This is a genomic window from Paraliobacillus sediminis, from assembly GCF_003426055.1.
This window is the reverse complement of sequence record NZ_QJSI01000003.1, coordinates 461,373-519,043: the sequence shown is the minus strand read 5'-3', so window position 1 is coordinate 519,043 and position 57,671 is coordinate 461,373. Positions and strand designations below refer to the sequence as shown.

The window sequence follows — 57,671 nt, the reverse complement described above, 5'->3', positions numbered from 1 at the left end:
TTGTTCCACTCTGATTCTGTCTTTTTACCACGTGTAACAATTTTCTCTTCGAAATCTTGATATACTTCTTCAGGTACGAAGAAATCTTCATGACTCCAGTCATAAAATTCTTTTGTTAATTTAATTTCATCAGCACCTAATGGGGCACCGTGTGAGGCAGAAGATGCGGATTTATTTGGCGAACCATATCCAATAACAGTCTTCACTTCAATTAAAGTAGGTTGATCTAGATTAGTTTTCGCCTTTTTGATCGCTTCCCGAATAGAGGCAACATCATTACCATCTTCTACGCGAATTACTTCCCAACCATATGCTTTAAAGCGGTCTTCTACATTTTCTGAAAATGCTTGGTCTAACTCACCGTCTAATGAAATGTCATTGGAATCATATAGCGCAATAAGTTTACCTAAACCTAAGTGGCCGGCTAATGATGCTGTCTCATGTGAAACACCTTCCATTAGGTCGCCATCACTTACAAGTGCATAAGTAAAGTGATCAACTACTTTAAAATTATCTCTATTGTATTTAGCAGCTAGGTGCTCTTCAGCCATTGCCATACCAACTGACATAGCAACACCTTGCCCTAATGGTCCAGTGGTTGCTTCAATTCCGTCTGTATGTGTTACTTCAGGATGACCTGGTGTAATTGAACCCCACTGACGAAATCCTTTTAGATCTTCAATTGACACTTTGTAACCTGATAAATGTAATAACGAGTACAAGAGCATAGAACCGTGTCCAGCTGATAGTACAAATCTATCTCGGTTAAACCAACTTGAATTTTTCGGATTATGGTCCATAAAGTCAGTCCATAGTGTATATGCCATTGGCGCTGCCCCCATTGGTAATCCTGGGTGCCCAGAGTTAGCATTTTCAATTGCATCGATCGATAATGTGCGAATCGTATTAATAGAACGTTGTTCCGTTTGATTTGACATACTTTGTATCCCCTTTCGAAAATTATGAAAATATGTACGTACAATTAATATCCTATAATGAAAACGGATAATAAACAAGTACTATCTTCAAGAATATTCAATTATTTTAGTTTTCTTTTCTTAGATTTTTCACTTTTTCTGGTGTAACATCATCCCCATTAGGGTCAATGATCTTCATGCCTTTGAATTCATTTTTAAAAGATTGTCGTACATTTTTTAAATACTCTTGTCTCAATTTCTGCTGTTCTTCTTTTTCTTTGGTTGTTAAACCATCTTGTTTAGCTTTTTTAGCCAGCAAGTTAATACGATCTAATTTATCTTTTGCTAACATCCTTCTTCTCCTTTACCTATAGAGTTTTCTGAAAAACAGAAAAGACAAGTATCCTCTAAAAAGGATTCCTTGTCTTTTCATTCTATATGAAAGGGATGCTCGGATTCAAGCGATACATATTCTTGATAACGACGATGTACTGTAGCTTTGGATACCGGAAACCCTAATCCTCGAAGTGTTGTGGCTATTTCAGCAAAAGTTAATTGATTATCTCGTAAACGCTTTACCTCTTCAATTGGGAATTCAATTCGAGTTCGGCCAGTCGCATGATCACGGTTACTAAGGTTTTTAGAGGGATCATAACCATTTTCAATTGCCTTTTTCATCCCTCGTTTTATTTTAATGTTATGAATTTTCCGTTGGTACTCTTCGACAACTCCTACAATCTGCAAGACCATTGAATCCGATTCAGATAATTCTAATTCTCCTTGATTGGATAACGCATAAATTTTCACATCTAACTTGGAAAATTGATGAAATAAGGCAATTTTAGTATTACCTCTTCCTAGTCTTGTCTCATCTTGAATTAATAGACAATCTACTTTTTCAGTTGTACATTTTTCTAATATAGTTAATATCCCGTCCCGTTCAATCTCATATCCACTTTGCTTTTCTTCTATAACACTAATAACTTCCATTTTTTCTTTTTCTGCCAACTCTATTAATTCTTGTTTTTGTCTATGTAAAGATGAAGATTGTTCTTCTTTTTCCGTACTTACCCGACAGTATATAATTGCTCGCATAATAACTACCCTTCTTTTTAAATTGATGGATTTAACTAGAGACTAAACCCATATACATAAATCCTAACGTAAGAATAAACGAAACGAAATAGAATAAATCCACCATTGTGATATTAGTAATTTTATTAAACATTTTGTTTCCCCCTTTGTGATTAAGAACGATTGTTCGTACCTATATTTTTATTATAACCGAACAATTGTTCTTGTCAAGTCTTTTTCAGAACTTATGTTTGTCTTTTTGAGATAAACATGCTATACTTTCACTATTAAAATATGTACGGAGGTGCATCATTATGACGAAAATATCTAAACGTCAACAAGCAATCTTAGATTATATTAAAGATGAAGTAGCAGCAAAAGGATATCCACCTTCAGTAAGAGAAATTGGCGGAGCTGTTGGTCTAGCATCAAGTTCCACCGTACATGGGCATCTTGCTCGACTAGAGAAAAAAGGATACATACGTCGAGATCCAACGAAACCTAGAGCAATAGAAGTTCTTCATGCCGCTGATGACTCTAGTATTCCTAAAGGAGAAGTTACGTTTGCACCTGTTATAGGTAAAGTTACGGCTGGTATCCCTATTACAGCTGTTGAGAACATTGAAGAATATATTCCATTACCTTTAACTCTTACGCATGGAGATGCAACTGACCAGTCCATATTTGTACTTGTAATTGAAGGCGAAAGCATGATAGAAGCAGGTATATTAGACGGTGACATGGTCATAGTAAAACAACAACAAACAGCTCAGAACGGAGAAATTGTTGTTGCGATGACCGATGAAAATGAAGCTACAGTTAAACGCTTTTTTAAAGAAAAGGATCATATTCGTCTGCAACCTGAAAATGCAACAATGGAACCACTTATTTATGATAATGTATCCATTTTAGGTAGAGTAATAGGCTTATATAGAAATATCCAATAACAATAAAAGAAATCTCCACTAATATATAGTGGAGATTTCTTTTATCCGTTGAACGTGCTAATAAAGGAATTGAAACCTAATTTATTTAATTCATTTACACGTTCTTCTGCATTCGCTCTGTTTTGAAATGACCCTACAATTACGCGGTAATATGTTTCCCCTTGGTCTTTAAATACAGCTATAAAACTACTGTAACCATGCCTGTTTAAAACATACCTACGTTGCTTTGCGTTTTTCTCCGATTGAAAAGAACCTGCAACAACACGATAAAACGACGATGTATCAGGTTCTGCTGCACTTGAATCTTCTTTTAATTTAAAAGCCTTTGCAATACCAGATGCATGTCCTCGTGCTACTTCTTCAATCCATTGTGGTGTTTTCATTTCCTCAGCATCTGTATCATTATCAATAAAGCCATTTTCCGTCAACATTGCTGGCATCGCTGTTTCTCTTAGAACATGAAAATTCGCTTCTTTCTTACCTCGATCACGCCAGCCAACCGTTTCAACAATTTCATTGTGAATAGCAGACCGTAATCGCTCTGTTTCAGATCTTGAGGCAAACTTGCCATTCCATATATAGCTTTCAAAGCCTACACCACCACCGGCATTAATATGAATGGAAAGATAGTAATCTGCATCCCAATTATTCGCATTATTTGTTCGATTCGTTAAGGAAACTGTTTGATCTGTTGTTCTAGAAAGACGTGTAGTAACATCTTGATAAGAATTTTTCAATATCTGTTCTAGTTTTAAAGCAATATTTAATGTTACATCCTTTTCTACTAACCCGTTACTACTTGCACCTGGATCATTTCCACCATGTCCAGGATCAATAAAAATTTTCGGCATTTGTCAAACCTCCTTCACTACCTTTATATGACGTACAAAGGTTTTACGTGTGGACTGGTTTTCCAGCAAGAGTATTAAATTTATTCACGCTTGTCTCTTGCTACGTAATTGGATGTAATATGATAGAATATTAGAAAAGGTGAGGGTGGTATATAATGGATAGAGTGAAAATCCATCCATTGATATTATTAAGTCTTTTTATCAATGTAATTGCAATCGGAATGTTTGCTTATGAAAATTATAACGAAAATAATTTAGGTTATACTGGAACATTTATTGTTCTTACAATTTACGGACTAGTAAGAAACAGCAAAATATACCGTATCAGGAAATAAATGAAATTTATGCTTCTTTTATTCGCTGAACAGCACTGAAATAGCTGTTCTTTGGAGATGCCACTTCGTATCTTATGCGCCCAATAAAATTTATATATAAGATTACCCTAAAATATTCCCCGGGTAACCGCAAAATCCGACTTTTCCTATTTCCCGATCTTTCTTTTGCAAATCACTATGGATAACAGGACACTGAAAATTGATAAAATCAACGATGTCTTAAAATATGGTGGATAATATATTAGCTCTATCTCATTCTTCCCTTTATCTATTGGAAACCCAATAAATGCATAGTTAACCTTTTCTATTGCCTGTTTTTTATTATTAACTTTAAGATGCCATCCTTTTTCAAACGGAATTGGTAGCATCATGTAATGATCTTTATATTCATTCTGATAGGTTATTGTTATTCTATTATCTTCCCAATTTAACGCACTACTATTTAACGCCCTATTTTTTAGGAATTCCAAACGGGTATAATTTACTTGATATAGTTCTAGATCTTTAAGGCTATACTTTCCTTTTGGTAATCTAATCCGAATAGTATCCGTGCTATCTACTCGTATAGTTAATGTATCGTCATATGTTTTGTAGATCGATTGATTGGATTTTCGAGCTGTTTGATAATCATTTACTTTTAACGTAAATCCCTGATCAAGCGCAAGGTTTTCTAAGTGAAATTGAACATATAGCTCTTTAGCTTCAGACTGTAATGTATCTATTTTTATATCCATCCCCCCATTATCGTCAGTGACGGTTAACGTATTATTAACATAGGACGCACCAACCATTGTGCGTTTCGTTAGATCGATAATATTTTTCGCTTCTGCTATTTTTGCATTTGTTCGCTTTGTGTTCGGTACAATTACTCCTTCCAACATCGCATATTCTTTACTTAAATCAGACACATGTGCAACATCTTTTTCCGTAAAAAGTTTTTTAGTTGTTCGAATAAACGGTAATACATGCATGTTTTCAAACACAGTATAGTTCTTTGATTCAAGTATTTTAGTGAACCCATATGGTACACGCTCCTCCTTTTCCTTTTCCCTTATCATGTACTTTCCTTGAAATAAACTATATAAGTTCGCACGATTACCAAACGTTGCATATCTACTAACACTCTCCCTACCTGTGTCTACATTTAGATGATTCAAATAAAAATCGATCAAGTGTTCGTTCAATATACTTCCGTACACACTTAATCCATTAAAGTCTTGCACAATAGGGGTATTGTTCAGTCTGCCTACTTTCCAGTCGATACGGTATAGGGAATCAGAGTCTTTATCTTTAATTTGTTGTAAGAGATCTCGTTGTTCTTTGCCGTTATATTTTTCACTCAATAAATAATTTTTCGTAGATTTACTAACTTCCCCTGCTTTTGAAAGTCCGTATTGGAAACTATTAGCAAAAATGATTACAAGTAATAATAAACCGACACACATAGAAAAATGTGCACTTTTTGTTTGTTTTATTAACGTATTAACAAGTAATAATATAGTAATCAAAACCATCGTAAAAATAGCCAATGTAAGGACAGAAAAGTTACGTAGGTCATCAGTTAATATAGCAATACTAAGATAAAGAATAAACACTATTACACTTGATAAAATCAATTCTCTTTTTTTTATTCGTTTTATGTGTTGTAAACCAACTGATATGGTTCCTGCGATAGTAAAGGAAATCAAGTACTCCCATCGGGATTGTGGTGCAGAGAAACCGTTAAATGCACTTGCAATAAGTGGGCTAAAATGAAGAATGATTAAAAAACTGCTAATAATGGAAAACAGTCTAAATGTACGGACCTTGAAGAGAGAAAAACTGAACAAAAAAATTAAAAATACTGTAGGTAAAATAATATAACGACTATCAAATAAAATATTATCCCAGCTAAAGATAGGTACTGATTTCTGATATGCTGGTCGATAGTTATGTAAATAGCCATAAACAGCAGGTATAAAAGCTACTGCACTAATCCCGAACCCTAAAATACCTGACCAAATAAAAAGCTTACAATAGTTCCATTTATCTGCTTTATCCTCCAATGGAAGAAACGAACGAAAGATAATATACAAGACAATAAAAATTAAATTGACGTAAGCAAAGTAAAAGTTATTAATTAACGTTACAGCTATTGCAAAAATGAGCCAATTTGGTCTTTTCTCACGGAAAATTTTTTCAACTCCGAGTACGAGTAGTGGAATCCAGATCATTGCATCGGCAAAAAACTCCCAATATGTCACATGACGGAAGTAAATAGGAGCTAATCCATAAAAACAGGCACCTGTGAATGCTGGTAACCACTCACTTTTCATATAACGGAAGACATTGCTTGTAATAAAAACAATTAAGGTTAAGCGAGCGATACTTACAAATACCGTAGCATTTGCCCAAAACAGCACATCAGCAGGTCCAATAACATGGAACGACTGTAGAAAAAAAACAAAAATTGCTGTTAGAATAAATAAAAACGATGTCGAGAAATAAAATGCTAATTGGCTGTATGTTCCTCCACCCAAACCAAATTGATAGGAATAAAAGAAATCTCCATTTTTATATTGCTCGTACAACAGCGCTTTAAAGGTGACCATCTGCTGTAACCCATCATTTGGCCCAACCATATAGCTATCTAGCGACCATTCTCTCAAAAAAAACAAATGACCTAATGTAGCAACGCCAAGACTGCTTAATAAGAGATAGAGGCATTTTCTTTTGTTCTGCATATGTATTCCCCATTATTTTCTTAAAATTTTACCTGTTACAAAAAATGTAATAGGAACAGTGAAGAGCATTGAAACAATCGGTGCCACCGAACTATCTAATACAAAATACTCAACGAATATATATATGACGATCGAGGAAATGATTATATTTAAAAATTGCGTAATCGGAAATTTGATAAACTTCACTATAGTCGGCTTGACTTGAAACGTAAAATAGGAGCTCAAAAAGAATGAAATAATTAAACTTAAACTAAATCCCAAGACATGTGAAATCATATAATTAATTTCCCAGAACGCATGTATGATTAAATAAATCAGATAGTAATTACACGTATTAATGATGCCCACGATGATGAATCTTATAAATTCTAGGCTACGTATCCTCATGATTTTCTCCCGTATTAATATTTGTTTCTTGTATTAAGTAATGTGGGCGATGTTTTGTTTCATAATAAATCCTACCAATATACTCTCCAATAACGCCAAGACAAAGTAACTGAATACCACCTAAAAAAAGAACAGCTGATATTAAAGTGAAATACCCTGGTTCCGTAATTCCATTCCTAATAATAAAAACGAAATTAATAAATATATAAATAAGAGAAAATAACAATAAAATTGCTCCTGAATAAAAGCAAATTCTGAGTGGTCTATTGTTAAAAGAAATAATTCCATCAATTCCATAATTTAATAACGCAGATAGCGACCATTTCGATTTACCATTTTTACGTATGATATTATCATAATAAATTGTTTTTTGACTTAGACCGATCCATGAAAATAAACCTTTTGAAAAACGATTGCCTTCATTTAATAAAAGAAGTGCCTCAACAGCTTTTCTACTTAATAATCTAAAGTCTCCTACCCCATTTTTTATTTCAACATCAACAATTTTGTTAACGAGGCAATAATAGAGCGACGAAAAACAGGCGCGGAGAGGCTTTTCGCCTTTCCGATTACGCTGTGCTATAACTTGATGATACCCTTCTTCATACCCTTGAATAAACGGTTTTATCAAGTTACATGGGTGCTGTAAATCAGCGTCCATAACAATAACCGCTTCACCTGTAACATGCTGAAAGCCAGCTAGTAGTGCAACTTCTTTACCAAAATTCCTTGTGAAAGAAATATATTTAACATTAGAATTAATTGATTCTAACTGTTTAATCCGTTTTATCGTATCATCCGTACTTCCGTCATTAATAAATAGAATTTCAAAGTCATAATCAATGTCGGAACATTCATTCGTTATCGCATTATATATTAATTCAATATTGTTGGACTCATTATAAGAAGGAATAACGATAGAGATAAGGCGGGGTTTCATACATACACCTACTTCTATTGATTGGTAACAGTGATTGAACCATTCACTATTTATACGCCTAGTATGAACAGTAATGTCATAATTATTAGAAGAGTTTACAAGAGGTTCCGATGTAGGCAATAAAAATAGGGACTATCTGTAAAGTAACCTTCCATGATAGTCCCTAGATTCACATTTATTTAAATTGAATTTCTGTTTTTTCCTAAAGCAGAATAGAGTTTGTCCTCATATTCTTTCGTTATATGTGCATGGATATCATAATCCGTAACATTTTTCGCTTTTACACTATCAACTTCAACATAGATATTTTTATCCTGCCATTGTACATCATTTATCCAATCGGTAGCTACTAAAATATAGTTTGCTGCTAAGAATTTACTTGTTTCCACTACTAAATAGTTAATTTTCCAATTCGAATCGTCAATGATAACATCAAAAACATATCCTATTTTGCCACCAATACCTTCTACTGTATAACCTGTTAATTCACCTCTTACTTCATTAACACTTCTTAAATAATTGTTATCTTCTTGAGAAGTTGCATTTTTGCTTTGTATCATTTTTTGTTTATCTGCAAGACCTAGTGCTGCTGGTGTAGGAAAACCGCTCCATGGGCCTGTTCCACTCCAATAAATTGGAATTTCATAATATCCAGCTAAATCGATTTCGTACTGTTTAGAAATTGGTTCATTTTCTTTTTTATGTGGTGCGCTTTTAACAGTTTCCTTTGAAGTTAATACATTTACCGCCTTGTTTTCTGAATCTACTTTATCTAATGAAATAGGTGATAACAATACTTTTTTACTTGGAAGCCATTTACTTGTATCAACAACTAAGTAACGGACTGTCCAGTATTTATCGTCAAAATAGATATCTTTTACATGCCCTAATTGATCATCAGTTGCCTGGATGTTATATTTTTTTAATGTTGTTGCTAAATAATAAATAGTTAGCCTCCTCAGCTAGAAATCTTTTACTTATACTTTTAATTACCTGTTTACTAGAAATTCAAACATTTTAACACCATTTTCATTTCGTAATAGCAAAGAAACATCACGAAATGAAATCTCGTGATGTTTCTTTTACTTGCTTATTTTCCAGCCCTATTTTTATTATAAACGTCAAATCCTACTGCAAGTAAAAGTACCATCCCTTTAATCGCCTGTTGCCAATCAATACCAATACCGATTAGCGACATTCCATTATTCATCACACCCATAACAAGACCACCAACGATTGCACCAATAATGGTACCGACTCCACCAGACATCGACGCACCACCGATAAACACGGACGCTATTGCATCTAGTTCTAACATGTTACCTGCTGCAGGTGTAGCAGAATCTAATCGAGATGCAAACATTAACCCGGCTAATGCCGCAATAACACCATTGTTTACAAATACCCAAAACACAACACCTTTTGTTTTAATACCGGATAAATCTGCTGCTTTTTTATTTCCCCCTGTTGCATAAATCCTTCTACCCATTACTGTGTTATTCATAATAAAGGTATAGACAACAATAAGTAGGATAACAATTATCAATACCATTGGAATACCTTTATTCAAAGCAAGTTGATAAGCAAACCAGTTAATTACGGAAACTAATAAAACAAGCTTTGTAACGCTAATCCACAACGGAACAACTTCGAAACTGTATTGCCGCTGTGTTTTACGATCTTTAATTTCTAAATATACTAGAATAAGAGACAGAATGACAGATAAAATCATCGTCAGTATATGGAAATTACCTGATCCAAAAATATCTGGTAGAAAACCACCACTAAGGAAGCCGAATGAATCAGGAAATGGTGCAAGTGACTGCCCATCTAATAAATATAAGGTTAATCCTCGGAAAATCAACATTCCAGCCAACGTAACAATGAAAGATGGTATTCCTATATACGCAATCCAAAAACCTTGCCAAACACCTATTAAAGCACCTACAATTATTGATAAAATTATTGCTAGCCATACTGGTACATTATTATTAATCATCAATACCCCGGCAATAGCACCAACAAAAGCAACCACAGAACCAACGGATAAATCAATATTTCCAGTAATAATAACTAATACCATACCGACAGCTAATACTAAAATAAACCCATTTTGTAGAATTAAGTTCGTTAAATTTAATGGATTAAACGTAATCCCATCTGTCAGCACCCAAAATAATGCTGTAATAAATACAAGTGCAATAATCATTCCATATTGCCGAATATTATTGCGAAATAAATTAATTAACGTCTGCACGATTAGCACCTCCAAATCCGGTCATATGACGCATGATACTTTCTTGGTCCGCATCCACGCGATCTAGCTCCGCACTAATACGTCCTTCATTCATTACATAAATACGATCTGAGAGTCCAAGTACCTCTGGAAGCTCAGAGGAGATCATTATTACACCCATTCCTTCCGCTGCTAATTCATTAATCTGTGAATATATCTCAAACTTAGCGCCAACATCAATTCCACGTGTAGGCTCATCCAATATTAAGATGTCTGGTTCTGTGAAGATCCATTTACTTAATACGACTTTTTGTTGATTTCCACCACTTAAGTTACCAGTGACTTGTTCCAGTGAAGGTGTTTTAATATTTAATTTCTCACGTAATAATTGTGCTTCTTTAATTTCCATATTCTCATCAATAATAGAATGATGCGAAACCCGTTTAAGATTAGACAATGTAATATTTCTTTTGATATCTTCAATTAAGTTTAATCCGTAAGTTTTTCGATCTTCCGAAACATACGCAATACCATTTGCAATTGCTTCACTCACTGAATTTGCTTTTATTTCTTGCCCGTTCTTAAATAACGAACCTGTTATTTTCTTGCCGTATGACTTGCCAAAAATACTCATCGCTAACTCTGTTCTGCCTGCACCCATTAAACCTGCTACTCCAACAACTTCTCCTCGACGAAGATGAATATTCACATCTTCAAGTACTTTACGATCACGTTGCTGTGGATGATAGACATTCCAATTTTTAACTTCGAAAATTGTTTCACCAATAGCAGCTGTTCTTAATGGAAAACGACTAGTTAATTCACGACCTACCATGCCTTTAATAATACGATCCTCTGAAATATTTTTATCATTGCTCTTAATTGTTTCAATGGTTTGACCATCACGTAAGATGGTAATCGAATCCGATATAGAAGAGACTTCATTTAACTTATGCGAAATAAGAATAGAAGTAATCCCTTGTTTTTTAAGTTCATTTAGCAACTTCAACAGGTTCGCACTATCTGTTTCATTTAACGCTGCTGTTGGTTCATCTAAAATTAGCAATTTTACATTTTTTGATAATGCCTTCGCTATTTCCACAAGTTGCTGTTTTCCAACACCGATATTCATGACAGCTGTCTCTGGTGAATCTTTTAATCCTACTTGTTCAAGTAAATTTTTAGCTTTTGAATATGTTTCTTTCCAATCCATGATCTTACGATTGTGCCTCTCATTACCTAAGAAAATATTCTCTGCTATAGAAAGAAATGGACTTAATGCTAACTCTTGATGGATGATAACAATACCTACTTTTTCACTTTGCTTAATATCTTTAAAATGGCACTCTTTTTCATCGAAATAGATGCCGCCCTCATAGGATCCGTTTGGATAGACACCACTTAATACTTTCATTAAAGTTGATTTCCCTGCACCATTTTCCCCAACCAATGCGTGGATTTCTCCCTTTTCTACTTTTAAATTGACATTATCTAGTGCTTTAACACCAGGGAATGTTTTCGTTATGTTACGCATTTCCAAAATATAATCCGACATACCCTCGCCACCTTCTCTAATTAAAGAAATAATTTGGTTTAGTGGCGGTCACCCACCACTAAACTTAGGCTGTCTTACTCTAATTCATCTTCAGAATAGTAGCCACTGTCCATTACTATTTCTTGATAATTCTCTATATCTACAGACACAGGTTCTACTAGATAAGACGGAATGACCTCAATACCATTATCATATGTTTCTGTGTCATTAACTTCTGCTTCTTCTCCAGTTAAGATTGCATCAATCATTGTTACTACAACAGCAGCTAAATCACGTGTATCTTTAAATACAGTTTGTGTTTGCTCTTGTGCAATAATTGATTTAATGGAAGCTAATTCAGCATCTTGACCCGTTATAACAGGCATTGGTAAATCACCAGAACCATAACCGACACCTTTTAATGCTTGAATTACACCACGACTAATACCGTCATAAGGTGATAGCACTGCATCAACCGATTCTCCACCAGAATATGCTTTACTAAGAACGTTTTCCATACGAGACTTTGCGTTATTTCCATCCCAACGCATTGTTGCCGCTTGTTCAAATTCTGTCTGTGCACTTTGTACGACTACTTTACCGCTATCAATATGTGGTTGTAGAATCGACATTGCACCATCCCAGAAGAAATAGGCATTATTATCATCAGGTGATCCACCAAATAATTCGATATTAAACGGTCCATCTTCTTCTGTAAGGTTTAATGCCTCTGCAATGTACGTTGCTTGTAATACCCCTACTTGAAAGTTATCGAATGTTGCGTAATAACTAACATCAGGTGTTTCCATAATTAAACGATCGTAGGCAATTACTTCAATATCTTGTTCAGCAGCTTTTGCTAACACATTAGATAATGCTGTACCATCAATCGATGCAACAACTAAAACATCTGCACCTTTTACGATCATGTTTTCAATTTGTTCGATCTGTTTATCTACATCATCTTCTGCATACTGTAAATCAGTTTCAAAACCAAGTGCTTCTAATTGTTCTACCATGTTATTTCCATCATCTACCCATCTAGCTGATGACTTCGTTGGCATTGCAACACCGATTGATGCATCATTTGATACAGCATCGTCCCCATCATCGGAACCACCAGATGTGCTTTCATCCCCACCACATGCAGCAAGTACAAACATAAAACTAAATAATAGTGCAAGTAAGGCAAATTTCTTCATTTTTATAACCCCTTTCATTATTAACTTCCTCGTTACTAACAATAGCAGTTTATATAATGTAAGCCTTTACATTATTTTAAAGTGTTTTTATAAAAAATTAATCTAATTGAAATATTACAACTTTAAAAAATCAAACACACACAATTACTTAACAGATAAAATCTGTTAAGTAATTGTGTTCCTTCGAAAGATTATTCTTTAAGGCTTTAATTTTATTTTCTGAATTGGTTTGGAGATATACCGATTGTTTTTTTAAAAGTCGTACTAAAATAATGCTGTGTTTCATACCCAACAATTTCTGCTATTTCTCTAATTGTCATATCGGTTGTTTTTAATAAATCTGCTGCTTTATTTATTCGCAACTGTGTTAATAAGGCGACATAAGAAATTCCTAACTCTTGTTTCATCATACGACTTATATAAACTGTTGAAACATGAGCATTATCTGCAACTCTTTCTAGAGTAAGTGAAGAATCTTGATAATGTTGTTTTACATATGTTTGGGCTTGTTTTACAATTGGTGAAATTCGTGCTTGCTTATCAACTTTCAACTTACATAAATCATACACATTGTATAAATCAGTTAATTCTGTAAAAAGAACATCCTCAATATGTGCATACAAAGTAATTTTTAAATGTTTTTTTATCTCTGTTACAAGATCTGTTATCTGTTCATTGGTCACGCGCTCCCAGATGCAAACATTAAGTAACTCAGAATCCTCTCTAAATAAAACAATCGATGATGAACCAAGTATCTCCTCGACAATATTGTCAATTGCGAATAAGAAGATTTGTCTTTCATTATCTGTAATCAGTGTTTGATTTTGATGATACGTATGCCACCTCAACACTAAATACTGCAGTGGTAGTACTTTTGGTAATCTTAAAAATTGTAATTGATCCTTTACCTCATCATGCGTTAATTTATCTGCTTTCCAATCTTGAAAAAATCGCTCTTTAAGCTGTTGATAATTTTTCACTAGTTGCTTTTCTGCTTGTTTTAAATATATTTCTTGATTAACCTCCGTTCTAAACTTTTTCTTAAGTGCCATTAGTATCTGTCCCAGTTTTTCTGGATTTACAGGTTTAAGAATATAATCTACTACTTGTAAACGTATGGCATCCTGTGCATAATGAAACGTATCATAACCAGAAATCACAAGCATTTTACACTGTGGCAGTTGTTCCTTTAATTGTTTCATAGCTGTTATACCATCCATTATTGGCATATTTAAATCTATTAATAATAAATCAATTTGATTCTTAATTGCTAAATGTACTACTTCTTCCCCATCTTCCGCCTCCCCAACTACTTCCATTTCATACTTCTCCCAGTTAACGGAATACCGTATCCCCTCACGTATCATCATTTCATCATCCGCAATTAACACTTTCCATTTACGCATTAGGCTTACCCCCATTTAACACGAGATCATTTAAAATTGGTAATATAATTTCAACTCTTGTTCCAATCTCTTTCTTACTATCCATATAAATTCCGTATTCCTCACCAAAGGTTAAGAGAATTCGAGCTTGAACATTTAACATGCCGTATCCTTTTTTATCTCTATTTTCTTCTTGATTTTCTGTACGTGTAATCGCCTCACTTAGTGCCTGCCGTATTTCTTCTAGTTGTGTTTCTGACATACCGACTCCATCATCCTGAATAATAATAGATAGCTTTTGCTCTTTTTCATGTGCAGTCACAATAATATGACCCAAGCCACGTCGTTCCTTAATACCATGATAAATCGCATTTTCGACCAGAGGCTGCAAAATAAATTTCAAAACATAAAGAGAACGATTACTTTCATCAACTTGAATTTGATAATTTAGTTTTTCACGATATCTCATTTTTTGGATCATTAAATAGCTTTCTAAATGTTCTATTTCTTCAGAAAGGGGTATCATATCTCTTCCTTTACTTAATCCTATTCGAAATAATTTAGCTAATGATTCCACTACCTCTGCAATGTCATCTGCTTTTTGCTTCCTTGCCATCCATTGAATAGAATCTAACGTATTATAGAGAAAATGTGGATTAATATTTGCTTGAAGACTTCTGAATTCAGCTTCTCGCTTTTGCCTTTCATGCCGCTTTGTCAAGCGCATTAATTGATCTATTTGTGCTAACATTTTATTAAAACTACGTCCAAGTAATCCAATTTCATCATGCCGTTTTTCATGATAACGAACAGCAAGATTTCCTTCTTCTGCTTTACGCATGAATCGCATTAATTCGGAAATCGGTTTAGATATCGAATTGGATAATATATAGGAGACTGGAATTCCAAATAGCATGATTATAAAAACAAAAATAACTAAGTAATATCGTATTTCTCGTATCTCAAAAATTGTCTCTTTAGCTGGAAATACACCAATTGTTGTCCAATTAGCAAACGATGACTTGTGGAATATAAATTGTAGTTTTTGGTCATTAACTAATTTCGAGAAAGTACCAGTTGTTCTTTCATCTATCCACTGGTCTGGTATTGTATCAATCAATGGTTCATTTGGTTGATATATCGTCTGGTTTTGATCATCGATAACCATTAGATAACCCGTTTTTCCTAATCGAATATCCTTAACTGTTTCAGCAATAACTCTAACCTTTAAATCGATTAAAATAACACCCAGAACTTCTTGTGTATATGGGTCTACTACTGCACGAACAACAGAAACTACTTCATCATTTCTATAATTCACTAATGACGTTATGCTCCGACCTTCTGGTTTACCAATGATTTTAAAAATACCTTTATTATCAACAGCTTCTTGATACCAATATTCTTCCGTCAAATTCTTCCCTGACGGTGCATATAGTTCATTACTCATGTAATTACCTTCATTATTTACCACTAATAATCCAGCTACTTCGGGTGATATCGTAGTAAAATTTCTTAAGAAGTCTGTGATATCATATTCGTTCACCATAGATTCTTCTTCTGAATTTTGGTTTAGAAACAGTTGTATATCTTTATTGGCAGCAATGAAATACGTAATACTTTGCATATTATTGATATGAAATTCAAGCGATTCATTTACTTTGCTTATAAGTTGCGACGTGTTATTGTTCACTTGTTCTTCTAAAACACGCTCGACTGTCGAATTGATTAAAAAGCCTAAACAGATTATAGGGATAATACTGATAAGTAAAAAATGTGAGATTAACTTATATCGAATGGGTAAATTATTAATTTGTATCCAACGTTTCATTAATATCAATCCATTCTTAAAGAGATTATTGCGGATAATAAGAATCCACATTTTTCTTTGTAACAATCGTAACGCCCGTATCTACGTAACGGGGTAAAGGTGTTTCCGCATCCTCTTGTTCTACAATTTTATGTTGTAAATGAAACAAAAATTGTAGTGACCAATACCCCATCTCCCATGTTCCTTGTGCCAATGTTGCAGATATAACACCGTCTTGAATCATATCGAGAGTTCCTTTATCCGTATCAAAGCTAATAATTTTTAATGACTCTTCTAGATTATTATTTATGCTTGCTTGACCTACTCCAACACCACCATTTGCCTCTGTAGCAAATACACCAACTAAGTCGGGGAATTCTGAGATCATGTCTTGTGCAACCAGTTTAGATTGCAATTGATTTCCTCTTCCATCTTGGATTGAGCTAACCTCCATATCAGGATATTCCATAAAAATAGTATCTTGAAAGCCCTGGGTTCTTTCCTGGTGATTTAATTGATTTGGCTGTGTAATTACACCAACTTTTCCTTTTTCATTAACCAATGAAGCCATTTTATGTGCCGCTTCTACTCCTGCGTGATAATTATTTGTTCCTAAAAATGCATATGCTTTACTTTCAGGTGCGTCAGCATCAAACATAACTACTGGAATCCCAGCATCTATTGCTTTATCGATAACAGTTCTTAACGCATCAGGGTCCATAGTTGAAACCGCTATTCCTGCAGGATTTTTCGCAATTACTTGTTCTAATACAGTAATCTCTTCGTTTACATCATATTGTCGCGCACCTCGATATTCTACTGACACATTTAATGCCCCAGCAGCATCTTCAAAACCCTTAAGCGCACGTTTCCAATAATCAATTCCAACTTGAAAGGTCACCATCACATACGTTTCATCCATATTTCCTTGTATTTCGTTCTCAGACCATTCCTGTTTCGTTAATTCATTTGTTTGATAGTGATACACATATAGTACAAACAAACTAATCAATAACAAGTAGACGAAAAGTAGATTCCTCAATAAAGAACTCCCCTTATTTAATTAATATGAAAACGCTTCCAAAAGTGCTTTTTTATTATAACACAAAACAAAAAATGGTAAAAATCTTCCTTTACAATACTATTATGTAACAATTAGATATAGAAACAGAAAAAACGGTATTAGTTGTGTTACCTAATACCGTTTTTGAAAATTCGCTATTTAATTTTGCGCGTGCTTTTGTTGAAATGCAACGATTGCCTCATAGTCCTCTTCAAATAGGCGACTAAGACGTATGAAAATCGGAATTAACTCTGTGTATATATTTACCTGTTCTTGGTTAGGACGATTACTTTCTGTGGTACCAATCATTTCTGATACAACGTTTAGATCATCTACTTCACCTAATGCATATAGCCCGAGTACTACTGCTCCTAAACAAGAGCTTTCGACACTTTCTGGAATCTGAACCTCTTGATTAAAAACATCTGAAAGCATTTGTCTCCAAACAGGTGATTTGGCGAAACCACCAGTAGCATGAATCTTTTCTGGAATCCCGATAATTTCTTCTAGTGCTAGTAGGACTGTATAAATATTTAAATTAATCCCTTCTAGTACTGCACGCATCATATGTTCCTTTTTGTGATGCATTCCTAAACCGAAGAACGACCCTCTCGCATTTGAATTCCATAAAGGAGCCCGTTCACCTGCTAAATATGGATGGAAAATTAGACCTTCCGCTCCAGCTTGTACCTTGCTTATTTTTTCTGTCATTAGATCATAGGGATCGACACCTTGCTCTGTTGCTTTTGCAACTTCTTCATGACAGATTTCATCTCGAAGCCAACGCATAACCATTCCACCATTATTAACAGGTCCACCAATTACCCAATGTTTTTCTGTTAATGCATAACAAAAAATTCTTCCTTTCGGATCTGTCACTGGTCGATCTGTCACTGTTCGTATAGCTCCACTCGTTCCTATCGTTAGTGCAACAACACCTGGTTCAATTGCATTAACACCGAGATTTGATAACACACCATCATTAGCGCCAACTACGAATGGCAAATCAGCATCTATTCCAAGTTCATCTGCCAATTCTTGATTTAACCCTTGTATCTGATGAGTCGTTGGAACAATAGTTGATAGTTGATTATCAGTGATCCCCGCTGTCTCTAATGCGCCTTGATCCCATGTCAGATTCTCTAAATTAAATAATCCTGTTGCTGAAGCGATGGAATAGTCAATGATATACGTATCAAAAAATTGCTTGAAAACATATTCTTTAATCGATATAAACTTATCTGTTTTTTTAAATAGTTCTGGTTGCTCGTTTTTTATCCAAATAATCTTTGCAAGTGGCGACATCGGATGAATCGGTGTACCCGTTCGTAAATAGATTTGATGTCCATTCTCTGCTTTTAACTTTTTAGCCCACGGTTCACTGCGTTGATCAGCCCAAGTAATACTATTTGTTAAGGCTTTACCATCTCTATCCACAGCAATCAAACTATGCATCGCCGAACTAAATGAAATAAACAATAGTTCCTCTTTGTTGATCGTGCTGTTTTTGATTGCTTCTCGAATTGAAGTTTTAACAGCACGCAGAATCTCTTCCACATCTTGCTCTGCTGCACCTGGAACAGGTGTATATAATGGATATTCAACTGCATGCTGACTTTGTATTTTTCCGGATCGATTAAATAAGACCGCTTTTGTACTGGTAGTCCCGATATCTACACCCAGCAGATAATTTTTTTTCATAATTATACCTCCAATAACATTTATACATCTTGCGTACATTCTCCTACCTTATCCGTTAAAACACAAGGAGCGCTTTTTAATGCGCTCCCTTAATTCTATGAAATAAATAGACCAAGTGTAAGTGCAGTAATTAAACCAACAACACCAATTAACGTCTCCATCACTGTCCATGTTTTTAATGTGTCTTTCACATCAAGACCGAAATATCTACTTACTAACCAGAATCCAGAATCATTAACATGTGAAAGCACGGTTGCACCTGCCGCAATTGAGATAACGATTAATCCTAAAACAGGACCTTCTAGACCCATAATGCCTATTACTGGTGAAATTAAACCAGCAGCTGTTACCATCGATACTGTTGCTGAACCTTGTGCAACACGAACTACAGCAGCAATAAGAAATGCTAGAAGAATAGGTGGTAAATTCGAACCTGCCATAATATTTCCTAAAACATCACCAACACCAGAGTCAATTAATACTGTTTTAAATACGCCACCTGCACCAGTTACTAAAATAATAATACCCGCTGGCTCTAATGCTTTTGTTGCTATATCTTGTATATCTTGTCTTGAATAACCTCTTTTTGTACCCAAAAATGTAAATGTTAATAATGTTGCGATTGTTAATGCCACAATCGGGTTACCAATAAAGGTAGTGATCGCTCGGAATGTATTTCCTTCAGGAAGCATCACTGCTGAAAGTGTATTAACTAAAATCAAGACTAACGGAACCATAATAATAGAAGTAATCATTCCAAAGCCTGGTAGCTCTTTGTCATACTCTTTTTCTTCAAAGTTCATATAATCAGGTACCGTAATGTGAATCTTCTTCGAAATATACTTACCAAATAGTGGACCCGCGATAATCATTGACGGTATACCTGCGATGATACCAAATAATATTACCCACCCAAGATCTGCACCAATTAAATCTGCTACTGCAATTGGACCTGGAGTTGGTGGAATATAACTATGTGTAACAGCTAAACCCGCTAATAAAGGAATACCATAGTATAATAATGACTTACCTGTCTTCTTCGCTAAACCGTAAACTAAAGGTACTAAAATGATAAAACCAACATCAAAAAACACTGGAATCGCTACCAAAAATCCGGTAATACCTAATGCCCATTGTGAGCGATCTTCTCCAAATTTATTTAATAACGTTTGTGCAAGACGTTCAACTCCGCCTGAAACTTCTAACATCTTTCCAAACATTGCACCTAGACCAACAACGATTGCCACAAAGCCTAGTGTACCACCCATTCCATTTTCGACCGATTCAATAACATGATCTAATGGCATACCTGCAGCGATACCTACCAGTAAACTTACAACCATTAATGCTACAAATGCATGAAGCTTTATCCGAATTACTAAGAATAATAATGTAAAAATTGCCGCTACTGCTACTAAAATTAATATTGTACCTGACATGATGTATTCCTCCTAATGTATTACGTATTAGTTCTTTTCTACTGCGTGACCACCAAATTGATTTCTGAGTGCTGCAACTACCTTGCCACTAAACGTATCTGACTCTAATGAGCGATTACGCATCATTAAAGATAATGCGATTACTGGTGCAGAAACTTGCAATTCTAATGCAGTTTCTACCGTCCATTTACCTTCACCTGACGAATGGACAATACCTTTTATGTCATCTAAATTACTATCTTCAGAGAAAGCGTCTTCCATAAGTTCCATTAACCAGGAGCGAACGACAGAACCGTTATTCCAAACGCGTGCTACCTTTTCATAGTCATAATTAAACTCACTTTTATCTAAAATATCAAAACCTTCTCCAATTGCTTGCATCATGCCATACTCAATGCCGTTATGCACCATCTTTAAAAAATGACCACTTCCTGATTTACCCGTATAAAGGTAACCGCTTTCAACGCATGTGTCAGAAAATAATTTTTCTACTTGGTTAAAAGCTGTTTTCTCCCCACCTATCATTGTACATGCACCTTCTCTTGCACCTTCCATTCCACCACTTGTCCCAACATCTAAATAATAAATCCCTTGTTCTGCTAATTCTTCTGCACGACGAACGGTATCTTTATAGTTTGAATTTCCTCCGTCAATTAATATGTCATCCTTATCTAATAAGCTATTAATTTCAGACAGTACTTTTTCTGTAACATCACCAGCTGGCACCATCATCCAGATGACTCGCGGTGATTCTAACTTTGCTACAATGTCCTTAAGTGATTTGGCCGCTTCAGCTCCATTCTCTTCCGCTTGTTTAACTGAATCTGAAGAAACATCGTAGGCCACAACCTTATGACCATGATCTAATAAATTAAGTGTTAAGTTCATCCCCATTTTCCCTAAACCAATCATTGCTATTTTCATACACTTCATCTCCCAGAAAAATATTATTTCATAAATTCATTATACAAAAAAAAATTATTCTTTTGCAAGCGTTTTCCGAAAAAATATTTCTTTTTTTGAAAGCGTTCTAAAAAAATATTTCCTTTTTTCATATTTCCCTATATAATAATAGTAATAGATAAGGAGGTTATGTAATGCCTACCAAGGAAATCCAACATTGCCTGGTACGAATAAGGTCACACTACGCAACATTTAGTCATAAAGAAAAAAGAATTGCTGATTATATATTAGAAAAGCCTCATAAAGTTGTTTACGGTACAATTAATCAGGTTGCAGATGATATCGGCATTGCAAATTCTACTGTTTTCCGCTTCTGCAAACGCATTGGTTTTAAAGGTTATCAATCTATGAAAATAGTATTAGCGTCCGAAATTACGGAGCCTATAAATGACATTCATGAAAAGATCTTACCTGATGATAATGAAAAAACCGTAGCAGAAAAAATTTTTCATTCCAATATAAAAACACTTGAAGATACTTTAAAAGTAATGGACGAACATGCCATTAAAGCTGCTATAGAACTAATTCTTCAAGGCAGAAGAGTCGAATTTTTCGGCAATGGTGGCTCAAGTGTTATTGCTCAAGACGCATACCATAAATTTATTCGAACTGGTATTCCTGTATTTGCTCAAGTTGACACACATATGCAGCTGATGTCTGCTTCACAAATGACACCTGATGACGTAGCAGTACTCATTTCCCATACTGGTACAACGAATGACATTCTAGATATACTGGAAATCGTGCAAGAGAACGGGGTTAAAACAATTGGCATTACTAGTTTAGCTAAATCACCGCTCAGTCAAAAGGTCGACATCCCATTGTACACGTTGTCTGAAGAAACAGACTATCGCTCGGAGGCTTTATCTTCACGTATTGCCCAACTTAGTCTGATCGATGCCATTTATGTAAATGTTTTAATCGCACAAAAAGAGGTTGGTATAGAATCGATGCGAAGAGTTAGAAGGGCTATATCATCTAAGCGTATCTAAACGAAGAAATCCAAGTTCAAATTTCATTTGACTTGGTTTTTTTTCTGCTTCATTTAAGATGCGTTAATCCGACATTATAATTACTGAATTTAAAAAGCATAACTTATTAAACAGATAAAACACATGGACAAATACCTTTCCACAACTCCCCTCTTTGAATAATATATAGCAACTATAATTTATAGGAGGTGAAGTAATGTTTCCGGAAAGACCAGTACGACCTACCCAACCTTATCCGCTAATCCCATATCACAGACCATATCAAGTAGCGCCAGTTCAAAAGAAACAAAATTTGTTAGCACAATTTAAGACAGCTGATGGAAATTTCGATATAGATAAAATAACAACAACGGCGCAACAGGTGCAAGGTATTTACACGCAGGTTAGTCCAATGATCAAACAAGTGCGTCCATTGATCACAAAATATATTAAGAAATAACTTTTTCTATTTAGCACAAGCTTTCTTTACTTTGAATAGATTAAATAGTGATAAAGCTTTTCAATTTGAATTCACTGATTGTACGATAAGGAGTTTTGAAACAAAATGGCTATTAGAAAAGCCACGCATCGTGAAACACAAACAATTGTCAACCATGCACCTATAGTGCTAACAGAAGCAACCATGGGCTATGGTGAACCAAGTCCAGAAAAAGCACGTCGAATAGTCTCCAATTTTTTAGCTAACGGTGGGTATTATATGATCTATACTAAAGATAATTATATTCATGGTTGGATTGGTGTAGGAGAAAATTTTGATTATTATTCTAACAAATTGATTGGTCATATCTCAGAAGTTTATGTGCTACCATCCTGTCGAGGTCTAGGAGTTGCAAAGAAATTGTGTAACGAGGTTTTCAAACTACTAGAAGCACAAGGGTATACTGAGGTACAACTAAATGTATTCTCTGGAAATAACGCCAAGTACCTTTATGAAAATATCGGGTTTCATGATATTTCGACATTGATGTACAAAAATTTAAAAAATCATCCTAACAAATAAAAAACCAGATCCAATTGGATCTGGTTTTAGCATTATAAATTAATCGTTACTTCTGCATCTTCTCGCAGTCTATCAATAAGTGTTTGGGTTACTTCTGCTTGTTTTTGACTCTTTAACTGCTCAGCAATCTGCGGTTTCGCATCTTCAAAAGATGGAATTTCTCCTGCTTCTCCGTCAGTTTGCTCTTGCTGTTCAACTACTTGATCATAATAGGCTTGTATCTCTTCATCCGTTGGTTCAGAACCTTCTGATTCACTTGCAATCAGCTGATCAACTTTTACTTGTAGCTCAATTTGGGACATTACTTCTTCTCTATCCGTTCCTTGTTCCTCTATAGCTACAAGAAAATCTTCTTGTGTTTCAAGTCCATTTTGTTCAACTAGGTTATTTAACACTTCATCTATAGCTTCTTCTGAAGCTTCATAATCACGATTATTTGCCTCCTGTATTAGGAGTTCTTGTCCAACCATACCTTCTGCAACTTGTGTCTTCAATTGATCTTGATCTATCTCTGCTGCTTCTCCAGACATTTGTGATTGTAAAGCAACTTGCTGCAATTGTCCTTGATAAGTAGTTTCAAAAGTTTCACGCTGTATTTCTTCTCCATTTACCTCAGCAACAACTTCAGGTATACCTTCCAAGTCCGCCTCGGGCATTTCTGGTTGTTCCGTATTTGCTGTTTCACTATCTTCTGAAGTTTCTTCCTCTTGTGATGCTGTATCATCGTTTGTATCATCGGCTGTTTCATCGTCATCATTACATGCGGCTAATACAAGCACGAATAATACGAGAAGTAAACTTACTAACCATTTCTTATTCATTGTCATTCTCCTTCCAATTTAAGCTTTCGCAAGTGTAACATATTTATTTTAACTTTAAAACCAATACAAGTTTGAAATGATTTTGTTTTTAAAATATACAAATATTGCTTTGTTTAAACATATACGTTAAACTTACTGCCATAAGTGAAAATTTTTCACAACTTTATAATAGTTATCCTGAACCTAGTAGATAGAGAGAAATGGGAGGGCATAACCATGCAAATGAATCATTACTTTGCTTACGGACTTGTTATTCTGGGAGCATCCTTCTGGGGATTAACAGGTTTATTTGTTGAGAATTTGTACGCATTTAATTTCACACCCTGGCAAGTAGTAACGGTACGCTTAAGCGTATCCAGTTTCATATTATTTATCATTCTAGCAAGTATCGCAAGAAGTTATTTAAAGATTAGAATAAAAGACTTACCTTATTTTATGGCACTTGGTGTAGTTAGCATGGCCTTGTTTAATTGGTGTTACTTTGAAGTAATGGAGAGGTCAACCCTTTCTGTTGCTGTTATATTCATTTATACTTCACCAGCTTTTACAGCCATAATAGCAAGATTCTTATTTAAGGAAAAATTGCCACTTCAGAAAATAATCGCTGTTTTCTTAACTATTATAGGATGTGGATTTGTCATTCAATTTTTACCTATAGGGAGCTTTTCTTTAACATCGACTACGATTATATTAGGGTTATTATCTGGTCTATTTTGTTCCTCTTACAGTATTATTGGAAAATTTGCTAGTAGAATTTATCACCCTCTCACGATTACAGTATATTCGATGATTTGCGGTAGTATATTTATGATTCCAACAAGTTCTATTTGGACGCAAAAAGAAGCCTTTATGATTAAAGAAGTTTGGTTGAATATTTTAGGTATATCCATCATTTCTACCATCTTCGCTTATATTTTATTTACTATTGGACTTTCTTATGTGGAATCAAGCAAAGCTTCTATCCTTTCTTCCTTTGAGTTAGTTATAGCCGTTTTAATAGGTCTCCTCCTATTAAATGAAATGTTGAGCAGTTGGCAAGTATTTGGCTTTATACTTGTATTTCTATCTTTATTTTTAACCGTTTTTTCTTTTCGAATAAATAGAACAAGACCCATCCAGAATTGATTTAGCACAATGAAAAGACATTAGATAGCCCTCTAATGTCTTTTCATTTTATCTAAACGTTCTATTTAGGCAGATATTTTCTCTTTGAATTTAAATAGTTTGTCATTTACTTCTGTGATAAGTTTCTTTAATACATCATTGTTTGGTTTCTCACTTTGTGCTGCATCGATTAACGGATAAAGACTTTCTTCAATATTCGTATAATCCTCGGGATACGCATCTTCTACTTTCTTTTCAATAAGCTCCCAATCTTCATCTAGTTTTTTACCACGTTTTATTATTTCCTTACTTTCATCTGGAGATTGTTCCACAACATCTTTTAATGCTTCAATTGTTGCTAAAACTGTATTTACACCTTCCATGATAGTAGCGTCGCTACTATTGTTTTGTGTATCTTGTAAAAAGACTTCTGAGTTTACTGTCACTTCTTCTGTATAAACAATGATTTCATCCACATTTATATCGGTTGGGATAAAACTAAAACCCGCTAATATAAAGAAAGAAACCAGGAAAACGGCAAGCAATTTTTTATACATTGTTCGATCATCTCCATTTCACATAGTCATATTTACTTTTTCCCAATCAAACTATACTATCCATAACAGCATAAACTTTATTCTGTTTAGGCTATGTTTCAAATATGTTGTTTCAGAGAAATTGATACACGCGCAATGTTCACGAAAATTACCGCTCTAATTCAGAATCTATACGTGATATAATAGATTGAAATGTTTAGTTTAATAAGATTTAACAGGAGGAATTTACATATGACAATAAAAATAAAACCAATCCTAGTCTTAATAAGTAGTTTGTTGCTACTATTAATACTTGCAAGTTGTGGTTCTACAACAGAACCAGACGAACCGCAAGAATCAGCAGAGCAAACGGATGAACAATTAGACTTATCTGATGTAGAGGAAAACCCAGTGGTTACTATCACGATGGAGAATGATGAAGAAATAATCTTAGAATTATTTCCTGACATCGCTCCAAATACAGTTGCGAACTTTGTCTCCTTAATCGAAAAGGGTTTTTACGATGATCTAATCTTTCACCGAGTCATTCCTGACTTCATGATTCAAGGTGGAGATCCTGATGGTACAGGAGGTGGTGGTCCAGACTATTCAATTCCAGGTGAATTTACTTCGAATGGATTTGAGAATAACTTATCACATGAACGTGGTGTACTATCAATGGCACGAACAAATGAGCCAGATTCAGCAGGATCACAATTTTTTATCATGGTAGCCGATTCGACTAACCTAGATGGTGAATATGCTGCTTTTGGACAAGTTATCGAAGGTATGGAAGTTGTTGATTCTATCGTTACTGTTGAAAAAGATCCAGAAACGAATAAACCTCTTAAAGATCAACGTATGAAAACAGTCGTTGTCGATACATTTGGGTATGATTATCCAGATCCAATTGTAGAATAAAATAAGGTAATATAAGGGTGCATCCATTTATTATTCAATGGATGCACTTTTTTTTACTATCTATTATCTTTAGCTTCCTCTTCATTAACACCAAATTGTACTTCTGGATTATTAGACATTTCAATATCGACACCATCTGAATTCTTTTGATTTTTAGGTGTTTGTGGTAATTTCGCTTTGTTGTGTTTGCCATTTCGATGTTCGTCTCTGCCCATTACGCCACTCCTTTCTATATTTTAACACTTAGCATGGTAAATATGCTTCTGAATTATCCGTATTTTTTGCAAGTACTATCTTATTCAACGTTCTATTCATGAACGCTGACTTTTTATCATAGATTTAACTATCAGGAATTTGGACAGGTTAGATGCATTTTATGTAATTAAAAAGGATGATTAAAATGAGAATAAAACTTCGATTACTTTGTCTGTTTTTACTGTTGTTTTTGTTAGTTAGTTGTGGAGATAACGATCGTGCTCTAACAATTGAATCTGCAGACATCCAGGCTAACATAGACACTGACGGCACAGTACATGTAACAGAGCTATACACCTATAGTAAGTCTTTTAAAAAAACTACTCGCTCCATGCATGATGATATTGAAAATTTCAAAGCATTTCAAGCACCCAATAATCTTAGAAAGAAAGTTCCTAAAACAGATGATTTAGAACCTTTAGATGTTAAAAAGATTAAAAATGACTATCAAATCGACTTATCTTCCGAAAATGAATTAAATCAACTCGTTTTTAGCTACGATATTATAAACGCTGTTACGAAATATAATGATATAGCAGATTTACAGTACAGCTTTTTTGATTCGAAAACGTCTAGTGATATACATGATGTTACCATTAATATACGTACTCCTAAGAACCAGATACAGCAGGATGCTTTTATCTTTTTTTATACTAGCAACCAACCATTCACTCATACCATCAATAATGAGACCTATTACACATACAAGGACCTATCTGGGTCAGAGACAATTGATTTTAGATTTGTTTTTCCTGCTAATGAGTTAACAAATCGACCAATTGATCAGGAAAAAGATATCAAAAGTGATCTTCTAGTTACAGAAAACGCCTTACAATCACGCTATAAAAATGTGGAAAGTAAATTTAATAATCAGGTTTCCATTTTACTTATTGCTATCATCATTAGCATAATTATTGGGACTTACCTTCTATTACGACATCCAAATCGAAAGCGTGAAAAAAGTAACAAGAAAGCATTCATATCGTTAATGGAAATGGCAGATCCGTTAATCGTTTATTATGTAAATAAAAATGCAAAACTAACAAAAGAATCTATTATTGCAGGGCTTTTCTCCTTACATAAACGCGATTTAATTACTTTAATGGAGGTACCTTCTGATTTGAATCAAGGTAGCACATTTCGTTTTACTTGGAAAAGAACACATCAAAAACTTGCAGAAAGTGACCTTTATCTAAAGGAATGGCTATTCACAAAATACGATGACCAAGGTCCCTACTTTATACTTGAATCATTCACAAGTTTTGAACAAACCAAAAGTCGATCCAAAAAGAAACAGATAACAAAATCAGTTACCTATAATTTGGATAAATGGCGTCAACTTATAGAAATGAACGATATATTTAAAAAGGTAAAAACAAACTACATTCCCTATCAACTTTTTGGTTTTTTACTTGTCCTTTTTTCGCTTGGAATGTTTACTTATTTCGTTTTAAACGATGTATGGGTACGTGAACTGCAATATGCTGTCATTCTAGCTTTTACTATTTTTGCTGCAATTGTTCTAATTTACAATTGTCACAAAATACTTATGACTCTATTATTTAGTGCCATATTTTTGCAAAGTCTTTTTTTTACCATCACAACAGCTACCAATCTTTATCTACTTTTCACCATACTTGCGGCTTCCCTAAGCTTCTTCATTCCAAGCGTAATTTGGCGGAGTGACATGAATGAATTACGAAGAGCAATTAAATTAGCAAAAAAACGATTCAAACAAAAGAGATATCCTATCGGGAACACACCAAAACATCTGCAGCATCAAATGCAGTATGCGATTATTCTAAATCAAGAAAATAGATTCGCACAAGCCTGTAAACCAGTTCCATCCAGTCTATTAGTTACTGGTCATTATCCCTTGCTTCATAATTCAAAGCATACTGCTGCTGTCTTTGATCAAAGCTTACAGGCAATTAATTAAAATTTTGCGAGATGCCCTTTCATTTTTTAAATGGTATGCTTTTCCTTTTTTGTAAGCTTATCAGAAATACTTGATTTCTATTGTATTATCAGCTAAATCCTGCTTATGTATGATAAAATAATAGTATAAATGATTTTTGAAATTGGACGGTGTCATATGAAAGAAGTAAAAAAGATACAAGAATCTGATTTGTACCAGCCTATTCAGAGTCACTTCGTTAAAGAAGGTTATCAAGTTTACGGAGAAGTAAAAGACTGTGATATCGCAGTCATAAAAGATGAAGAATTAATCATCATTGAATTAAAACTCAACTTAACTGTCGACCTTCTTATGCAAGCAGCGAAAAGACAACGATTGTCTGAATTTGTATACATAGCCATCCCAAAACCGAAGTATAACCGCAGATCAAAACGTTGGACAGATATTTGCCATTTAGTTAGAAGATTAGATTTAGGACTAATTCTCGTTACTTTTTCAGGAAACACGAAAAATACAGAAATTATTTTTCATCCTACTCCATTTAATCGTAAAAAACTGATTGGTAAAAATAAGCGAAAGCGACAAGAGGTCTTAAAAGAAATTAGTGGACGAAGTGCGGATTTCAATATTGGCGGATCAAATAGAACACAAATCATGACTGCTTATAGAGAAAATTGCATTCAAATTGCTTGTTACCTTGAACATGCTGGTCCACTATCCCCAAAGCTATTAATTGAAATGGGAACCGGCAAGAAAACTCCCTCTATCTTAACAAAAAACTATTATGGCTGGTTTGAAAGAATTAAACGAGGTGTTTATATCCTTAGTGAGAAAGGTCATAAAGAAATAAAACAATATCCTGAAGTTTGTAAGTTTTATCAAAAAGAGTGAATTGACTTTTTTCTACTTAAATTCTACCAAATACATCAACACTTCGTATCTGTAATTAAAAAACAGCCACTTAAACTAGGCTGTTTTTTGATACAATAATATCTTTTATTAACAAAAAGACTAGTATTATACTTCAATTTGTTTCAATACTTTAGCAGGATTACCACCAACTACGACATTATCTGGTACATCTTTCGTGACGACTGCACCTGATGCAATCACAGCATTGTTCCCTACTGTTACGCCTGGATTAATTATTGCACTTCCTCCAATCCATACATTGTTTCCGATTGTAATCGGTTTTGCATATTCCTTACCCGAATTACGTTCGGTTGGATTAAGTGGATGTGTTGCAGTATATATTTGTACGCCAGGTGCAAGCATGCAATTATCGCCAAATCGCACCTCACATACATCTAAGATGGTGCAGTCGAAGTTTGCATAAAAATTCTTGCCGACATGTGTATTATAACCATAATCAAAACGTATATTTGGCTCCATATATATGTTTTCTCCAGTTGAACCAAGTAATTCTTTTAATAATTTGGACCTTCTTTCTTCTTCATTTTCTTCTGTTTGATTATATATTCTAACCTTTCGTCTTGCTTCCTCACGTTCCTTTATTAATACTGAATCAGCAGATATGTACATTTCTCCAGCCAACATCTTCTGTTTTTCTGTTCTCATAAGCACTTCTCCTAAATGATTTTTTATCTAGCTGTAGCCTTCCTTAATATTTCGAGGAGGATTTTCTTCCAAAGTCTGCTTTACTTTCTCCCCAAAGCTTTGTTTCCCATTTAATAATTTCAGTTGTATAGTTATTTTGATTTAACCAATTTGTTGCACGATCGATTAGTTTCCACAAATGTTCCGTTGAGAAGTCCCTTGGTATTGTCGTATTCGCATGTTTTTTACTAACCCAACTAATTGCTGTTTTAGAGTCTGTATAAATTGGTAAACTACTGTTCTGTTCTTTTAATAAAACTAATGCATGTACAATTGCCAAAAATTCACCGATATTATTTGTTCCATTTGCTACAGGTCCAAAGTGGAATAATTCTTCACTGTCTTTAGTATATACGCCTTTGTATTCCATTACTCCTGGATTTCCACTACATGCGGCATCAACACTTATGCTATCTTCAATAAACGTTGTTTTATTTTTTGAAGATATTTGCTCATTCTTGGAGTCCTTTTTCACAGAATTCGTCTGCATTTTAGGTCCATTTTTAAAAGCAGATTCAGCTTCTTCCTTTGAGAGAAAAGACTTATATCTAGCTCCTTTTATCCCGATAACTTGTTTTTTACATGCATCCCAAGTGTCATAAATCCCAGCATTTTTACCTACCCATACAACGTAGTACTTTTTCTTAGCCATATTTAAACTCCTTTATAACAAATAATCTATTCTTTAGTTTGAACTCTATCTATGACATGATTCTATCATAATATTTATCAAATAATAATCTTTATCCTAACCTTATTATTATTCAATATGCTATATTATAATTTGAAATGAAAATTCACAGTTTTGGACACGAGGAGATTTAGTATGAAAAAACGATACATAATTGCTACATCAGTTATTGGAATACTCATCATATCATACGGGTTTGTAGGTAACTATTTTTATAACTTTGCTTTAAATCCTAATTCAGAGAAAGAGTTTCTGCAGGATAACCCTAATTTAGGTGAATCTGAAGCAGTTTCTGCTTTAGTAGCTGAAGAGAATGAATTATTAGATGTTACTTTTTCAGAAACGAACGTACCGATCCAAGAAAATATTGTTTCTAAAGATGATCTAACATTAAACGCCAATGTATATGAGAATAATAATGCAGATCATAAATGGGCTATCGTTGCACATGGATATACATCTAATAGCACGCAGATGACTCGTTGGATTCGTAATTTCTACGATAAAGGGTATAGTGTATTAGCACCTGACTTACGCGGACACGGTGAGAGTGAAGGAGATTACATTGGCATGGGATGGGATGATCGGAAAGATATGTTGCAATGGATTGATACCATTATAGCAAAAGACCCAGATGCTGAAATTGCACTATTTGGTATCTCCATGGGTGGTGCTACTGTTATGATGACATCTGGAGAAACATTACCCGATAATGTAAAAGTAATTGTTGAAGATTGTGGCTATACTTCCGTTATGGATGTGTTTACGTATCAATTAGATGACTTATTTAATTTACCCCCCTTCCCTGTAATGTCTGCAGCAAACACAATAACAAAAATACGGGCGGGTTACGATTTAAATGATGCCTCCGCTATTGATCAGGTATCGAAAAGTACTACTCCAATGTTATTTATTCATGGAGAAGCTGATAGTTTTGTTCCATTTGAAATGTTAGATGAGGTTTACAATGCAGCAAATGTGGAGAAAGAAAGCTTAGTAATTCCAGGTGCTGAACATGGTCAAGCTGAAAACGTAGATCCTGAACTTTACTGGAAAACAGTGTGGGAATTTGTTGATAATTATATGTGAAAATACAGTACCTTTTCTCACGAATTGTTGAGATTAAGGTACTTTTTTTGTAACTAGGTGAGCTTTTACTAATTAGGCTATTTATTTTCTTGATAAGATAATTATGTATGCTGCTACTATACCTCTAAAGCACTATAAAATCTCAATATTTTAAATTTTCTCTTAATTACATTGACTTAATATTTGTACTTGTGTATTATAATTATATCGTGTTTTTACATATAATAGAAATAATGTAGGTAGGATTGATTATAGAAACTTTGACTTTATGGAGGGATTTCTGTTATGGAAAGTACTGTTGAGAAAAATCTGAACGTTTCGATATTAATGAATGAGCTTAAAGATGATAATAGAAATATGGAAAATGTAATGCATAAAATAAAAGATATTTCTATGAAGTCAAATATTTTAGCATTGAATTCAGGAATTGAAGCTGCTCGTGCTGGAGAAGCTGGAAGAGCGTTTTCTGTTGTTGCGAAAGAAATCAAGAAGTTTGCTGAAGAATGCTTAGATTCAAGTAAAGAGAGTGAAGTTTTGATAAATAGAATTCAAAATAAAGCAAATGAAATTATTGCCTTGCGGACAGTCGATATTGCCTTTGATACGATTGACAAGATTGACCGTAACCTATTTGAACGAAATTGCGATGTACAAGCATGGGCTACATTTGATGCTATTAAAGACTGTCTAACCAATCCAACGCCTGAAATGAAAAAAAGTGCTCAATCATTTATGAAGAATATTTATGAAATATATGAAGTATACTTTGATTTATTCGTTGTTGACCTGTCGGGTGAAATAACAGTCGCAGCTAAAAATCAAAGCCAAGTCGGAACAAACATGTCTGATAGAGAGTGGTTTAACGAGACAATTAGAACAAACGCTGTTCATGTAACGGATATGTACTATTCTAAAGCAGTCGGTGGATATACAATGGGATACTCCGCCCCTATTCACAATGAACAAGGAGAAATTATTGGCGTCTTCACTACTAGATTTAACTGGGAATTTATTTATGACATTATTGATCGTGCAAAGCTACACGAAAAAAGTAAACTCTATGCGATCAACTCGCAAGGCTATATTATTGCTTCGCAAGATCGTAAGGGTATTCTAGAGACAAATTTAAATGATTTAAAAGCTGTAAAAAATGTTCTTTCAGGTAAAGACCAAAGAGGGTATACAATTGAAAATAATCAAATTTATGCTTACTGCTTAACAGAAGGTTATAATGCATATAAAGGTAAAGGTTGGTCTGTTATTGTTAGCGAGTCAATCTAATTACCAATACATATAAACGAGTTTTAGCCAGCTAGCGTGGCGTAAAACTCGTTTTTTTATTTATCTATTTTATTTAAAATAACCTCTTCTTGGTATTTCTTCACCCTTATGACTTTTTAATTGACCATTTTTATCTAGCTTATCTATTTTCGCATCAATTGTACCTTCCATATAATCATCTGACACCTGTTCATGCGTTATTGCTATACCTTTGTCAACGGGATCATTACTTTTATAATCAGAAACATCATACATTTTTTCCGCAACTTTTTCTGCATTTTCAATTGATTCATTATTATTTTTATCCATTATTTATCATCCTCCTCGTATATTATAAATAGTATGTGAAAAAAGCAATAAAATATATATTCCTTTTTTTACTATAATTATAAAACACTTTCATAATTGCAAGTACATCATTTGTATAATATTAACACTCGTTTTATCAATCATCTAAGTTGTCTATACTAGTAAAACTTGCTACAATTATTATTTAGTAAGCAAGTTACATTAGGAGTGTTGATATATGCCAAAAATACGACGAATTATCATTTTATTACTTTTTGTGGCTATGTTTTGGCATTTTTATGGAGATACATTTAATCAATCTGGTCTTTCGGGTGTGTATAGTGAAATTAGTTCAGATATAAATGGAATCATAGATAATCCCAAAGTAATTGAAACTGTTGAATCTTTCAAAACAGAATTGCAGCAATTGCTTAACAGGGTTCAAGGAGATACGGAAGATAGTGAAAATACTGCACAATCTATTCCTGAAGATCCTACATTAGATGCGCCTTCTGAACAGCCATTTTCCGTTCATAATGTTGAACTTGGTGATGACCGTTCAACAGTAGAAGAACAAGCAGGAGAACCAAAACGTTCGTCCATGAATGAGTATAAGGTCAATTGGGTTGCTTACCATGAAAACTATCATAATTACTTTATGGTAGCTTATAATGAGGAAAATAAAGTAATCGGATTATATACAAATCAAAATTTACTAACGTCTACAGAAGACATTACATTTGAGAGCACCAGAGATTCCGTACTTACAGCATTAAATGATCCACTTGAAAGTATCCAAAAAGGATTAATAAACTATCAGATCCAGCAAAATCAAGAATATGATGTGTTTCTTATCAACGATAATTATGTAACACTATTTTATGACAAACATGAAGATAGTACGGTAACAGCTATTCAAATAGTCAGTGATGAAATGGAACAAAAAAGGGATAAGTACTTTGGGGAATCAAGTGATGCTCTAAAAGAAGGTTTTGAGTATCAATTATTTGATCTTACGAATGCAGCACGCGTGGAACATGGACTTTCCGTTTTGTCATGGGATGAGTCGGTAAGAACGACCGCTCGCGACCATAGCTTGGATATGGCTGAAAACAATTACTTTAGCCATACAAATTTAGATGGACAGTCCCCATTTGACCGCATGACGGAAGATGATATCAGCTACACGATGGCAGGCGAAAATCTTGCAGCAGGCCAACCAAGCAGTATTTTTTCACATGAGGGTTTAATGAATTCACTCGGTCATCGGGAAAATATATTAAAAACTGAATTTGAATTACTTGCTGTTGGCGTCGCATTTAATGAAGATTCTCAACCATATTACACAGAAAACTTTTTAACTAAATAGATTAAAAAATGAGGCAAACAATATATAGTTTGCCTCATTTTTTATAAGTGGTTAGTTTTAATAAGGTGCAAAACACACTGACTAAAACGGATTTGTCGCCCACTGTAAGGATTGCTTAATAAAGATACGTGGGTGCAATTTCAATTGAGCCACCATATATTCTGCAAGATCCTCTGGCTGCATAAACTTCTCGTCGTTCTTTTCATCCAAATTGTCTCCAAATACGAGTTCAGTTGCAACTAAACTAGGATTGAGTGTAAATACGCGGATATTATTACGACGTACTTCCTGCATTAAAGCTTCTGTCATTCCTTGAATCGCAAATTTAGAAGCGCTATACGATGTGGAACCTGCTGTACCTTTAAGACCGCTACTAGATGAAATAGTGATGATATCGCCTTGATCTTTTTTTATCATTTGTGGTAAAACTGCACGTGTAACATGATAGGTACCAAATACGTTGACTTCGAATGTATGCTTCCAATCTGTTGGATCAGTCTCTAAAAATGATCCCTTAAGTCCAATGCCTGCATTATTAATTAATATATCTGCTGGGCCCAAATTAGTTTCAAGTGTTTCAATTGCCTGATCCACTTCAGCCATATTTGCAATATCAGCAATGGCTATATAGGCATTTATCCCGAACTCTTCCGCTTCTTTCTTTACTTCAAGCAATTTCTTTTCAGTACGAGCAATAAGTCCAACATTCACACCCTCTTTAGCTAGTTGAATTGCTGTTGATCTTCCAATTCCACTGCTTGCCCCGGTGATATAAGCAACTTTCCCTTTTATCTCTTGTGCCATTTTTAATCATCCTTTCTACTAATCTTATCTTTAAGTGTAAAGTCTAGCAACGGAAGAATCCACAAATAAAAATTAAGATTCTACTAATAATAGTTAAAAGTATCTTTTCAATCCCAATCTAGCAAATAAGAGTGCTTGAATAAAGAAAACAACTCCCCATACCAGTGTTGGAATAAGAAACGTCATATTCGCTAAGTTCGTTGCATCCCCTGCTCTACTCGGTGAGACAAAGCTAAGGTACATAATCTCGAATGATGAAGTAACAGACTCCACTAACACTAGCGAGGTTATGAATAACGCAAAATAGTCTAAAACCTTTTTAGAACCTTTAATTAGTACCCACGTAAATACAGCAATGATCGTAAGAATCCAGAATAAACCATATGCATTTCGAATCCAAAATAGTAAACTAATGAGTAGCGTTCCTAATAAAATTAATAATACATATTTACTTTTCCTTTTATAAATCAATGTAAGAAACAAATAAGCCATAAAAGATGCAAATAAATATCCAGCAATACTAGTTAAAAATCCGCCTAACCAATACCGATGACTGGCAAGCGTAACACCTTCTGTATTTGAGAATAAGGATATCGATTGTACCTTCCCACCAGTGATAATGGACATAAGTGCATGACCTGTCTCATGGATTAACGTATTAACAATGGAAAAGTATGGACCTATAAGTGGCATTTGAGTTAAGAATATTGCCAAAACAATAAATAAAATAACCTTTTTTTTCATTGTATTTCCCCTTTGTTCCTAGTATATCAATTACTTTTTCAAATTGATAATCAGAACAACAAAAAAGTGTTAGGTAACAAAAAGACGATTGTCTATTTGTGATAGCTAACACTTACAAGTAACTTTTAATTAATACTTAGATATTTTTTGCATATCTATCATCAGGAATATTATTCAGTACCACATAAAGGCTTACATTTTTTGTTCCAGTATTAAGAAAAGCAAGCTCCTCATCTCCACCAATAAAAACAGTGTCATTTTTTTCTACCACAACTGTTTCTCCATCGATGTTAAATTCTCCATTACCTTCTAAAACTAATAGTTGTACATTTGATCCTGGATGCTTATGTGCAGGCAACGATTGTCCTGGTTTGAAGTTCAAGATAAAAACGGTCGTCTTACCTTCTTTTATAATGACACGTTTTGTAAGCTTTTCCTCAGTAAATTCCATAAATTCATTGATATTATTTCTTTTCACTATTTAGCACTCCCTTAATTTAATTATTGATTCACATGAATTATATATGACAATCATTATCATTGGTGTGATTTAAAACACTTAATCTGCACTTTCAATTGATCACGCTTTTTCACTTCTTTTCAATTCTTTTCTTATTACTCTATTAAGGACAATAACACAAATCCCAGCAATCGGAGCGACTGCATACGCATAGTCAGCTAAAGCATCTAATTCTAAATTCCGAAATACAAGTAAAGAAATAACACAGATTATCATTATAGAAAATAAAATGTTTTTTAACCGATTTAATTTTTCAACCTTTTCATTGTTCAACTTAACCTCTCCCTTCTTTCAATTGGCTAATAAAACAGGGACAAGTACTTTTTCCTTGTCCCCTTGCTTATATCTCATAACACGTTAACATGCTTCCCTTTCTCTTCTAATAACTCCTTGTAAAAAGGATCCTCTCCAATACAATAAATGTAATCACAAAAAGAAAGTATTTCCTCCATATCATGGGATGTATAAATTATCATTTTGTCTTTTTCTTTAGCCAAATTATAAAGGTAGCTACCAATTTCTTTTCTCGATCGCAAATCTATTCCAACCGTTGGCTCATCTAAAAGCAGGATTTCTGGGTCATGAATCAGACTAATAGCAATGTTTAATTTACGCTTCATTCCACCAGATAGAACCTTTGCTTTTTCCTTCCACTCTGTAAGCTTCATATCTAAGCAAATTTGTCTGAGTTGCTTTTTGGATTTTTTCTCCCATGACAACTTTTCAAAAAAAACCATGTTTTCTTCAACAGAGAATTCCTCCCAAATAGCAATTTCTTGGGGAATATAGCCGATTTTTTTTCTGAGTTTCTGTTTATCTGTCACATAGTTAAGATCCTGATATGTGATCGTTCCTTTTTCAAGAGGAAGTAAGGTTGCTAATGTGTTTAACACTGTTGATTTCCCTGCTCCATTTTCGCCTACTAATCCAACTACTTCACCCTTTTTAATTTGAAAAGAGACATCTTTTAGTACACGTTTAGAACCGTAATCTTTTGTTAAGTTATTTACTGTAAGCATTAACTTTCTCCTTTCTCCAATACCAAATAAAAAGTATGATTAGTAGAACAATGAGCCAAGCCGTGATAACTTGACCTTTTAAAAAGGCATGAATTGGACTTGCATAAATTAGCCATGGCCAACGATCTGTTAATCCATCTATCGGAATGAAGGCCCCTCCGATCACAGAAAAGAATATAGTCGCAAGAATCGAAGAGATGTAATAAAAAAAAGCTGTCCGGAAGTATAATGCAAACAAGAAAGCCGCTATACTAATCGTTAAACGGAAACTTATTATCGTTACTATTTTTGCAAGATTAATTGATTGATCAAAATACATGGATAGAACCAAAATATTTATTAAGTCAAAAAGGCCTAATAAAACGAGATAAACAAAGGCGTTTCTTAACATATACGATCTAAATGATATTTTTAAAAGAGACAATCTAACTTTAATAGACGATTGCTGTTCTTTAATTACCCAATCATATATGAAGAAAGTTGTTAAAAAAGCAAAGAAAGCCCAAATCCCCCAAACATTCCATAAGGAAATGCCACTCTCTTCCTGTTTCGGTTCAATTTGATTATAAAAAGTAAAAGTAGAATGTAGTAACGCCTCTTCCTCCCGAATCTCGTTGCTTCTCACGATAATCTCTTCCCAACCCCAACTTTTCTCTCCACCAAATTGTCTTACCAATTGGTCAACAGTATGAGCAGCTTTAGCGTTACCAGCATCTTGTTGCACATAGGAGGTAATCGCTTCTTTTACAGGAGTATAGGCCAAAGACATATCAGAAACATAAGCCGTTATTACCTGATTGCGACTATTATTCTGGATACTTTCTTGATACCCATCCTTAATAACAAAAACACTATCTAATTGATGTTGTTCGAGTTGGACCAACGCTTCGTCCTTATTCATTTTTTTTACAGCAAGAAGCGGTACATTACCTATTGATTGAGATAAGTTCTCTGCCATTATCGAGTCATCCTCGATTACTAGTCCAACTGGAATTTGCATATCGTTTTGCCATTGATTTGCAACCGAAACAAATGTACATGTTGCAATAATCGGCAAAAGAAGCCAACATATCATACTTAATGGCTGTTTACTCCAATGAAGTGCGCGCGTATATAGAATTGCTTTCATGCTTGTCGTCGCTCCTTCCATATAGCAATCGCTATTACAACACAGATACTAGTGACAGACAAGGTAAGCAGCAACGTGTAATTAACATACATCCGACCTTTAAGTGCAACTTCGTTTAACCAATAAAATGTCTCAGTTGAATAAAGATAAGGCATAATGAATTTTACCTCTTCTGGAAAATATAAAGATGGTAGTAGCGATCCACTCATGAATAATACAAATGCCGTAAAAAAAAGCTGGACGATTAGTGCCAATTTGTTTGATTTAATCAGTAGTTCGATTAGCAATAAACCGACTAAAAACAATGTACTGTATAAACTAACTAATACGCTAATCCTTACGTAGTCAATAAGGTAAAACTCGATATCCATTACATTTATGAATAAATAGAATCCAACCATCGCTAAAATAAATCCATAAAATAACGATACAATAAAACGAGAAACAAGCCGTTGTAAAATAGTTACACCATATAACCTCATCCGATTCCACATCGTCATGCTCTCTTCTTTTCCTAATAAAATGTAGATACTTACGATCCATATTGTAAATAAGACAAACCAACCTGATAGGGAAAAGTATTGAAGTGGTGAAGATGTAGTTATATTAGCTATTTCTTTCTCATGGATTACTTTATCGTTTGATATGGTAAACAGCATAAATTGATTAAACTGTTTCATTAGAATTTCTTGACGTTTTGCATCGTCTATTGGTAGTTGTTGTGCATATTCATCTATTGTTAATATGTTTGCCTGTGCGGATGCAATATATCGCGACATACTATCAATTAGTTCTTTAATCATATAACTATCTACTGGCCTATCGGGGTTTCCAATAATGGAAATCTCTACAGCATTTCCTTTATATAAATCATCTGTGAAGTTTTCCGGAAAAGTGATGTAAGTACTAATGTTCCCGTTCTCTATTGCACGATCTGCCTCTTCTTCTGTATATTCACTAATATGTATGTACGAACCTAATAACGAAGAATCATCAATAACAGTAACCAACATTGTAGTTTCTTCAGATTGATCTAGATCAACCAAACCAACTTGTATTGACTCCTCATCATTCGGAAGAAATAGAGCGACAATAACAGTAAGACACAAACCAATAATTAGAATTGGAAATAACAAAAGAAGAGGAATAAACTTCCACTTCTTTTGTAGCTGTTCTTGATATTGTTTGATAAAAAATAAAATCCTTTTTAAACTAGACATTATAAACACTTCCGTTCATTACAAACCAGAACCAGAGTCAAACATTGATCCATAAAATTCCGTCATCCATTGCTCAAACTGAGGTGTAACGTCCTCCATCATAAACGTATCAATTTCAGCAGTACTCATCGTACCTAAATTGACAACATCCATCGATTCCGTATCAATATCTAAGCTTTTAACGAGTTGTGAATTGGTATTAATATGCAACTTAAAGTCATTTTCACTAATGCCATCACCCTTAAGGGATACATACTGCTCCGTGTTTGTTTGGTCATTATTATACGTAGATGTTCCATTCCAAATCACTTCCATCGGAGAAGAAAATTCATCTTTTATTGCTAATCTGCGATCAAAGTTTCTTGTACCATCTTCAATTTCTTCTGAGCCTGTATAAGACGCTTCGAAAGCACCTACTGAAACAGTAATCTGGTCGTCTGCAACATTATCCTGCCAAGATAAATCGCCCGTTAAATTCATTGTATTCGCACCAAATTCATCGGTCACTACCAATTCATAATCAAACATTTGATCCTGTTCGTTCATTACTTGTTTGCCTATAAACTCAAATACTACTAACTCAGATTCAGACGGACCCATCTCCACAGAAAAGTCACGTTGAACAATAAGATCATCTTTTATCCACAAAGTAGAAGTCAATCCACCAGGGATCTTAAAGTCATTTATCGCTTCTTTTGCCTCGGCAATTTCTGCTTCAAAGTCTTCCGTAATTTGGGCTAATTCATCAGAATTTGAAGAAAAAGAACCAAAAGAAGCTTGATTTTGAATGACTTCTTTTAATATTTCATCTTGTTCAGCTTCATTCAGTACCTTAACCATAATTTCTTTCATCTTTTCTTCTGATAATTGAAGTGTAATTTTTGAAGTTGTAATCGATTCACCATTAACTTCTATCGATTCATCCTCAGAAGTAAATGAATCCTCAGGTAGTTCTTCATAGACCATTTTTAGATAGGCATCCTGAAAATGGTCTTTTTCGTCCTCGCTTACAACAGTTTGATTAAAGAAAGAATCAAACTCAATTTCTTCTTCTCCTGTATAAGTCATTGGATCTATTTCATATAGTAAGTTACCAAGTTCATTTTCTTTCACTTGTACATACTGATCAAGAAACGGCACAGAAGCCAACATTTTATCAGTTGTAAGATAAAACTCAATATCCTCGATTGACATTTCAGCAACGTTTACCGCAGCCTCAAATTTCATTTCTTTATTCTCTGGATCTAAACTGTTCGTTAAAGATATAGTAGAACTATTAATAATTTCCTGCATTCCTGTAGAGTCAAAACCTGCCGGATCATTAAATGCAGCAGAAAGCTCTAGATTGGTTTCACTTGGTGTTTCTTTAATTTCTTCGGCCCAATCAAATTCAGCACTATAACGATTTTCTACAACTTCAGTCATGAAATTAGCTGTATTTAGTTCCGCTAAAAAGTAGTCTTGTTTTGAAGTTTTCGTAAGTAATGTTGTAGCCGTTATCGTACCACCAACTAGTATTACAGCTGCTATAATACTAATCCAAATTGTTTTTTTTGAAAATCGTTTACTTTTTCTTTCCAATAATATCCCTCTTTCTGTTTTCGTTCTATAATGTTGTGAAAACCTAGTCATTAGTTCCAAAAATCACTAGATTACTAGACATTCTATAAAATTATCACATCAAATCCCGACAAAGTCAATATAGTATAAATAGTTAGAAAACACTGCTAAGCAATATCACTTTTATTAAGCTATGTACTTATTGGTAAATAAGACCTTACAAATTATTTATAGTGCTAATTATCGAAATCGTTCATTATCTTTTGCGAATTTTCACTGAAGAAACGCGATGATCTAATCCCTTTTTCAATATAATGTCGGCACGCTTTTTCGTAGGTCTTATATTCTGTTTAAGGTTCTTTTTATTTATTCTATTCCAAATATCTTTCGCAATCACTTCTGTTTCTTGATCAGAAAGCGTAGCGTATTTATTGAAATAGGAATTTTGTTTTGTAAAAGCAGTGTTTTTTAGTATTTTAAAACGGTCAACATACCATTTACTAATATCTCGTTCATCAGCATCTACATAAATCGAAAGATCAAAAAAGTCAGAAACAAAAATATTCGGTGTTCGTTCTCCTACGAGCTTGGAAGTCTGTAAAACATTTATTCCTTCAATGATCACGATCTCTGGTTCACCAAGATCAATATATTGATTTGGTAAAATATCATATTGTTCATGTGAATATATTGGGGCTTGAATATTTTTTTCACCTGACTTAACATGTTTCATAAAATCAATTAACGCTTTTCGATCATAACTCTCAGGAAACCCCTTTTTATTCATTATTCCTTTAGCCTCAAGTACATCGTTCGGATATAAAAAACCATCTGTTGTAATTAGTGCAACTTCAGGTTGAGTAGTTAATTTTAACAGTAGAGATTTTAAAATTCTTGCTGTGGTACTTTTTCCTACTGCAACACTTCCCGCTACCCCAATAATAAATGGAACCTTCTTAACTTCCAGTTGAAAAAAGACATCATTAACCTTATCGGATTTTTCAGCTGCTTCCATACTAACGGATAGATAGCGAATTAGTGGTAAATATATAGCGATAATTTCTTCTAATGATATGTCTTCATTTATTCCACAAAGGAACTCAATTTCAGATTGTGTTATGTTTAGCGGTGTATTCGAACGAAACTCTGCCCATTCTTCTCTTGTAAAAGACATAAATCTTGAGTATTTACTTTTTTGCATATCTAAGCTCCTAAACTATGAACTACATTTAATCTAGCATATTTTATTTTAACATAAAATTCCATGCATGCTTATTGTTTATTGAGAAAAAACAAAAAAGGCTACTACATTTATGTAATAGCCTTTCTAAGTTTCTATTCTTGTATTGTAAATACTTCCAATTACCATGCGCACAGAAGACCTTAATTACTGTGTACTGCATGAAAACTGCTGTAATCCGTTATCTTTTTACTTATCTTATTTTTTTCAATGCGCCGCTCCATGAAAGAACTTGATCAAGCATTTCATTGGCATTCGTAGCATGGTAATCTGCAGGTTTGAACTCACTAAAGTTTTCAAAGTCAGTCATTAGTGAAAATCCGATTGCTGTTCTTACATCAGCAACTTGTAATTCACCTAGAATTAAACGTAGGTTTTCATATGCTCTCGCACCACCAAGTCCGCCATATCCAACAAAACCGGCAGCTTTATTATTTACTTCTGGATTCAAGTAATCTAGTGCGTTTTTCAAAGCACCACCTATTGCATGGTTATATTCAGGCGTAACGAAAATATAGCCATCAAATGAAGCAATCTTTTCAGACCATGCCTTAATTGCCGCTTCTGCCTCTTGTTTTCCAGCCTCAGGTACTACTGCTCCTAAAAATGGTAGGTTATAATCCACTAAGTCGACAATTTCATATACAGCATCATCGTTACGGTTTGTTGCAAATTCATACGTCCAGTTAGCAACAGCTTCTCCATTACGACCTTGACGAACACTTCCTAAAATAATTCCTATCTTTAACATTATATTTCCCCCTCGTGTTTACTTAATATCTCGAATATGAGATATTAGTAATTATAAGCTTTAAATCCTGACAAGTCTAATTTTACGTATTAGATTAAAGGAAAAATATGCCCTATTCAGCAGTCACCTGATCAACGATCGATTCTACTTCATTTCTAGTAATTTTTTCTCTTCCGCTTTTTAATGCTTTTAATGTTTTATTTGCAAGAGCTAAAGGAATTTTACAAAAAGTCAGGATGTTGCGATTCGTTATATCCTTTATGTATTCCTGCCCTAAATTAAGATTCGTTGTAGCATAGTGAAACATATCATCGCGGTTCCAGTTGTCAGGCATGAAACTAACACCACGCTCACTATCTTCTTCTTGATTACGTAATATATTAACAGATTGCAGACCTCTACCAAAAGCAATCGCTAATTCTCTATCTGTTTCTGTATTATCATACCATTTCCAAATATCTGATAGCATAACACCTACAAGTCCAGCGACGTAATACGTATAGTCGTCTAGTTCTTCTCTACTAGTAATTTGCCAATCTTTCATTGCCCAGTCTCCCATACCTGCTGCCATTATACTAGTCGACTCTTTTACTTGCTCAACTATTCCTTCAGGGCAAATAAGAAGCCAGTCGCCGAGGCGTAAGGTAACCTCTGGTAAAAAAGATTTATATTCTTCAAGTAGTTGTTGATATCTTTCATTATCAAACTCACTCTTTAATAGTGCACTTATAGAATGCAACAAATGTTGTTTAATTTCTGGTTGGAGCATTTCATGATCTTCAATTTCATCAATTGCACGCATACATAAATATGCGGAAGCTACCGTCTTTTTTAATGTAGGTTCCAATAAGGTAATTGGTATATAAAACGTTCGACTCGTTAGCTTAAGTACTTTCATAGCTTCTTTTTGTAGTCTTTTTTCATCTATCATTTCTTTTTCCTCCTTTAAACCATGAGGTCAAATAGGTTCTATATCCCATTTATTAAATGTGTCTATCTCATGCAGTTTAGTACCTATTTATTGTACCATGAAATTTTTATTCATAACATAGTAAATAAGGGCATCACTTGCAAAGTAATCGTTCCAAACACTTTTAAACTAAAATAACATGTTTGTACGTAATAATTAGTACCTTTTTGATAAATCTAAATTTTCTGAAATATAATGCTTTTTTTGTATAGAAGTCAACGGTGTAAGTGTTTACAACAACTGACAAAATAACTTTCATTTCTGTTTTTGTCTGTAAGATAATATAACATGTTTATTGAATACCTCTTTTATTCCTTTAAAATAAGAGCAACAGAAAGTAATTGAGAGGTGGATTTCAATATGGAAACAAAAATCGATAAAAACATTTACAAAGGAAATCGAAAAGTTTTAGGTTTTACCACGTTAGCATTTTTCATTACGTTTGTTGTATGGTTTAACATGGCTCCATTCATATCCACTTTAAAAGAAACTTTTAATCTATCAAATGACCAAGTAGCTATTTTAGGAATAGCCAACCTTGCACTAACAATACCAGCTCGTGTATTAATTGGTATGCTTGTTGACAAATTTGGTCCCAAAAAGGTATTTTCTAATTTATTAATGATTTTGAGTATCCCTTGTTTTGCTTTTGCTCTCTCAGATTCATTTATTCAATTAATGATCTCCAGAATGTTTCTAGCAATTATCGGTGCTGGTTTCGTTGTTGGTATCCGACTTGTTTCTGAGTGGTTCCCTTCTAAGCAAGTTGGTTTAGCAGAAGGAATCTATGGCGGTTGGGGGAATTTTGGTTCAGCTGCTGCTGCAATAGTTTTACCAACATTAGCGGTTATTTTTGGTGGTGACAATGGATGGAGAATTGCAATTGCTTTAACAGGTCTTATTGCACTTGGTTATGGATTTATATTCAAACGAATAGTAAGTGATACGCCAGTAGGAATAGAATATAAACGACCTAAAAAAAGTGGCGCATTAGAGATTACCAGTTATAAAGATATGGTCGGTCTAATTATCATGACAATTCCAGTATACGGCATTCTCGGTTTTTTAACGTATAGACTAGGCTGGCAACTAAATTTTATTAGTGATGGTATTGCCTTTACTGTTCTTGGTGTCTTATTCTTTTTCTTGTTATTAAATGTTTATAAGATTTGGGATGTAAATAAAGAAACGCTAAAGAATGGTGTACCAGAGAAAGAAAAATACTCCTTTAAACAAGTAGCTATTTTGGACTTTTCTTATTTTTGCACATTCGGTTCAGAACTTGCAGTTGTCTCAATGTTACCTTTTTTCTTTGAACAGACTTTTGCACTAAGTATCACACAGGCAGGTTTGATTGCTAGTAGCTTCGCCTTTATGAATCTAATGTCACGTCCAGGCGGTGGTTGGTTAAGTGATAAATTTGGACGCAAAAAAACATTAAATATCTTAATGCTAGGATTAGCTCTTGGATACATTGGTATGTCTCAAATTGGATCCGGTTGGCCGATAGGTCTAGCCATCGCTATCACAATGTGTTGCTCGTTTTTTGTTCAAGCAGGTGAAGGCGCTGTTTATGCAATGGTTCCGCTTGTAAAGAAACGTGTAACTGGACAAGTTTCTGGTATGGTAGGCGCATACGGTAATATTGGTGGTACTGTATTCTTAACTATCTTTAGTTTTGTGAGCCCTAGATTCTTTTTTATTACGATAGCATGTGCAGCAGTTGTTTGTTTCTTTTGCACACTATTCTTAAAAGAACCAGATATGGTTGCAATTCAAGAGCAAACTTTTGAAAAAGAGGAAGAAAGTTCGCCACAAGTTTCTACAAATATAATGTAAAGATTAGGTGTCAGATACTAGCAGAGAATATCCTGCTAGTATCTGACACCTTTTTATAAAAAACTAATTCTGTTTTTATTCACACGATCTTATTACTTCTATTTCACTCTCTTAATTGCCATCTACTACATCTTTAAAGATTTCGTACGAACGCTTTTGTACTTCAGGATCATATATATAAGATACAGCCATTATTTCATCCACGTTATATTTATCTTGAAAATTCGTCAATTGTTTTCTAATGGTGTCTTTTCCACCAACTAAAGCAACACTCGACATAGAACTTGCCATTGCTTTCTCTTGTGGTCCCCATATCTGATCCATGTCTTTAACAGGGGGGCTTAATGGATTTTTAGTACCACGTACAATATTCAAGAAGAATTGTTGCATGGTTGTTAATTCAAATTCAGCCGCTTCATCACTTTCAGCAGCAATGACATTCAGACATACAGTCATATAAGGTTTATCAAGGTATTCAGAAGGTTGGAAACGGTCACGATAAATCGCTATCGCTTCTTCCATATGTTTCGGCGCAAAGTGTGAAGCAAATACATACGGCAAGCCTAATTTGGCCGCTAAAACAGCTGAATCCGTCGATGACCCTAGAATATAAAGCGGAATATTTGTACCAACTCCTGGATGTGCTTTAATATAACCTTGGCCCTCATCTGGTCCAAAATACGTAAGCAAGTCTTTAATATCATCTGGAAATGTATAGACAGTATCATTCCCAGATCGTCTTAATGCATTAGCTGTCATCATATCGGTGCCAGGTGCACGACCTAAACCTAAGTCCAAACGATTTGGATAAATGGTTGCCATCGTACCAAATTGTTCAGCTACTACTAAAGGTGAATGATTCGGCAGCATGACCCCACCAGAACCAACACGGATGTGTTCGGTATGTTCCAAAGTATGTTTTATTAAAATGGAAGTAGCTGAACTTACTAGTGTTGGTGTATTGTGGTGTTCTGCTATCCAATATCGTTTATAACCCATTTTCTCTGTTGCTTGTGCTAGGTGAACCATATCGTCTATCGCTTCTTTAGCTCCATGACCTTCTCTAATAGGCGCTAAGTTTAAGACAGATACGGGTATGTTTGTATGTGCCATTTAGTTCTGTCCCTTCTTTCTCTTTATTGATTCCTTATAATAGTAGCACCATAAAATCAAGGAAACAAATAGAAAGGCTTGCACTACTAAATCTTCTTTTTCACATCTTCCCTTATTGATTCAATAATATCGTCTGGCAAAGTCGCAGGCATTGATGTGTTAGCTTTAAATACCCAGGTATTAACAACCTCTAGGTCAGCTTTATTTAAAATAACACTATACATTTTATTATCCTGAGTAAAATCCACCGTGATCGATTCTTGGCTATATAGTTCATCATCAATAATCATATTCTTAATTTGATATCCATCCATGCTTTACTCTCCTTATGACACACTTTTATTATGTATTGAACAACCTTCACTTAATGTTAAGTGAAGGTTGTTCAATAAACCTACTATCACTTAGTTATTGTTTTTCTTGTTATTTTGTTGATTAGAACCTTTTGTCATTGAATTCGTTGTATTATCCACAAGATTAGCGGTTTGATCGACAGCATTCATTGCAATATTTTCAGTTGCTTGAATTGTATTTTCGGCAGCTTCAAAAGCAACACCAGCCGTATTTTTAACAGCCTTCGCAACTTTTTTAGCTCCACCTTTTTGATTGTTAGTGTTTTGGTTTTCCATATCCTTCACCTCCCCGAACAACAAGGTTAGGGTATGTACTTTAACTAAAAAATATCCAAAAAAAAATAGGAGTTAAACTCCTATTTAAACTTCTTGCTCTGTTTGACTTTTATTAGTTGTTAACATAAAGAATGCAATCGCACCAATAGAGGATGTAAGAAACAAGATAACACCCATTGGTATTGCTGTTGTTTCATCAATACCTACAAGTGGAGAGACAAGCGACCCAAGTAATAAGGGAAACATACCTAACACAGCACTTGCACTACCCGCTCGATGCCCCTGTTTCTCCATTGCAAGTGTAAATGAACTTGTCAGTACCATGCCCATCGCGGTCATATAAATAAAAATCGGTATGACGAGCATTGCTAATGGCCCTTGAATGATCGTCATAATAAGTAACAATGACGTCGCACTGACAGCAATAATAACTGCAACGCGCAACAATTTCCTTTCATGAATAATGCCACCTAAACGTCCAATAGTAAAACTACCAGTTATAATTGCTAAACCATTTATACCAAATAGAACACTAAAAACTTGTGGCGACACATCGTATATCCCTTGATACACGAATGGTGTTCCGGATACATAAGCAAAACTACCTCCATGTACAAAACCAACAACTAGTGCATATCCAAAAAATGAACGATCCTTCATTAAATTACCCATTGTTTTAATCGAATGCCTTAATGAACTCGGGATTCTATTCTCAACTGGAAGTGTTTCTTTTAATCGAAATGCTACTGTGACCACAATAATAAAACCTAATAATCCCAAAAAGAAAAATATCGTATTCCAATTTGCGAATGGCAGTAATAAGATTGCACCACCAGTCATCGGTGCAATCATTGGAGCGGCTGCATTAATGACCATTAAAAGTGCAAAGAATTTCGTGAACTCTCTTCCAGTAAAAACATCACGTACGACTGCACGAGATAAAACAATCCCAGCCGAAGCTGTTAGTCCTTGTAAAAATCGAGCTAGTATCAAGGTAGTAATATTAGGAGCGATTGCACAAAGTACAGATGCTAGCGCAAACAAGGAAATCGATATTATTAAGGGTTTCCTTCTACCCTGCGCATCACTAATTGGGCCTATAATTATTTGACCTACTGCAAGCCCGATTAAACATGTTGTTAAACTAAGTTGAACGAGTGAAGCACTAGCATTTAAATCACTTGCAATATCAGGGAAACTAGGCAAATACATATCAATATTAAGTGGACCTAGTATCCCGAGCATACTGAGCAGAAAAGCTAATGCTAATCTCTCTTTTCCTGTTGGATTATGTAACATGAATTTTAACGCACCTCTTCTACTTTTTATATACATTCTATAGACATCTATATAGTCTATGATAGACTGCTAATCTTGTCCAGTGATCGGGATTAGAAATGTTTTTTTCTAGGAGAGGCATTACTATATTTCTAAACCTTATTCGTTTTGGATTAAATGACTTAGTTCCAGATGGAATAGAAGTTAAAGAATGTATTGCTTTTACAATTTTCTCATTAAAAACAAGCACTTAGATCAACTAGATGAATATCCTGTATTTTGAAAGGAGATGAAGAAGAAGTGAGTATTGAGCACCAGGATTTTAATAACGAGCAATACCAATTTAGAAATATGCATGATTCATGCGAAGGTTATATGCATCACCATGTTCTTCTTAACCATCAAGATGGGAATTCTTTTGATGGGATTATTGTTGATGTAGATCTTAGTAATGTTACGGTATTGGTCGGTGAAGATGTGATCGAAGAGGATACAGAAAATAACCGATATGGTGGTTATGGTTATGGTGCACCTAGAAGAAGATTTAGACGTTACAGACCACGTCGTTTTCCGTTGGCAAGTCTTGCAGCCCTGTCCCTATTACCTTACGTAGCACCAGTTTATCCAGGATATCCAGGATATTACCCATATCCTTATTATTAATGATTAATGGTTGATATTTTGATTCAAAAATAACAAAGTCCAATTTCTATAAAGGGGTCAGGAACTACAACTTACACTTCGACTTGTAGTCCTGATCTCTTTTATGCATGCTCTCTGTTTTAATCTCGTCTAAAGTTACCCATTACTTCAACCGTTTCACTGATACTTACAAAAGCAGTGTCATCTACGTTCTTAATCAATGACTTAACTAATGCGAGTTCATAGCGAGAAATCACGGTGTATAATATTTTTCTTTCAGAGTTAGAATAACCCCCTTCACCGTTCATCACTGTAATACCTCTTATCAAATTTTTTATTAACGTATCTTTTAACACATCACCTTTACTTGTTACGACCATTAAACTTAATTTTATGTGACGTGTATGCACCCGATCAACCACAATTCCACTAATATAAATGGATGCCATTGTATATAATGCAAGGTCCCAGGAAAAAATAAATCCCGAAATAAAGACGACTATACTATTTAAACCGAATATCATTCCGCCAAGTGGAATATCACGTTTTTGAGTGAGCACGAGACCAATAATATCAGCCCCACCAGATGAAGCATAAAAACGTACGATCAGGCCAACCGCAATACCTATAATGACCCCACCAAATACCGAGGATAATAATACGTCATCGGTTATCTCTACCACAGGAATATATTGCATCGAAATAGAGGTTACAAAGACACAAAATACACTGTTCATAATAAACTCTTTACCTAACTTCAACCAACCTATGATAAAAATAGGTACATTCAATACTACAAGCCAAATACCACTGTTTATCGGCGTTAATAAACCAAAAATCATTGCAAGACCCGTTACACCACCAGATAGTATTTCATGAGGAAGTAAGAACATATTAAAAGCAAAGCCTAAAACAATAGAAAACACGAAAAGAATACTATATTTATATAGTTGAAACATCTTGCTCCCTCCAATCAATTATTAAAACGAACATATCGTGCATTTTAGTCGTATTTTCAAAGAAAGTCAAAGGGTTAACTATCAATTATGTATATTTCATTAAATTGTGGAGAAGATAAAAACACTTAAACAATAAAAGGTGATGGTGATGAAGATGTTCAAATATTACATAAAACAATTTTGGAAGGTAAAGACCATTAGGCACTGGGATTTTCATGACAAAGTGAAATTTTTTTCGATAACAAATGTACTGATGTTAACTTTAGCAATCTCATTTAATAAGAGTAACGTATTAAATATTTTTCTCACAGTTTTCTTCTTAACATCTATTTCTTACTTCATTTATTTAATTGGAAAACAATTGCTACTAAGAATAGGTGATTTTTCCTCTAAGCCAGCGTATTTTAAGAACAAAAAATTTCTTATTAACGAAATGAATCAAATGAGTAGCAATGAATTCGAGGAGTTATTATCTCATTTATTCAAGCAACAAGGCTATCAAGTGAAGAGGATACCAAAATCAGAAGAAATTGGTGCAGATTTACTTTTAAAAAAAGAACATGATGTAATCGTTGTTCAAGCTAAACGAAGATCAATAGCCATTGGTGATGTTGCAGTTAATGAACTGCTACTTGCAGCAGAGAATTATAACGCTAATAAGAAATGGATCATTACAAATAGGTATTACACAAGTAATGCAATCTTACAAGCACACTTAAAAAGTGTAACATTATTGAATCGTGATGATTTATTACAGATGCTAAAAGCGTATAAAACACCAAAGAGAAAGCGAAAACAGAAATTTGCAAAAGAAAATTGATAAATGAAATGGGACCAAGCAGTTATTATGCTTGGTCCCATTTCACATTCTAAAGTTCTTCTTTGCCAACGACACCATTGATCGAATAACTTGCTGTTAGTGTAGCATTTAACGAATGCGAAACGGAACAATATTTGTCCTTTGATAACTGAATCGCACGAATCACTTTGTCTTCAGGTAACTCACCATCCAATGCATAATGAATAGAAATGGTAGTAAAACGTTTTGGATGATCGTCTGCACGTTCCCCTTTTACATCCATTTGAAAATGCAGTGGCTCTATTCGCATTTTCTTTAAAATAGATATCATGTCTATACCAGTACAACCGGCAACTGCATTTAACAGTAACTCTGTCGGTCTAGCACCTAAATTCTCTCCTCCTACCTCTTCTGAAGCATCCATTTTAATTTCATGTCCTGAAGGTGTTGTATTTGAAAAAGCCATCTTTCCATCCCATTTAATTGTTAGTTCCATCATATAGTCTCCTTTTATCTAGATAGCATTAATATTGTACATCAATTATTTAAATCAATTCCATAATCATCTTCTAACTTTTTATATATTTCCTTTAATTTAGGTTTTTTCCCGACGATATTTCTAATTTGATACGCAATATTTATTAAATCCGTATTTTGTTGGTCCTCTGGTAGTCCTTTTTCTGATTGATAGGTTTCGTATAATGTATTATCCAATAAGCGTAAGATAGAATATTGTGTCTTCACCGCTTGTAATAAAAGTTCTTCTTTATAATTTGAATTCGACTCGTCCATTATTCGTTTCTCCTTTATATTTCAGTTAACTTCAATCGTCTATAATATAGTAATGACTTGATTACAAACATGCTATACATAATACTAGCTAATCCTAAAATAAGAACTGTAGCATCTAGTACTTCTCTATTTCCGCTCGTTAAAGCGAAATTAATATGCTGTACCATAAAATAAATATACAGTGCTATTACTGGTACAAATAATAACAAATGTGTTAACATCACACGTCTTCCATGTTGCAATAACTCACTACGGTCACTGTATAAAGTTGGCCGTTCTGCTTGATAAAGCTGTGACCAAATTGACCATTTAGAAAACATTAAACTAGAAGTGTAAATCAACTTCCAACCAGCTTCTTTATGCATATCGAAATAACTTTGAGGCGTTGTATTTTGACAATCCGCAAAGTAGCTAACTTTTCTAGGAACACCTTTTTCAAAATAGAAAATTCCAAGCTTATTCATCCGGTACAGATGATACCCCTTCGCTTCCATTGACTCTAGCCAAGTTACCATTTTATCTGGCGCATATATCCAACCAAATCGTAACTTCATCACTACGTGTGCCTTCTTATTTCTGTAATATATTGGTTTCACTATTTCATTTTTTACCAACAGTTTAGTTGACTTTTTTATTTTGATTAGTGTGTATGTAGGTAACATCCAAATGAATATCCAGATTGCAATCATAACAATCCACATCGGGCTTTTTTCAATTATTACATTATCTTTATTGAACAATAAATCAAATACTAGGAATAAAGGGCTGATAGACATAGCAATGACAAAAAACAATAGCACACTATATACGTCCTTTATCTTTCTATAATGCGTTACAATTCCTTCTCGTATTGGTACTGTTTTAACTTGTTCCAACGTTTTTTCATTTGCTAGCACATACCAGGAATGGCTTTTACAAACTTCCTTCCAACCATCATTATCAAGTGCCATTGATAATGGATGATCCCCCTTATCAAATCCAATTCTATAGGATAGCTCTTGCTTCATTCCTTCTTCAAAATAAAAAAAACGTGTAAGCATATTTATCTTTTTTATATGGTATCCTTCAAGTGCCATTGCAGAAAGCCACTCTTCTATTTCCACGATACGATAACTCCAAAACGGACACCATATCTTCTTCATCTAAATCCCCCTCGATATTTTAGCGCATTCGCATGGATTTCTTCAATTCTTTTGATCTCCTCTAGCATTAATACTTTACCTATTTTTGTTATTTCGTATATCTTTTTTCTTTTTTGATCTGCATAAACGCTAATAATACCATCTCTTTGCATCTTCGTTAATGTGCCATAAATCGTACCTGACCCCAATCGAATTCGATAATCTGTAATCTCTTCCACATGTTTAATAATACCGTAACCATGTCGCGGTTCCGTTAAAGATAACAGTATATAGAAAGCTGTCTCGGTCATTGGTATGTATGTTTTTAAAACTTTTTCAATTGTCATTAACACAACTCCAACTATTCTAATCATTAATTACTGTTTCATAGATCGACTATATCACATCGTGACATAAAAGACTAGATGAATTGATGCATTTAAATTGGCATTCTAGCGATAACAAAAAGATTCGAGCAAAAAAAGATGGTACCCGCGAGTACCATCTTTTTTTTGCTTATACTTCAATAATAATCGGTAGGATCATTGGTTTTTTCTTTGTTTGATTAAAAATATATTTCCCAACTGATTTTCTTACATCTTGTTTAATTGCACTCCATTGATTTCTTCCCGATGACTTTTCTTGATCTCTAACGGTTTGGGTAATCAGTTTGTTCACCTCATCAAGTAATTCCTCAGATTCTCTCATATAAACGAATCCACGTGAAATAGTATCAGGTGGAGAAATAAGTTTCTTTTCATTCTTGCTCATTGTTAGGACAATAACTAACATACCATCTTCAGAAAGCTGTTTGCGATCGCGCAAAACTACTTCTCCTACACCACCAATTCCAATCCCATCAATGTATGTATTACCAGTTGGTATTGTTCTCGTTTGTCGTGCAACTGAATCGTCAAGATCAACAACATCACCATTATTAAGAATAAATGTGTTGTCCTTCTCTACGCCAATTGATTCCGCTAATAAGCGATGTTTGAATAACATACGATATTCGCCATGTATTGGAATGAAGTATTTTGGTTGCATGAATGTTAGCATCAATTTTAAATCTTCCTGGTAGCCATGTCCCGATACGTGTAGACCGGATGAACTTTCAGAGCCATAGATTACTTTAGCACCAAGTAAATACAAATTATCAACTATTCGCGTAACATTTGTTTCATTACCAGGTATTGGTCCCGCAGCAAAAATCACTGTATCTTCTGCGAGTATATCAACGCCTCTAAAGTTACCCGTCGATAAACGCGATAAAGCTGCAAGTGGTTCACCTTGACTACCCGTACAAAGAATCGCAACTTTTTCAGGAGGCATATCATTAATTGCGGCTTGATCGATCAACATGTCATCCGGAATTTCTAAATAACCACGCTCGGTTGCAACTTCTACAACATTCAGCATACTCCGACCAAGAAGTGCAAGTTTACGACCGGTTACTTGTGCAGCATCAACTACTTGTTGTACGCGATAAATATTTGATGCAAAAGTTGAAATAATAACTTTTCTTTCCGCTTTTTCAAACGCTTCAATTATATGCTCCCCAACCATTTGTTCAGATGGTGTTAAACCTGGACGTTCAGCATTCGTACTTTCTGATAAAAGAAGTAATACACCCTCTCTACCGATCTCAACCATCTTATGAATATCTGATTTCCGATCATTTGCAGGCGTTAAATCAAACTTAAAGTCACCAGTATGCACAATATTTCCCTCTGGTGTTTTGAACACAATACCAAGACAATCCGGAATACTATGACTAACTTTAAAAAAACTCACTTCGATTTGATCAAATTCCAATTGGGTGTGTGAATCAATTTCAACCAACTCTGTTTCTCTCAATAGTCTGTGCTCTTTTAGTTTAATTTCAATTAATCCTAAGGTAAAACTAGTTGCGTAAACAGGCACCTGTAGTTCTTTCAAGAAAAATGGAATAGCTCCAATATGATCTTCATGGCCATGCGTAACGATTAACGCCTTCACTTTATCTTTATTTTCTACTAAATACGTAATATCTGGAATGATTAAATCAATCCCTAATAGACTTTCATCTGGAAATTTGTTTCCGCAATCAATCACAAAAATAGCTTCATCATACTCAATTGCATACATATTTTTCCCGATTTCACTTAAACCACCTAGTCCGAAAACGGATATCGTTTTATTAGTATTCGCGTCTCTCAAATGAATATCCTCCCATCGTAAATAATACTTTAGTATGCCCTGATGGGTGGACTATTATGAATGATTCCCATAAAAAAAAGACCCATATATAGTGATATGGAATCCTTCTTTGTCAACCTTCTTATGGATTAGTGGACCATAACCCCGCAGTTTTGATAAATGCACGTGGATGTAATTTTAATTGTCCAATAATAAATTCTGCTAAGTCTTCTGGTTGCATAACCTTTTCTGGATCACCGTCAGTTAAGTTATTGGTAACCGCAAGCTCAGTAGCAACTGTACTTGGTGTTAAGCCACTTACACGAATATTATGTTTGCGAACTTCCATTGCTAATGACTCCGTTAAACCAAGCAACCCGAATTTCGAGGCACTGTATGCACTAGTTGCAGGAGCACCCTTCTGTCCAGCAGTTGAGGCGATATTAATAATATCCCCACCATTTTTCTCAATTAATTGAGGTAACACAGCTCTTGTCACATAATAAACGCCCATTAAATTCACATCAATAATATTTTTCCAATCTTCTGGATTCAAGTCAAGAAATCCACCAAATTTGGCTATACCTGCATTATTAATTAAAATATCAGTCGATCCTAGTTCATCTGTGACTTTTTTAACAGCTGCTTCTACTTGCTCATTTGAAGCTACATCAACTGTTGCATAAGCAACTTTAACTCCAAGCGCCTCAATTTCTGCTGCAACACTTTTTAGGTCCTTTTCAGTTCGCGCAAGCAATCCTACATGGACGCCTTCTTTCGCTAATGCAATGGCTGTTGCTTTTCCGATACCTTTACCAGCACCAGTAACGAGCGCTATTTTACCTTTAATCGATTGTCCCATACAAAATACCCCTTTTCTTTGAAAAATTTGTTGGTTGAAAAAACTTCTATTAATTCATGTTATCACATGTAAGTGCCTTCTGCTATTTCTACTAGTTAAGGAACAAAAATACT

At 34.4% G+C, this 57,671-nt stretch carries 60 protein-coding genes (1 of these 60 only partly in view); 15 read left to right on the top strand and 45 right to left on the bottom strand.

Features of this window, described 5'->3' with window-relative positions:
- The 3 genes from tkt to D2K60_RS15250 all read right to left on the bottom strand — a co-directional run.
- Positions 1-938 carry the beginning of a transketolase gene (gene tkt, locus D2K60_RS15260; RefSeq protein ID WP_117169573.1) on the bottom strand. 1,069 nt of this gene lie to the left of the window's left edge, so only the first 938 of its 2,007 coding nucleotides appear in the window; its start codon is at positions 936-938; its stop codon lies beyond the left edge, outside the window.
- A 106-nt stretch (positions 939-1,044) separates the two neighbouring features.
- Positions 1,045-1,269: a DUF896 domain-containing protein gene (locus D2K60_RS15255; protein ID WP_117169574.1), complete on the bottom strand. Its 225-nt coding sequence runs from the start codon at positions 1,267-1,269 to the stop codon at positions 1,045-1,047.
- A 77-nt stretch (positions 1,270-1,346) separates the two neighbouring features.
- Positions 1,347-2,012: a YneB family resolvase-like protein gene (locus D2K60_RS15250; RefSeq protein WP_117169575.1), complete on the bottom strand. Its 666-nt coding sequence runs from the start codon at positions 2,010-2,012 to the stop codon at positions 1,347-1,349.
- Positions 2,013-2,305: 293 nt separating this feature from the next.
- On the opposite strand from D2K60_RS15250, the gene lexA reads away from it, so the two are divergent.
- The gene (gene lexA, locus D2K60_RS15245) at positions 2,306-2,938 is read left to right on the top strand and encodes a transcriptional repressor LexA (RefSeq protein ID WP_117169576.1); all 633 of its coding nucleotides are present in this window, start codon (positions 2,306-2,308) and stop codon (positions 2,936-2,938) included.
- 41 nt (positions 2,939-2,979) lie between these two features.
- Here lexA and D2K60_RS15240 read toward each other — a convergent pair whose 3' ends face one another.
- Positions 2,980-3,789 carry an N-acetylmuramoyl-L-alanine amidase gene (locus D2K60_RS15240; RefSeq protein WP_117169577.1) on the bottom strand — a complete coding sequence of 270 codons (810 nt, stop codon included), beginning with the start codon at positions 3,787-3,789 and terminating at the stop codon, positions 2,980-2,982.
- A 155-nt stretch (positions 3,790-3,944) separates the two neighbouring features.
- Between D2K60_RS15240 and D2K60_RS15235 the strand changes: the two genes are divergently transcribed.
- Positions 3,945-4,124, top strand: a complete 180-nt coding sequence (locus D2K60_RS15235; protein WP_117169578.1) for a hypothetical protein — start codon at positions 3,945-3,947, stop codon at positions 4,122-4,124.
- A gap of 146 nt (positions 4,125-4,270) precedes the next feature.
- Here the strand turns inward: D2K60_RS15235 and D2K60_RS15230 are convergent, their stop codons facing one another.
- The 13 genes from D2K60_RS15230 to gnd all read right to left on the bottom strand — a co-directional run bounded on the left by D2K60_RS15230 (position 4,271) and on the right by gnd (position 21,468).
- Positions 4,271-6,847 carry a YfhO family protein gene (locus D2K60_RS15230; RefSeq protein WP_117169579.1) on the bottom strand — a complete coding sequence of 859 codons (2,577 nt, stop codon included), beginning with the start codon at positions 6,845-6,847 and terminating at the stop codon, positions 4,271-4,273.
- 12 nt (positions 6,848-6,859) lie between these two features.
- On the bottom strand, positions 6,860-7,234 hold the full coding sequence (locus D2K60_RS15225; RefSeq protein WP_117169580.1) for a GtrA family protein: 375 nt from the start codon (positions 7,232-7,234) through the stop codon (positions 6,860-6,862).
- Positions 7,221-8,174 carry a glycosyltransferase family 2 protein gene (locus D2K60_RS15220; RefSeq protein ID WP_117169581.1) on the bottom strand — a complete coding sequence of 318 codons (954 nt, stop codon included), beginning with the start codon at positions 8,172-8,174 and terminating at the stop codon, positions 7,221-7,223. Before D2K60_RS15220 ends, D2K60_RS15225 begins: the two co-directional genes overlap by 14 nt.
- 179 nt (positions 8,175-8,353) lie before the next feature.
- Positions 8,354-9,121, bottom strand: coding sequence for a PRC-barrel domain-containing protein (locus D2K60_RS15215; protein ID WP_275896253.1), 768 nt, complete (start codon positions 9,119-9,121; stop codon positions 8,354-8,356).
- Between the two features lie 143 nt (positions 9,122-9,264).
- Entirely contained in the window at positions 9,265-10,431 is a 1,167-nt protein-coding gene (gene mmsB, locus D2K60_RS15210; RefSeq protein WP_117169583.1) for a multiple monosaccharide ABC transporter permease, read from the bottom strand.
- The gene (mmsA, locus tag D2K60_RS15205) at positions 10,415-11,965 is read right to left on the bottom strand and encodes a multiple monosaccharide ABC transporter ATP-binding protein (RefSeq protein WP_117169584.1); all 1,551 of its coding nucleotides are present in this window, start codon (positions 11,963-11,965) and stop codon (positions 10,415-10,417) included. The genes mmsB and mmsA overlap by 17 nt, the downstream gene beginning before the upstream one ends.
- Positions 11,966-12,039: 74 nt before the next feature.
- Positions 12,040-13,146 carry a multiple monosaccharide ABC transporter substrate-binding protein gene (gene chvE, locus D2K60_RS15200; RefSeq protein ID WP_117169585.1) on the bottom strand — a complete coding sequence of 369 codons (1,107 nt, stop codon included), beginning with the start codon at positions 13,144-13,146 and terminating at the stop codon, positions 12,040-12,042.
- A gap of 212 nt (positions 13,147-13,358) precedes the next feature.
- Positions 13,359-14,552, bottom strand: coding sequence for a response regulator (locus D2K60_RS15195; RefSeq protein ID WP_117169586.1), 1,194 nt, complete (start codon positions 14,550-14,552; stop codon positions 13,359-13,361).
- Positions 14,545-16,362: a cache domain-containing sensor histidine kinase gene (locus D2K60_RS15190; RefSeq protein ID WP_117169587.1), complete on the bottom strand. Its 1,818-nt coding sequence runs from the start codon at positions 16,360-16,362 to the stop codon at positions 14,545-14,547. The genes D2K60_RS15195 and D2K60_RS15190 overlap by 8 nt, the downstream gene beginning before the upstream one ends.
- A gap of 25 nt (positions 16,363-16,387) precedes the next feature.
- On the bottom strand, positions 16,388-17,383 hold the full coding sequence (locus D2K60_RS15185; RefSeq protein ID WP_117169588.1) for a substrate-binding domain-containing protein: 996 nt from the start codon (positions 17,381-17,383) through the stop codon (positions 16,388-16,390).
- A gap of 180 nt (positions 17,384-17,563) precedes the next feature.
- The gene (gene gntK / locus D2K60_RS15180; protein ID WP_205418615.1) at positions 17,564-19,108 is read right to left on the bottom strand and encodes a gluconokinase; all 1,545 of its coding nucleotides are present in this window, start codon (positions 19,106-19,108) and stop codon (positions 17,564-17,566) included.
- 92 nt (positions 19,109-19,200) lie between these two features.
- A complete protein-coding gene (locus D2K60_RS15175) occupies positions 19,201-20,544 on the bottom strand; it encodes a GntP family permease (protein WP_117169590.1) in 1,344 nt (447 codons plus the stop codon).
- Positions 20,545-20,571: 27 nt separating this feature from the next.
- The gene (gene gnd / locus D2K60_RS15170; protein WP_117169591.1) at positions 20,572-21,468 is read right to left on the bottom strand and encodes a phosphogluconate dehydrogenase (NAD(+)-dependent, decarboxylating); all 897 of its coding nucleotides are present in this window, start codon (positions 21,466-21,468) and stop codon (positions 20,572-20,574) included.
- A 173-nt stretch (positions 21,469-21,641) separates the two neighbouring features.
- Between gnd and D2K60_RS15165 the strand changes: the two genes are divergently transcribed.
- The 3 genes from D2K60_RS15165 to D2K60_RS15155 all read left to right on the top strand — a co-directional run bounded on the left by D2K60_RS15165 (position 21,642) and on the right by D2K60_RS15155 (position 23,499).
- Positions 21,642-22,499, top strand: coding sequence for a MurR/RpiR family transcriptional regulator (locus D2K60_RS15165; protein ID WP_117169592.1), 858 nt, complete (start codon positions 21,642-21,644; stop codon positions 22,497-22,499).
- 196 nt (positions 22,500-22,695) lie between these two features.
- Positions 22,696-22,938, top strand: a complete 243-nt coding sequence (locus D2K60_RS15160) for a YppG family protein (protein ID WP_117169593.1) — start codon at positions 22,696-22,698, stop codon at positions 22,936-22,938.
- Between the two features lie 105 nt (positions 22,939-23,043).
- Complete coding sequence (locus D2K60_RS15155; protein ID WP_117169594.1) at positions 23,044-23,499, top strand: GNAT family N-acetyltransferase; 456 nt, start codon at positions 23,044-23,046, stop codon at positions 23,497-23,499.
- A 32-nt stretch (positions 23,500-23,531) separates the two neighbouring features.
- Here D2K60_RS15155 and D2K60_RS15150 read toward each other — a convergent pair whose 3' ends face one another.
- Complete coding sequence (locus tag D2K60_RS15150; RefSeq protein WP_117169595.1) at positions 23,532-24,320, bottom strand: SurA N-terminal domain-containing protein; 789 nt, start codon at positions 24,318-24,320, stop codon at positions 23,532-23,534.
- Between the two features lie 216 nt (positions 24,321-24,536).
- On the opposite strand from D2K60_RS15150, the gene D2K60_RS15145 reads away from it, so the two are divergent.
- Positions 24,537-25,445, top strand: coding sequence for a DMT family transporter (locus D2K60_RS15145; protein ID WP_240335283.1), 909 nt, complete (start codon positions 24,537-24,539; stop codon positions 25,443-25,445).
- Between the two features lie 65 nt (positions 25,446-25,510).
- On the opposite strand, the gene D2K60_RS15140 is transcribed toward D2K60_RS15145, so the two are convergent.
- On the bottom strand, positions 25,511-25,981 hold the full coding sequence (locus D2K60_RS15140) for a hypothetical protein (protein WP_117169596.1): 471 nt from the start codon (positions 25,979-25,981) through the stop codon (positions 25,511-25,513).
- Positions 25,982-26,212: 231 nt separating this feature from the next.
- Here D2K60_RS15140 and D2K60_RS15135 point away from each other — a divergent pair, with 231 nt between their 5' ends.
- A complete protein-coding gene (locus D2K60_RS15135) occupies positions 26,213-26,881 on the top strand; it encodes a peptidylprolyl isomerase (protein WP_117169597.1) in 669 nt (222 codons plus the stop codon).
- Positions 26,882-26,937: 56 nt separating this feature from the next.
- Here the strand turns inward: D2K60_RS15135 and D2K60_RS15130 are convergent, their stop codons facing one another.
- On the bottom strand, positions 26,938-27,096 hold the full coding sequence (locus tag D2K60_RS15130; protein ID WP_117169598.1) for a YfhD family protein: 159 nt from the start codon (positions 27,094-27,096) through the stop codon (positions 26,938-26,940).
- Between the two features lie 185 nt (positions 27,097-27,281).
- Between D2K60_RS15130 and D2K60_RS15125 the strand changes: the two genes are divergently transcribed.
- Both D2K60_RS15125 and D2K60_RS15120 read left to right on the top strand, forming a co-directional pair.
- Positions 27,282-29,075 carry a DUF2207 domain-containing protein gene (locus tag D2K60_RS15125; RefSeq protein ID WP_162880737.1) on the top strand — a complete coding sequence of 598 codons (1,794 nt, stop codon included), beginning with the start codon at positions 27,282-27,284 and terminating at the stop codon, positions 29,073-29,075.
- A gap of 156 nt (positions 29,076-29,231) precedes the next feature.
- On the top strand, positions 29,232-29,945 hold the full coding sequence (locus tag D2K60_RS15120; RefSeq protein ID WP_117169600.1) for a DUF2161 domain-containing phosphodiesterase: 714 nt from the start codon (positions 29,232-29,234) through the stop codon (positions 29,943-29,945).
- A gap of 126 nt (positions 29,946-30,071) precedes the next feature.
- Here the strand turns inward: D2K60_RS15120 and D2K60_RS15115 are convergent, their stop codons facing one another.
- Together D2K60_RS15115 and D2K60_RS15110 are read right to left on the bottom strand one after the other, a co-directional pair.
- Positions 30,072-30,632, bottom strand: a complete 561-nt coding sequence (locus tag D2K60_RS15115) for a sugar O-acetyltransferase (RefSeq protein WP_117169601.1) — start codon at positions 30,630-30,632, stop codon at positions 30,072-30,074.
- A gap of 43 nt (positions 30,633-30,675) precedes the next feature.
- Positions 30,676-31,323: a ribonuclease H1 domain-containing protein gene (locus tag D2K60_RS15110; protein WP_117169602.1), complete on the bottom strand. Its 648-nt coding sequence runs from the start codon at positions 31,321-31,323 to the stop codon at positions 30,676-30,678.
- 174 nt (positions 31,324-31,497) lie between these two features.
- Between D2K60_RS15110 and D2K60_RS15105 the strand changes: the two genes are divergently transcribed.
- Together D2K60_RS15105 and D2K60_RS15100 are read left to right on the top strand one after the other, a co-directional pair.
- Positions 31,498-32,451 carry an alpha/beta hydrolase gene (locus tag D2K60_RS15105; protein WP_117169603.1) on the top strand — a complete coding sequence of 318 codons (954 nt, stop codon included), beginning with the start codon at positions 31,498-31,500 and terminating at the stop codon, positions 32,449-32,451.
- A gap of 285 nt (positions 32,452-32,736) precedes the next feature.
- Positions 32,737-33,732, top strand: a complete 996-nt coding sequence (locus D2K60_RS15100; RefSeq protein WP_117169604.1) for a methyl-accepting chemotaxis protein — start codon at positions 32,737-32,739, stop codon at positions 33,730-33,732.
- Positions 33,733-33,801: 69 nt separating this feature from the next.
- Here the strand turns inward: D2K60_RS15100 and D2K60_RS15095 are convergent, their stop codons facing one another.
- Positions 33,802-34,041, bottom strand: a complete 240-nt coding sequence (locus D2K60_RS15095; protein ID WP_117169605.1) for a YozQ family protein — start codon at positions 34,039-34,041, stop codon at positions 33,802-33,804.
- Between the two features lie 217 nt (positions 34,042-34,258).
- Here D2K60_RS15095 and D2K60_RS15090 point away from each other — a divergent pair, with 217 nt between their 5' ends.
- Positions 34,259-35,389, top strand: coding sequence for a CAP domain-containing protein (locus D2K60_RS15090; RefSeq protein ID WP_117169606.1), 1,131 nt, complete (start codon positions 34,259-34,261; stop codon positions 35,387-35,389).
- Positions 35,390-35,470: 81 nt separating this feature from the next.
- Here D2K60_RS15090 and D2K60_RS15085 read toward each other — a convergent pair whose 3' ends face one another.
- The 11 genes from D2K60_RS15085 to D2K60_RS15035 all read right to left on the bottom strand — a co-directional run bounded on the left by D2K60_RS15085 (position 35,471) and on the right by D2K60_RS15035 (position 45,307).
- Complete coding sequence (locus D2K60_RS15085) at positions 35,471-36,193, bottom strand: 3-ketoacyl-ACP reductase (RefSeq protein ID WP_117169607.1); 723 nt, start codon at positions 36,191-36,193, stop codon at positions 35,471-35,473.
- 93 nt (positions 36,194-36,286) lie between these two features.
- Entirely contained in the window at positions 36,287-36,937 is a 651-nt protein-coding gene (locus tag D2K60_RS15080) for a M50 family metallopeptidase (protein ID WP_117169608.1), read from the bottom strand.
- A 136-nt stretch (positions 36,938-37,073) separates the two neighbouring features.
- Positions 37,074-37,415 carry a cupin domain-containing protein gene (locus tag D2K60_RS15075; RefSeq protein WP_117169609.1) on the bottom strand — a complete coding sequence of 114 codons (342 nt, stop codon included), beginning with the start codon at positions 37,413-37,415 and terminating at the stop codon, positions 37,074-37,076.
- Positions 37,416-37,517: 102 nt separating this feature from the next.
- On the bottom strand, positions 37,518-37,730 hold the full coding sequence (locus tag D2K60_RS15070) for a hypothetical protein (RefSeq protein WP_117169610.1): 213 nt from the start codon (positions 37,728-37,730) through the stop codon (positions 37,518-37,520).
- 74 nt (positions 37,731-37,804) lie between these two features.
- Positions 37,805-38,476 carry an ABC transporter ATP-binding protein gene (locus tag D2K60_RS15065; RefSeq protein ID WP_117169611.1) on the bottom strand — a complete coding sequence of 224 codons (672 nt, stop codon included), beginning with the start codon at positions 38,474-38,476 and terminating at the stop codon, positions 37,805-37,807.
- Positions 38,460-39,605 carry an ABC transporter permease gene (locus tag D2K60_RS15060; protein ID WP_162880738.1) on the bottom strand — a complete coding sequence of 382 codons (1,146 nt, stop codon included), beginning with the start codon at positions 39,603-39,605 and terminating at the stop codon, positions 38,460-38,462. Before D2K60_RS15060 ends, D2K60_RS15065 begins: the two co-directional genes overlap by 17 nt.
- Positions 39,602-40,825, bottom strand: coding sequence for an ABC transporter permease (locus D2K60_RS15055; protein ID WP_117169613.1), 1,224 nt, complete (start codon positions 40,823-40,825; stop codon positions 39,602-39,604). Before D2K60_RS15055 ends, D2K60_RS15060 begins: the two co-directional genes overlap by 4 nt.
- A gap of 18 nt (positions 40,826-40,843) precedes the next feature.
- Positions 40,844-42,406 carry a DUF6583 family protein gene (locus tag D2K60_RS15050; RefSeq protein WP_117169614.1) on the bottom strand — a complete coding sequence of 521 codons (1,563 nt, stop codon included), beginning with the start codon at positions 42,404-42,406 and terminating at the stop codon, positions 40,844-40,846.
- Between the two features lie 235 nt (positions 42,407-42,641).
- Positions 42,642-43,586: a type I pantothenate kinase gene (gene coaA, locus D2K60_RS15045; RefSeq protein WP_117169615.1), complete on the bottom strand. Its 945-nt coding sequence runs from the start codon at positions 43,584-43,586 to the stop codon at positions 42,642-42,644.
- A 232-nt stretch (positions 43,587-43,818) separates the two neighbouring features.
- A complete protein-coding gene (locus tag D2K60_RS15040; protein ID WP_117169616.1) occupies positions 43,819-44,376 on the bottom strand; it encodes an NADPH-dependent FMN reductase in 558 nt (185 codons plus the stop codon).
- A 112-nt stretch (positions 44,377-44,488) separates the two neighbouring features.
- Positions 44,489-45,307, bottom strand: coding sequence for a squalene/phytoene synthase family protein (locus D2K60_RS15035; RefSeq protein WP_117169617.1), 819 nt, complete (start codon positions 45,305-45,307; stop codon positions 44,489-44,491).
- Between the two features lie 399 nt (positions 45,308-45,706).
- On the opposite strand from D2K60_RS15035, the gene D2K60_RS15030 reads away from it, so the two are divergent.
- On the top strand, positions 45,707-47,185 hold the full coding sequence (locus D2K60_RS15030; protein ID WP_117169618.1) for a NarK family nitrate/nitrite MFS transporter: 1,479 nt from the start codon (positions 45,707-45,709) through the stop codon (positions 47,183-47,185).
- A 111-nt stretch (positions 47,186-47,296) separates the two neighbouring features.
- Here the strand turns inward: D2K60_RS15030 and D2K60_RS15025 are convergent, their stop codons facing one another.
- The 4 genes from D2K60_RS15025 to D2K60_RS15010 all read right to left on the bottom strand — a co-directional run bounded on the left by D2K60_RS15025 (position 47,297) and on the right by D2K60_RS15010 (position 50,226).
- Complete coding sequence (locus D2K60_RS15025) at positions 47,297-48,298, bottom strand: LLM class flavin-dependent oxidoreductase (protein WP_117169619.1); 1,002 nt, start codon at positions 48,296-48,298, stop codon at positions 47,297-47,299.
- Between the two features lie 86 nt (positions 48,299-48,384).
- Complete coding sequence (locus D2K60_RS15020) at positions 48,385-48,612, bottom strand: hypothetical protein (protein WP_117169620.1); 228 nt, start codon at positions 48,610-48,612, stop codon at positions 48,385-48,387.
- A gap of 90 nt (positions 48,613-48,702) precedes the next feature.
- Positions 48,703-48,927, bottom strand: coding sequence for a hypothetical protein (locus D2K60_RS15015; RefSeq protein ID WP_117169621.1), 225 nt, complete (start codon positions 48,925-48,927; stop codon positions 48,703-48,705).
- Positions 48,928-49,011: 84 nt separating this feature from the next.
- Positions 49,012-50,226: a Bcr/CflA family efflux MFS transporter gene (locus D2K60_RS15010; RefSeq protein ID WP_117169622.1), complete on the bottom strand. Its 1,215-nt coding sequence runs from the start codon at positions 50,224-50,226 to the stop codon at positions 49,012-49,014.
- A gap of 279 nt (positions 50,227-50,505) precedes the next feature.
- Here D2K60_RS15010 and D2K60_RS15005 point away from each other — a divergent pair, with 279 nt between their 5' ends.
- On the top strand, positions 50,506-50,868 hold the full coding sequence (locus D2K60_RS15005; RefSeq protein WP_205418593.1) for a hypothetical protein: 363 nt from the start codon (positions 50,506-50,508) through the stop codon (positions 50,866-50,868).
- A gap of 119 nt (positions 50,869-50,987) precedes the next feature.
- Here the strand turns inward: D2K60_RS15005 and D2K60_RS15000 are convergent, their stop codons facing one another.
- Positions 50,988-51,806 carry a YitT family protein gene (locus D2K60_RS15000; protein WP_117169623.1) on the bottom strand — a complete coding sequence of 273 codons (819 nt, stop codon included), beginning with the start codon at positions 51,804-51,806 and terminating at the stop codon, positions 50,988-50,990.
- A gap of 148 nt (positions 51,807-51,954) precedes the next feature.
- Here D2K60_RS15000 and D2K60_RS14995 point away from each other — a divergent pair, with 148 nt between their 5' ends.
- The gene (locus D2K60_RS14995) at positions 51,955-52,626 is read left to right on the top strand and encodes a restriction endonuclease (protein WP_162880739.1); all 672 of its coding nucleotides are present in this window, start codon (positions 51,955-51,957) and stop codon (positions 52,624-52,626) included.
- A gap of 49 nt (positions 52,627-52,675) precedes the next feature.
- On the opposite strand, the gene D2K60_RS14990 is transcribed toward D2K60_RS14995, so the two are convergent.
- The 6 genes from D2K60_RS14990 to D2K60_RS14965 form a co-directional block, all read right to left on the bottom strand.
- Positions 52,676-53,101 carry an OsmC family protein gene (locus tag D2K60_RS14990; protein WP_117169625.1) on the bottom strand — a complete coding sequence of 142 codons (426 nt, stop codon included), beginning with the start codon at positions 53,099-53,101 and terminating at the stop codon, positions 52,676-52,678.
- Between the two features lie 41 nt (positions 53,102-53,142).
- The gene (locus D2K60_RS14985; protein ID WP_117169626.1) at positions 53,143-53,397 is read right to left on the bottom strand and encodes a hypothetical protein; all 255 of its coding nucleotides are present in this window, start codon (positions 53,395-53,397) and stop codon (positions 53,143-53,145) included.
- A 14-nt stretch (positions 53,398-53,411) separates the two neighbouring features.
- Positions 53,412-54,539, bottom strand: a complete 1,128-nt coding sequence (locus tag D2K60_RS14980) for a DUF2812 domain-containing protein (protein WP_117169627.1) — start codon at positions 54,537-54,539, stop codon at positions 53,412-53,414.
- On the bottom strand, positions 54,536-54,865 hold the full coding sequence (locus D2K60_RS14975; RefSeq protein WP_117169628.1) for a PadR family transcriptional regulator: 330 nt from the start codon (positions 54,863-54,865) through the stop codon (positions 54,536-54,538). Before D2K60_RS14975 ends, D2K60_RS14980 begins: the two co-directional genes overlap by 4 nt.
- A gap of 169 nt (positions 54,866-55,034) precedes the next feature.
- The gene (locus tag D2K60_RS14970; RefSeq protein WP_240335284.1) at positions 55,035-56,717 is read right to left on the bottom strand and encodes a ribonuclease J; all 1,683 of its coding nucleotides are present in this window, start codon (positions 56,715-56,717) and stop codon (positions 55,035-55,037) included.
- 121 nt (positions 56,718-56,838) lie between these two features.
- Entirely contained in the window at positions 56,839-57,558 is a 720-nt protein-coding gene (locus D2K60_RS14965; protein ID WP_117169629.1) for a 3-ketoacyl-ACP reductase, read from the bottom strand.
- Positions 57,559-57,671 lie beyond the last annotated feature (113 nt).

Coding starts and splice junctions, on each gene's coding strand:
- D2K60_RS15255 (WP_117169574.1), bottom strand. CDS start 1,269: ATGTTAGCAAAAGATAAATTAGATCGTATTAACTTGCTGGCTAAAAAA.
- D2K60_RS15250 (WP_117169575.1), bottom strand. CDS start 2,012: ATGCGAGCAATTATATACTGTCGGGTAAGTACGGAAAAAGAAGAACAA.
- lexA (WP_117169576.1), top strand. CDS start 2,306: ATGACGAAAATATCTAAACGTCAACAAGCAATCTTAGATTATATTAAA.
- D2K60_RS15240 (WP_117169577.1), bottom strand. CDS start 3,789: ATGCCGAAAATTTTTATTGATCCTGGACATGGTGGAAATGATCCAGGT.
- D2K60_RS15235 (WP_117169578.1), top strand. CDS start 3,945: ATGGATAGAGTGAAAATCCATCCATTGATATTATTAAGTCTTTTTATC.
- D2K60_RS15230 (WP_117169579.1), bottom strand. CDS start 6,847: ATGCAGAACAAAAGAAAATGCCTCTATCTCTTATTAAGCAGTCTTGGC.
- D2K60_RS15225 (WP_117169580.1), bottom strand. CDS start 7,234: ATGAGGATACGTAGCCTAGAATTTATAAGATTCATCATCGTGGGCATC.
- D2K60_RS15220 (WP_117169581.1), bottom strand. CDS start 8,174: ATGAAACCCCGCCTTATCTCTATCGTTATTCCTTCTTATAATGAGTCC.
- mmsA (WP_117169584.1), bottom strand. CDS start 11,965: ATGTCGGATTATATTTTGGAAATGCGTAACATAACGAAAACATTCCCT.
- chvE (WP_117169585.1), bottom strand. CDS start 13,146: ATGAAGAAATTTGCCTTACTTGCACTATTATTTAGTTTTATGTTTGTA.
- D2K60_RS15195 (WP_117169586.1), bottom strand. CDS start 14,552: ATGCGTAAATGGAAAGTGTTAATTGCGGATGATGAAATGATGATACGT.
- D2K60_RS15190 (WP_117169587.1), bottom strand. CDS start 16,362: ATGAAACGTTGGATACAAATTAATAATTTACCCATTCGATATAAGTTA.
- D2K60_RS15175 (WP_117169590.1), bottom strand. CDS start 20,544: ATGTCAGGTACAATATTAATTTTAGTAGCAGTAGCGGCAATTTTTACA.
- gnd (WP_117169591.1), bottom strand. CDS start 21,468: ATGAAAATAGCAATGATTGGTTTAGGGAAAATGGGGATGAACTTAACA.
- D2K60_RS15165 (WP_117169592.1), top strand. CDS start 21,642: ATGCCTACCAAGGAAATCCAACATTGCCTGGTACGAATAAGGTCACAC.
- D2K60_RS15160 (WP_117169593.1), top strand. CDS start 22,696: ATGTTTCCGGAAAGACCAGTACGACCTACCCAACCTTATCCGCTAATC.
- D2K60_RS15155 (WP_117169594.1), top strand. CDS start 23,044: ATGGCTATTAGAAAAGCCACGCATCGTGAAACACAAACAATTGTCAAC.
- D2K60_RS15150 (WP_117169595.1), bottom strand. CDS start 24,320: ATGAATAAGAAATGGTTAGTAAGTTTACTTCTCGTATTATTCGTGCTT.
- D2K60_RS15145 (WP_240335283.1), top strand. CDS start 24,537: ATGCAAATGAATCATTACTTTGCTTACGGACTTGTTATTCTGGGAGCA.
- D2K60_RS15140 (WP_117169596.1), bottom strand. CDS start 25,981: ATGTATAAAAAATTGCTTGCCGTTTTCCTGGTTTCTTTCTTTATATTA.
- D2K60_RS15135 (WP_117169597.1), top strand. CDS start 26,213: ATGACAATAAAAATAAAACCAATCCTAGTCTTAATAAGTAGTTTGTTG.
- D2K60_RS15130 (WP_117169598.1), bottom strand. CDS start 27,096: ATGGGCAGAGACGAACATCGAAATGGCAAACACAACAAAGCGAAATTA.
- D2K60_RS15125 (WP_162880737.1), top strand. CDS start 27,282: ATGAGAATAAAACTTCGATTACTTTGTCTGTTTTTACTGTTGTTTTTG.
- D2K60_RS15120 (WP_117169600.1), top strand. CDS start 29,232: ATGAAAGAAGTAAAAAAGATACAAGAATCTGATTTGTACCAGCCTATT.
- D2K60_RS15115 (WP_117169601.1), bottom strand. CDS start 30,632: ATGAGAACAGAAAAACAGAAGATGTTGGCTGGAGAAATGTACATATCT.
- D2K60_RS15110 (WP_117169602.1), bottom strand. CDS start 31,323: ATGGCTAAGAAAAAGTACTACGTTGTATGGGTAGGTAAAAATGCTGGG.
- D2K60_RS15105 (WP_117169603.1), top strand. CDS start 31,498: ATGAAAAAACGATACATAATTGCTACATCAGTTATTGGAATACTCATC.
- D2K60_RS15100 (WP_117169604.1), top strand. CDS start 32,737: ATGGAAAGTACTGTTGAGAAAAATCTGAACGTTTCGATATTAATGAAT.
- D2K60_RS15095 (WP_117169605.1), bottom strand. CDS start 34,041: ATGGATAAAAATAATAATGAATCAATTGAAAATGCAGAAAAAGTTGCG.
- D2K60_RS15090 (WP_117169606.1), top strand. CDS start 34,259: ATGCCAAAAATACGACGAATTATCATTTTATTACTTTTTGTGGCTATG.
- D2K60_RS15085 (WP_117169607.1), bottom strand. CDS start 36,193: ATGGCACAAGAGATAAAAGGGAAAGTTGCTTATATCACCGGGGCAAGC.
- D2K60_RS15080 (WP_117169608.1), bottom strand. CDS start 36,937: ATGAAAAAAAAGGTTATTTTATTTATTGTTTTGGCAATATTCTTAACT.
- D2K60_RS15065 (WP_117169611.1), bottom strand. CDS start 38,476: ATGCTTACAGTAAATAACTTAACAAAAGATTACGGTTCTAAACGTGTA.
- D2K60_RS15060 (WP_162880738.1), bottom strand. CDS start 39,605: ATGAAAGCAATTCTATATACGCGCGCACTTCATTGGAGTAAACAGCCA.
- D2K60_RS15055 (WP_117169613.1), bottom strand. CDS start 40,825: ATGTCTAGTTTAAAAAGGATTTTATTTTTTATCAAACAATATCAAGAA.
- coaA (WP_117169615.1), bottom strand. CDS start 43,586: ATGCAAAAAAGTAAATACTCAAGATTTATGTCTTTTACAAGAGAAGAA.
- D2K60_RS15040 (WP_117169616.1), bottom strand. CDS start 44,376: ATGTTAAAGATAGGAATTATTTTAGGAAGTGTTCGTCAAGGTCGTAAT.
- D2K60_RS15035 (WP_117169617.1), bottom strand. CDS start 45,307: ATGATAGATGAAAAAAGACTACAAAAAGAAGCTATGAAAGTACTTAAG.
- D2K60_RS15030 (WP_117169618.1), top strand. CDS start 45,707: ATGGAAACAAAAATCGATAAAAACATTTACAAAGGAAATCGAAAAGTT.
- D2K60_RS15025 (WP_117169619.1), bottom strand. CDS start 48,298: ATGGCACATACAAACATACCCGTATCTGTCTTAAACTTAGCGCCTATT.
- D2K60_RS15020 (WP_117169620.1), bottom strand. CDS start 48,612: ATGGATGGATATCAAATTAAGAATATGATTATTGATGATGAACTATAT.
- D2K60_RS15015 (WP_117169621.1), bottom strand. CDS start 48,927: ATGGAAAACCAAAACACTAACAATCAAAAAGGTGGAGCTAAAAAAGTT.
- D2K60_RS15010 (WP_117169622.1), bottom strand. CDS start 50,226: ATGTTACATAATCCAACAGGAAAAGAGAGATTAGCATTAGCTTTTCTG.
- D2K60_RS15000 (WP_117169623.1), bottom strand. CDS start 51,806: ATGTTTCAACTATATAAATATAGTATTCTTTTCGTGTTTTCTATTGTT.
- D2K60_RS14995 (WP_162880739.1), top strand. CDS start 51,955: ATGAAGATGTTCAAATATTACATAAAACAATTTTGGAAGGTAAAGACC.
- D2K60_RS14990 (WP_117169625.1), bottom strand. CDS start 53,101: ATGGAACTAACAATTAAATGGGATGGAAAGATGGCTTTTTCAAATACA.
- D2K60_RS14985 (WP_117169626.1), bottom strand. CDS start 53,397: ATGGACGAGTCGAATTCAAATTATAAAGAAGAACTTTTATTACAAGCG.
- D2K60_RS14980 (WP_117169627.1), bottom strand. CDS start 54,539: ATGAAGAAGATATGGTGTCCGTTTTGGAGTTATCGTATCGTGGAAATA.
- D2K60_RS14975 (WP_117169628.1), bottom strand. CDS start 54,865: ATGACAATTGAAAAAGTTTTAAAAACATACATACCAATGACCGAGACA.
- D2K60_RS14965 (WP_117169629.1), bottom strand. CDS start 57,558: ATGGGACAATCGATTAAAGGTAAAATAGCGCTCGTTACTGGTGCTGGT.